Genomic DNA, 56,871 nt, shown 5'->3' with positions numbered 1-56,871 from the left:
ACCGAGGTGCCGAGAGCCAGCAGTGCCGACCCGGCCCGGATCATCGAGGTGTTCTCGACATCCTTGGCCAGGGTGGCCTGCACCTGGCTGCCGCTGGCCCAGGCGAGCCCGGCCGCGGCCAGCGCCGCGCCCGCTGCGCCGGTCGACCAGCCCCACCGGTCCTGCAGCACGAACGGCAAGAAGGACTCGGCGCAGACGAAGCTCGCGCTCAGCGCGCCGCGGCTGAGGATCACGCTCGGCAAGCCGGGGCGGGAGTGGAGCGTGCCGGACGGCACCAGCGGCCGGACCGAGACGATCACCAGCGCCGCGGCCGGGATCGCGACATAGACCACCGGGGGATCGGCGTCGCCGAGCAGGTTGAGCGCAAGCACCGCCGCGGCGGTCACCGCGGACCAGACGAGCAGTCGGCCGGACGCCGTGCTCGCGGCCTCGTCGACGGGTGGCAGTGATCGCAACACGGGCAGCAACAGCATGGTGGCCACCAGCACGAGTACGACGACGCTGAGGAACACCCAGCGCCACCCCAGCAGATGGGCGATGGCCGCAGCGATGGCCGGACCGACCAGCGCCGGGAGGACCCAGGCGGCCGCGAAGCTGGCGAAGATCCCGGGCTGGAGGAGTCGCGGATAGACCTGTCCGACCACGACATAGAGGCAGACGGTGAGCCCGCCGCCACCGAGGCCCTGCACGAGCCGGCCGACCACCAGAGCGGGCATCGTCGGCGCCAGCCCGCAGCAGATCAGCCCTATCCCGAAGAGCGCGACCGAGGTCAGCAGCGGCCGGGTCGCACCCGCGCGATCGCTCCACCAACCGGTCACCGCCATCCCGGTGACACCGCTGGCCAAAGGTGCCGCGAAGCTCAGCGCGAAGAGCCGGACGCCGTCCAGCTCGCGGGCCACCTCGGGCATCACGGTGGTGACGGCCAGCGCCTCGAAGGCCACCAAGAACACCAACGCCGAGGTGCCGATCGTGGTGAAGGTGTAGGGCCGCGACAGGATCCCCGGCCCCCGCTCCGACGAGGAGTCGGGAGGCGGCGTGGTCACCACGGGATCGTAGGAGTTGAAGTGGACTCGACCTCAATCAGCCCCCGCCGAGGCCCCGGAGTCCCGGGAGTAGGGTCTCGCCTATGACCAAGTGGGAGTACCTCACCGCGCCGATCCTGGTGCATGCGGCCAAGCAGATCCTCGACAACTTCGGCGCCGACGGCTGGGAGCTGGTCCAGGTCGTGCCGGGGATGAACCCGGAGAACCTGGTCGGCTACTTCAAGCGGCCCGTGGGCGCGGAGGCGGCTCAGTGAGCGCGCCCGAGGAGCGGCTGGCCGAGCTCGGTCTCAGCCTGCCGGACGTGGTGCCGCCGCTGGCGGCCTACGTCCCTGCCGCGCGCAGCGGCAACTTGGTCTTCACCGCAGGTCAGCTGCCCGCGCGCGACGGCGCGATGCTGGCGACCGGGAAGGTGGGCGGCGAGGTCAGCGAGGAAGAGGGCTACGCGTGTGCTCGGCAGTGCGCGCTCAACGGCCTCGCGGCGATCAAGGCAGAGATCGGCGACCTGTCGGCGATCAAGCGGGTCGTCAAGCTGGTCGTGTTCGTCGCCTCCGACCCCGCGTTCACCGCCCAGCCCAAGGTGGCCAACGGTGCCTCCGAGCTGCTCGGTGAGGTCTTCGGCGACGCCGGGCGGCACGCGCGGTCTGCTGTCGGGGTCAGCGTGCTGCCGCTGGACGTGCCGGTCGAGGTCGAGCTCGTCGTGGAGGTCTAGTGCGGTTCCCGTTGCCGGACCGTCTGGTCACCGCGGCGCGGGAGTTCGCCGACGGCACGCGGATCCCGGCCGAGCCTCGGCTGGCGGCCACCGTGGCGCTGCTGCGCACCGGCGCGGCCGGCGTCGAGGTCTACCTGTTGCGGCGGCAGACCACGATGGCGTTCGCCGGCGGCATGTGTGTCTTCCCCGGCGGCGGCGTCGACCAGCGTGACTTCGACGCCGCGGTGGCCTGGGCGGGACCGACGCCGGCCAGCTGGGCCGAGCAGCTCGGCGTCGAGGAGTCCTTGGCGCAGGCCCTCGTGTGCGCCGCCGTACGCGAGACGTTCGAGGAGTCCGGGGTGCTGCTCGCGGGGCCGGACGAGTCTGCGGTGGTCGCCGACACCACCACGCCGGACTGGGAGGACGACCGGGCCGCGCTGGAGGCCCGGGAGCTGTCGATGGTCGAACTGTTGAATCGGCGTGGTCTGGTGCTGCGCACCGACCTGCTCGGCGCCTGGGCCGGCTGGTTGACGCCGGTCTTCGAGCCGCGCCGCTATCGCACCTGGTTCTTCGTGGCCGAGCTGCCGCCCGGCCAGGTCACCCGGGACGTCTCCTCGGAGTCCGACGAGGTGGCCTGGATGTCGGCGGCGGGCGCCGTAGCCGCGTGCGACGAGGAGCGCCTGTTCATGATGCCGCCGACCTATCTCACCTGCCTGGAGATCGCCGGGTACGCCGACCCGGACGCCGCGCGTGCCGCTACCGACGAGCGCCGCATCGAGATCTTCACGCCCACCGCGGAGCCCGCCCCGGACGGGGTGGGCTATGCCCTCTCGGTTCCGCCACGGCTGCAGCCGTTGCTGGCGGCGCACCTCGGCAGTCGTTCGGGCACGTCCGCACCATGAGTGGTCGGCGATGAGCATCTGGACGGGCGGTGGTTTCGGCGCCGCGAGCGCCTGTGTGTTGGCGCCCAACCCGTCGATCATGACCCTCGACGGCACCAACACCTGGATCCTGCGGCCGACGACGGAGGGGCCGGCGTACGTCGTGGACCCCGGTCCGCTCGACGAGGGCCACCTGGCGGCGGTCGCCGAGGCGGCTGGCGCCGTGCGCGGAGTGCTGTTGACTCACGGTCATGCCGACCACTCCGACGGCGCCCGCGCCTTCGCCGAGCGGGTCGGATGCGGCGTTCGCGCCCTGGACCCGCAGCATCGGCTCGGCTCGGAGGGGTTGAGCGAGGGTGACGTGTTGGAGTTGGGTGGCTGGGAGATCCGGGTCGTCGCCACACCCGGGCACACCTCCGACTCCTTGTCGTTCCTGCTGCCCGCCGAGCGTGCCGTGCTGACCGGGGACACGGTGCTGGGCCGCGGCACCACGGTCGTCGCGCACCCTGACGGCCAGCTCGGTGCCTACCTCGACTCCTTGGACCGCCTGCATGCCCTGGCGGCCGAGCACACCGCGGAGACGATCTGGCCCGGCCACGGACCGGTCATCGACGACGCGCTGGCGACGCTGGACTACTACATCGCGCACCGCCACGAGCGGCTCGACCAGGTGCGCGAAGCCCTGCGCGAGCTAGCCCCCGGCAGCCCGTCGTACGACGACCTGGTCGCGCGCGACGCCCTCGCCCGAGCCGTCGTGGAGAAGGTCTACGTCGACGTGGATCCGGTCCTGTGGGGCGCAGCCGAACTCTCGGTCCGCGCCCAGCTGGCATATCTGACTCGACTCGTCGAGTCGAGTTCGGCTCCTCGTGAAGGAAAGAGTCCTTAGCTTCTAATGCGCAGTGGACTCAGTTCGGAATAGCGCCGTGGGCAGCGGAAACCATGTCTTCATAGCCGGGCGCAACCCAGAGGCGACCGGCGCCACTCCGCAGAGCCACCGAGCTTCGGACGAGGGGTGCTCCGTCGCCTAGATCGATTTCGAGGTATAGGCCTTCAAGTATCGGTGGACTACCAAGAATAGAGGTTCTCAGCGCATCGAATCTACCGGTGAACTGGTCGGGCCGGGTCACCTTCGCCTTGACGTAAGCGGCACTGTCCAATGGGTGCAGTATGCGAACCCTCTCAGCAACTAGCCCATACTCAGTCAGCACCCGTTCGATGTCCGCCACGAGGGCGGAATCTGATTGACCATCAGCATCGAAGAACTGACCAGGGACGATATCTCCAGCACCACCTTGCACCGCGACGTGCGACCCGTCGTCGGCGACGAACTCGATCACGCTCCCCGCGATCACATCAGCCAGATTCTGCTTGTCTCCGGCCACTCGTTCTGCGATCGCGCCCTGTGCGAGATCGGCTTGCCAGGCGCTTGCCAATGTCGCTCCATCTCTGTCCTGTGCCCCTCTAACCGTCATGTAGAGCCAAGTACCTTGCCAGTGATCTGGGTCGGGCGCATCCCCTGGCAGGACGCTAGTGAGGACGTCCGCATCAAGATTGGCGACGGTGCTATCGATGGCATCCTGAATGCTGGCCGATTGCGGGACGTCCTGCGTGGCCGCCGTGTATGACGTTGGGTCGTTGGGCCTTTGACTGTCATCCGATCCAGGGCTCGCCAGCGCCAAACTCGCTCCCGAAACTGTGACGAGAGCCAACAGCGACCCGCTAGCAAGAAGAGATCTTCGCGAACTACTTAGTGACATTATAGTTCCCCGTTGTGCTTATCCCGTGGATAGTCCAACATCCGTCCGGATTAAAAACATGTCCGCTGGCGTAGTTCCAACCAGAGCCGTACTTGAACTTCGACCAGCCCGCGAAAGCACCCGTCCCCGACCATCCGGAGCAACTGCTTCCAGGTGTCCTCTCTCCCCACGAATATCCGCGAAGCGTATCGCTGGCGGAGAACCCGGCGAGGTCCTCGTATGCTGCTCTGCTAGCGCCGATGTATGCCCGGAAGTACTGTGAGGTGGCTGATGCACGCTTTACTTCAAACGCATATGAATTCCCGGTAGTAAAGCTTCCGTGTGGGTAGCAAGTATAGTTCTTCCCATCAAACGTTTCGACGAACTTGACGTCGTCGCAAGTTCCGTCAACCGCCGTTCCGTTGCATCTGATGACACCGGTCTGCACCATCGCTGGATCAGACTCGTTGAAGATAAGAACAGAATAAAGAACACAATGGTCGGAGCCTGGAGTGAACGAGACTCCGGACACTTCAGCCTTCGTCCCGTCAAGAGCGGAGGATGACGAAGTTCTACGGCCCCCTGACTCGCGTAGGCGACGCTAGCTGTGAGGACTAGTGCTAGCAAGAACGTCAGCGAAGGAACGACATATCTACCGTGCCGCACCATCTGGGATACCCCCGACCCACGTGAATCTAGCCAAGAGTAGTGTCATCGGTTGGCCAGCGTCAATGCGACGACGAGACTCACGAAAATTGCCCGCGAAACGCGTTCCGTGCCTCACGTAGGAATGCCCGCGAAACGGTGAGCGTGGACGGGCATGGGGAGTGGGTTGTCGATGCAGTCTCGTGCCGAGATCACCAGCAAGTACGCGAAGGCCTACAAGCAGGCCATGAAGAAAGAAAAGGGCCAGATTCTCGACGAGGTGGTCGCGGTGACGGGCTGGTCGCGTGACAACGCCCGTCGTCGCTTGAGCGCGGCAGCGAGCCGGCCGCCAGGAGCAGGCCGGGCGGTGGCCAGGAAGCCGCGTAAGCGGCGGGCCGATAAGTTCTCCTACGACGCCCGGGTCGTGCTCCAGAAGGTCTGGGCTGCCTCGGGTGGGCAGTGTGGGAAGTACCTCGCGGCGTCGATGAGGATCCAGCTCGACGCCCTGGAACGCCACGGCGAGCTCGTCGACGGCACCGACCGCTACAGCCCGTCGGTACGCGCCGAGCTACTGGCGATGTCCGCGGCCTCGATCGACCGCTACCTCAAGCCCGCCAAGGCCAAGGACGCCATCGGCGGGGCCTCGACGACCAAACCCTCACCGCTGCTGCGGTCCTCGATCAAGATCCGCAAGGCCGGCGATGAGGTCGAGGCCGAACCGGGGTTCTTCGAGGGTGACACCGTGGCGCACTGCGGGCCGTCGTTGAAGGGCGAGTTCGCCCGGACTCTGAACCTCACCGACGTGCACACCGGGTGGACCTTCACCCGTTCGGTGCGCAACAACGCCCACACCCACATCCTGGGAGCGTTGACGGCCGGCGTTGAGGAGATCCCGTTCGAGGTGGTCGGCCTGGACTTCGACAACGGCAGCGAGTTCCTCAACCACGCAGTCATCAACTGGGCCGCTGAGCGAGAGATCTTCTTCACCAGGTCCAGGCCCTACAAGAAGAACGACCAAGCCACCATCGAGTCCAAGAACAACCACCTGGTCCGCAAGTACGGCTTCTACTACCGCTACGACACCACCGAGGAACGCGTCGTGCTGAACCGGCTATGGCAGCTGATCAACGACCGGCTCAACTACCTCACCCCCACCATCAAGCCCGTCGACTACACCTCGACCCGCGACGGGCGCCGCCGCCGCGTCTACGACAAGCCCGCCACCCCACTGGACCGGCTCCTAGCCGCCGGTGTCCTCTCCCCGACACAAGCCACCGAGCTGACCACCTACCGCGAGACTCTCAACCCCGCCGCCCTCGGCCGCGAGATCGCCGACCTGCAAGCAGTCCTATTGAAACTGGCCAAACACAAGACCGAGCAGCTCTACCTCGCCAGCTTCCCCACAGCCCTACCCGACGTCCGCAAAGGCGTCCGGATCAAGGCCGCCGGCTGACCCCCCGTTTCGCGGGCAAATCCCTCGTGAGGCATGGTCAACCTTTCGCGGGCACCTTGACATGAGGCATCACGTGCGACGGGCGAACGGGCCGAGTGTGAGGGATGCGCCCAGCGCGCGTACTGCCGTCTCCTCTGGTTCAGCGGGCCCGGCGGGAGAGCCGGTCGACCTCCATGATCACCACGGAGCGCGGCTCGAGGCGGATCCAGCCGCGGGAGGCGAAGTCGGCCAACGCCTTGTTGACCGTCTCCCGGGAGGCGCCGACCAGCTGGGCGAGCTCCTCCTGGGTGAGGTCGTGGTGGACGTGGATGCCGTCGTCGGCGGTGCGACCGAATCGATCGGCCAGATCGAGCAGGGCCTTGGCGACCCGGCCCGGCACGTCGGAGAAGACCAGGTCGGCGACCACGTCGTTGGCGCGCCGTAGCCGACCGGCGAGCTGTGCCAGCAGGCCCCGGGCAACCATCGGACGACCGTCCAGCCAGCGGAGCAGGTCCTCGTGGGAGAGCGACACGAAGCTCGTGTCGGTGACCGCGGTCACCGTGGCCGAGCGCGGGCCGGGGTCGAAGAGCGAGAGCTCGCCGAACATCTGGCCAGGGCCGAGGATCGCGAGCAGGTTCTCCCGGCCGTCGGCCGAGGTCCGACCCAGCTTCACCTTGCCGTCGGTCACGATGTAGAGCCGATCCCCGGAGTCGCCCTCGTGGAAGAGCACCTCACCGCGGTGCAGCCGGACCTCGGACATCGAGGCGCGGAGCGCGGTGGCAGCCTCGTCGTCGAGCGCGCCGAACAGGGGGGCCTGGCGAAGCACGTCGTTGTTCACCCAATTCCTCCTGTGTCGGGGCGCCGCGAGAGGGCGTGGCCCTGATCCTACCGAGTGGAATGGATCACAGCGAAAGCCCACCCGCGAGACGTCGTACGTCCTAGGTCGGCCGGCCGACCCGGGGGGATGACGTCCCCCGGCAGCGCGGTGTTGTCGGCGCGGAGCCGTACTCTGGTGCGGTGCTCGACGCAGCCCCAGAGACCTCCCTGGTCCGCCGTGCCCGGAAGGTCGACCGGGTGCTGGCGGCCACCTATCCCGACGCCACCATCGAGCTCGATTTCGACAACCCCTTCCAGCTGCTGGTGGTGACGGTGCTGAGCGCCCAAACCACCGACCGGCGGGTCAACGCGGTCCGCCCGACCCTGTTCGCGGCCTACCCCACCCCCGAGGCCATGGCCGCTGCGCCGCGTGAGCATCTGGAGGAGATCATCGGTCCGCTCGGGTTCTTCCGCGCCAAGACCGATGCGCTGCTGAAGCTGAGCCAGGCCCTCGTCGAGCGGTACGACGCCCAGGTGCCGCCGCGGCTCGACGACCTGGTCAGCCTGCCGGGTGTGGGTCGCAAGACCGCCAACGTCGTGCTGGGCAACGGGTTCGGTGTCCCCGGCATCACCGTGGACACCCACTTCGGGCGGCTCGCTCGCCGCCTCGGCTGGACCGACGAGACCGACCCCGTCAAGGTCGAGCACGCCGTCGGCGCGCTCTTCTTGAAGAAGGACTGGGTGATGCTCTGCCACCACCTGATCTGGCACGGACGACGGGTCTGTCACGCCAAGAAGCCCGCGTGTGGCGCCTGCACGGTGGCGCGGTGGTGCCCGTCCTACGGCACCGGGCCGACCGACCCCGCCGAGGCCGCCAAGCTGGTCAAGACCCAAGGGCCTGCATGATCCCTGCCGCGCACTCTCCGATCATCAGCAGGGTTGCCCGAGTCTGGGTGACGCTGCTGATGGTGCTGGCGCTCGGTGCGTGCACGTCTGGAGAAGGGGGCGGCGCCGGTGCGTCAGGCACCTCCAAGCCCCAATCTCTGCCGGCACCGCTGCCCTCGGTGACCCTCCAACCACTCAGCTCGGGGAAGGCCGTCGACCTGGCCACGCTTCGGGGTCCGCTGGTGATCAACCTGTGGGCCTCGAACTGCGTGCCCTGCCGGACCGAGCTGCCGATCTACCAGAAGTTCGCGCGCACCCACGCCGGGCAGGTCGACGTGCTCGGTATCGACTATCGGGACCCCCAGAGTGGTGCGGCCGTCGAGCTGGCTGAGCAGTCGGGCGTCGGCTATCGGCTGCTCACCGACCCGGACGCGGCCATCGCCGGGAAGGGCCCGTTCCCGGTGCTGCGCGGACTGCCGTTCCTCGCACTCGTGGACGCTCAGGGGCAAGTGGTCCACCGGGAGTACGTCGAGATCACCTCGCTCGGCCAGCTGGAGGACCTGGTCGCCGAGCACCTCGGGGTGACCCGGTGATCCCGGACTGGCTGCAGCCCATCCGCGCGGGCGCAGCCTCGATCTCGGCGAACGACCTGACCGCCTTCCTGCCGCCGGGTGACGCCTCCCCGAGGCGCGGCGCGGTGCTGATGCTCTTCGGTGAGGGCGAGCGGGGCCGGAGCCTCCTGCTGACCGAGCGGGCCCACGACATGCGCTCCCACCCCGGCCAGGTGTCCTTTCCGGGCGGATCGGTCGAGCCGGGTGAGACCGCGGTCGAGGCCGCCCTCCGAGAGGCCGAGGAGGAGACCGGCCTGGATCCGCAGGGGGTCGAGGTCTTCGCCGAGCTGCCCGAGCTGTGGCTGCCGCCCAGCAACTTCGCCGTCACTCCCGTGCTCGGCTGGTGGCATCGACCCAGCCCGGTGAGCGTAGTGGATCCAGGCGAGGTGCACGCCGTCCTCGACGAGTCGATCAGCGAGCTGGTCGACCCCGCCCACCGGGTCTCGGTGCGGCATCCGTCTGGCTGGGTCGGCCCCGCCTTCCTGATCGGCCAGGACAAGGACGTCATCCTCTGGGGTTTCACTGCGGGCATCATCTCGCGGCTGTTCGACTACGTCGGCTGGACGATCCCGTGGGACAGCGGTCGGGTGCGCGAGCTGCCGTCGTACATGCTCTCCAACGTTCCAGGACCCGAGGGCCGATCGTGAACCTGCTCGACTGGTTCCTCGTGCTGGTGGTGATCGCCTATGCGCTGTCCGGCTATTGGCAGGGCTTCGTCACCGGCGCGTTCGCCACGGTCGGGCTGCTGCTGGGCGGTGCGTTCGGCATCTGGCTCGCCCCGCGGACTCTGGGCGATGCTGCTCCGTCGGTCTGGGTGTCGCTCGGCGCGCTGTTCATCGTGATCTTGTCCGCCTCGCTGGGGCAGGCCCTCTTCCAGTTCCTCGGCACCAAGGTCAGGGATGCGATCCGCTGGCAACCGATTCGCGCCGTCGACGCGGTCGGCGGCGCGGTGCTCAGCGCCGTCGCGGTGCTGCTCGTCGCGTGGGCGCTGGGTGTGGCGGTGTCCGGATCACGGCTGGGCAAGGTCACCCCGCTGGTGCGCGACTCGACCATCCTGGGCCAGATCGACCGCACCCTCCCCAACGGCGCCGACCAACTGCTGCGGGCCTTCGACAACGTGGTCGGCACCAGCTTCTTCCCGCGCTACCTCGAGCCGTTCGCCCCCGAGCGCATCGTCGCGGTCGAGCCCGGGCCGAAGCGTCTGCTCACCGACCCCGACGTGCTGGCGGCGGGTGACAGCATCGCCAAGATCCGTGGGGTGAATGTCTGCAAGCAGGGAATCGAGGGCTCCGGCTTCGTCTACGCCACCGACCGCCTGCTGACCAACGCCCACGTCGTCGCCGGCGTGCGGGAGCCGGAGATCACCTTGGGCGACGAGGTGCTGCCGGCCACCGTCGTCGTCTACGACCCCGACCTGGACATCGCGGTGCTCGCCTTCGACGACTCCTCGGTCCAGCCGCTCCGCCTCGACCAGGCCAAGGCGGGCCAAGGGGTGGCCATCTTGGGCTTCCCCCAAGACGGCCCCTTCGACGTCCAGACCGCGCGGATCCGCGCCGAGCAGCGGCTCCGCTCACCCAACATCTACGGCACCGACACCGTGATCCGCGAGGTCTTCTCCTTGCGCGGCACCGTGCGTCCTGGCAACTCGGGCGGCCCGATCGTCGACTCCGAAGGCGACGCCGTCGGCCTGGTCTTCGCCGCCTCGGTCAACGACCCGCAGACCGGCTATGCGCTCACCGCGGACCAGCTCAAGCAGAGCGCCGCCCTCGGGATCAGCAGCAGCCGCGCGGTCTCCACCCAGGGCTGCGCACAGCGCTGAGGGCGGGCCTGGGGCCGGGCTGCTGGCCGGGTCGCTGTTGCCCGGTGTGCTGCGCGGGGGCGGTGTCTGCCGCGGTGTTCGTGCGTCTGCCGCGGTCTTGTCGTGGGTGAGTGCCCTGTATTCCGGGTCCTCAGCCACCATAGGACCGCGGGAGTTGGGTTCGGGCCACCACAGCACCGCGGCAGACGAGCCGGATTAGGAGCGCTTGAACCGGGCTGCGGTGAGCTCGGCCTGGGTGATCGCCCGCTCGGGGGCGCGGACCTGCTTGACCTTGCGCAGTCCGATGAAGGCGACGAGCGCCGCCAGCAGGAAGTAGGCGCCCGCCACGATCAGGAAGGCCCACTTGAGCTTCGAGGCCGTGGCCGCTCCAGTTGATCAGGTAGGCGATCGCCACCGAGAGCATGATCACGGCCAGGAGGGCGAGGAACGCCGCCACACCGAACAGCACCGCGCCGAGACCGCCGGCCTTCACGCTGAGCCTGAGCTCGGACTTCGCCAGCTGGATCTCGTTGCGGACCAGGCTGGAGACGTCGCGGGTCGCGTCCGAGACGAGGCGGCCGATCGTCGGGTCGGCGTCGCCGACCGGCTGGTGTGCCATGGTCGTCCTCCGTGCACTGGCAGTGGCTGGAGCCACGAACCGGCTCCGCACCCGACCTTACAAGACCGTGCCGCCGTCTTCGTGGGCCGCATGGACCGGTTCGGTTGTTAGGTTGACCCGTGCCCGACCCACATCCGAGGCGCCGACGGTTCCCCGACCTCGCGCCTGCCGAGCTCGGCTTCCTCACCGACGTGCTGCGCCGGGAGACGGTCGGCGGCCTGCTGGCTCTGGGCGCGGCCGTGCTGGCTGTCGCGTGGGCCAACTCGCCCTGGGCGCCGATCTATCACGACCTGCAGCATCTGCAGCTGGGCCCGCTGGACATCGAGCACTGGGCCGCCGACGGCGCCCTGGCGATCTTCTTCTTCGTGGCCGGCTTGGAGCTCAAACGGGAGTTGGTGGTGGGCTCGTTGAGCCGGCCGGTGGATGCGCTGGTCCCGGTGGTCGCTGCCTGCTGTGGTGTCGCCGTCCCGGCACTGATCTACACGATGGTCAACCTCGGCGGCCGTGGCCACCTTGCCGGCTGGGCAGTGCCTGCGGCCACCGACATCGCCTTCGCGCTGGCCGTTCTGGCGGTCGTCGGGTCCAACCTCCCGGCCTCGCTGCGGGCCTTCCTGCTCACCCTCGCCGTCGTCGACGACCTGGTCGTCATCGTCATCATCGCGGTCTTCTTCTCCGCCTCGATCGAGTTGGCGCCGCTGGTGCTGGCGGGCCTCGCCTTCGCGGCGTACGCCGTGGGTCAGGCGCGGCGGTGGCCGGCCTGGCCGTTCCTCTTCGTCGGAGTGCTCGCGTGGTGGTGCCTGCACGAGAGCGGCATCCACGCCACCATCGCCGGGGTCGTGCTCGGGCTGTTGAGCCGCGTGCGCCGGGATCCGACAGAGACCAGCAGTCCGGCCGAGCGGCTCGAGCACCGCTGGCAGCCGATCTCGGCGGGACTGGTGGTGCCGTTCTTCGCTCTGATGTCCGCCGGCGTCGCCTTCAGCGGTGGTCGCGAGTGGCTGCACAGCCCGGTAGCGGTCGGGGTGGTCGCCGGTCTGGTCCTGGGCAAGCCGCTCGGTGTCCTCGGCGGCTCGTACCTGGTCACCCGGCTCACCCACGCCGAGCTGGACGAGGAGATCGGCTGGCGAGATCTCTTCGGTGTGGCGATCCTGGCCGGCATCGGCTTCACGGTGTCGCTCCTGGTCGCCGAGCTCGCCTTCGCCGACACCGGAACTTACGCCGAGCGGCTCACCGACGTAGCCAAGGCAGGCGTGTTGCTGGGCTCGGTCGTCTCCGCGGTCCTCGGCGCTCTCGTCCTGGGTCGGCGGGAGATCACTCCTCGGAGCCGGCGGCGGCGCCTTCCTTGGACTTGATCAGGTCCATCACGGTGGAGTCGGCGAGCGTGGTCACGTCCCCGACCTCGCGGTGCTCGGCGACATCCTTGAGGAGACGGCGCATGATCTTGCCGGAGCGGGTCTTCGGCAGCTCGGGGACGATCATGATCTGCCGCGGCTTGGCGATCGGGCCGATCTCGTGGGAGACGTGGTTGCGGAGCTCGGTGACGATGTCCTCCCCGCCGTCACCCGCCGCCTCGCGGAGGATGACGAAGGCACACACTGCCTGCCCGGTCATGTCGTCCGAAGCACCGACGACCGCTGCCTCGGCCACCTTGGGGTGGGAGACCAGAGCCGACTCGATCTCGGTGGTGGACAGCCGATGCCCGGAGACGTTCATGACGTCGTCGACCCGGCCGAGCAGCCAGACGTCGCCGTCCTCGTCCTTCTTCGCTCCGTCGCCGGCGAAGTAGAGACCGGGCCAGCGCGACCAATAGGTGTCGATGAACCGCTGGTCGTCGCCCCACAGCGTGCGCAGCATGGCCGGCCACGGCTCCTTGAGCACGAGATAGCCACCCGAGCCGTCCGGCACCGAGTTGGCCAGGTCGTCCACGACGTCGGCAGAGATGCCGGGCAGTGCCGTCATCGCGGAGCCAGGCTTGGCGCTGGTCACGCCGGGCAGCGGGGAGATCATGATCTGCCCGGTCTCGGTCTGCCACCAGGTGTCGACCACGGGCGCGCGGTTGCCGCCGATGGTCTCGCGATACCAGACGTACGCCTCGGGGTTGATCGGCTCGCCGACCGAGCCGAGCACCCGCACCGAGGATATGTCGAACTTCGCGGGGATGTCCGCGCCCCACTTCATGAAGGTCCGGATCGCGGTGGGGGCGGTGTAGAAGATCGTGACGCCGTACTTCTCGATGATCTCCCACCAGCGACCCTTGTGCGGGGTGTCGGGCGTGCCTTCGTACATCACCTGGGTGGCGCCGTTGGCGAGCGGTCCGTAGACCAGGTAGGAGTGGCCGGTCACCCAGCCCACGTCGGCGGTGCACCAGTAGATGTCGGTCTCGGGTTTGAGGTCGAAGACCGCCCAGTGGGTGTAGGACGTGCCGACCAGGTAGCCGCCCGTGGTGTGCAAGATGCCCTTGGGCTTGCCGGTCGTCCCGGAGGTGTACATCACGTAGAGCGGGTGCTCGGAGTCGTGCAGCTCGGCCTCGTGCACGGGCGACTGCCGGGAGACCACGTCATGCCACCAGACGTCGCGGTCGTCGTCCCAGGCGACCTCCTGACCGGTACGCCGCACCACCAGGACGGTGCGCACCGAGCAGGCCCCGTCGGCCGCCACCTTGGCGCAGGCCTCGTCGACCGCAGGCTTCAGAGCGGACGGTGCGCCGCGGCGGTAGCCACCGTCGGAGGTGATCACGACCTCTGCCGCACAGTCCTCGATCCGGGAGGCGAGAGCGTCTGCGGAGAAGCCGCCGAAGACCACCGTGTGCGGTGCGCCGATCCGCGCGCAGGCGAGCATCGCGATCGCGGTCTCGGGGATCATCGGCATGTAGATGGCGACCCGGTCCCCCTTCCGCACGCCCAGCTCGAGCAGCGCGTTCGCGGCTCGGCTGACCTCGTCCTTCAGGTCCGCGTAGGTGAGGTCGCGGGTGTCGTCCTCCGGCTCACCGACCCAGTGGATGGCCACCTTGTCGCCCCGCCCCGCGTCGACGTGGCGGTCCACGCAGTTGACCGCGGCGTTGATGGTGGCTCCGGTGAACCACTTGGCGAAGGGTGGGTTCGACCAGTCGAGGACCTGGTCCCAACGCTGGCCCCAGTCGAGCCGCTCGGCCGCCGCCTCCCAGAACGCGAGCCGGTCGGCCGCGGCCCGCTGGTAGGCCTCCTCGGTCACGTTCGCGTTGGCCGCGAGATCCGCGGGCGGGGGGAACCGACGCTCCTCGTGCAGGAGGTTCGACAGCGTCTCGGACTGCTCGGTCACGGTGGTGATCTCCTCGTCAAATGGTCGGTTGGTGGTGAGCGCCAGACGACGGGCCCGATCCACAGTAGCGTCCCTTGGATGAGCGAGGAGCCGGCCGCCCTGCTGACGGCGTACGACGACCAGTTGCGTGAGCGCGCCGAGTTCCACGGTGCTCGTGAGGTGGTTCGGCACGGGCCGCTGTGGTGGGGGATCTTCTCCCACGGCGGCTTCTGCAGCTACCGCGACCTCGCCGGAGCCGAGGGCAGCGACGTGGACGAGCTGGTGCGTGCCACGGTGGCCCACTTCCGGGAACAAACCGGCGTCGAGCGGTTCGAGTGGAAGACGCGTGGCCACGACGCTCCGGCCGACCTGCCCGAGCGGCTGGTCGCCCAGGGCCTAGTGGCCGAGGAGCGAGAGACCGTGATGATCGGCGAGGCGACCGGCCTCGCTGTGCCGGTGCAGGTCCCGGACGGGGTGTCCATCCGGAGGGCCGGCGAGGGCGGTGACCTGCTCGACGATGTTCGTCGCGCGTCGGCGATGCAGGAGTCGGTCTTCGGGATGGGCCGCGGCTCCGACCCCGAGGAGCTGGCTCGCCAGGTCGCCGACGTCGCCGGCGGTGGGCTCTGGCTGGCGGAGGCCGATGGTGAGGTGGTCAGCGCGGGACGGCTCACCGTGGTCCCCGGCACCGAGTTCGCCGGGATCTGGGGTGGCTCGACGCTGCCCGAGTGGCGAGGGCGCGGCATCTATCGGGCGCTGACCGCCGCCCGCGCCGTCGCCGCACTGGGGCTAGGGGTTCGCTACATCCACAGCGACTGCACCGACATGTCTCGTCCGATCCTGGAGCGGTCGGGGCTGGTCGCGGTCACCACTACGACGCCGTACATCTGGACACGAGACTGAGGTCAGCGGAAGTCGATGAGCAGCATGTCGGTGTCGGTGCCGTCACTCGGCTTGCCGAGGGTGACGCCTTCGTCGGAGTCGGCGGCGGACGCTGACTCGTCGACCTTGTCGACCACGAGCGCCTTGTGGCAGGACACGACGTAGGGCAGCTGCATGCCGTCCATGCCGCGGCCGTAGTCGTCGTAGAACGCCAGCACCTCGGCGAGCTTGGCGGCGCGCTGCTCCTCGTCGAGGACAGCCACGTTCGAGCTGGAGGCGACCAGGTCGAGGATCGACTCGCGGTTGACGTCCTGCCACGACTTGAACTCCTGCTGCTCGACGAAGCCGAACAGCTTGGAGTTGACCAGCATCTCGGCCGGGTCGGTGTCTTGCTCCTGGGTGCCGATCAGGCGACCGAGCCGCCGCACCCACGGGATCCGCTCGTCCCGCAGGTTCCACACCAGGGCCAGATGGCCGCCTGGACGCAGCACGCGGGCGATCTCGGGCAGGGCGAGGTCGTGGTCGAACCAGTGGAACGCCTGCGCCGCGATCACCACGTCGACACTCCGGTCGCCGAGCGGGATCTCCTCGGCCGAGGTGTTGCTGACCCGCGCCCTCGGCACCCGCTCGCGCAGCACGTCCAGCATGGCGTCGTCCGGGTCGGTCGCGTGCACGTCGTGGCCGAGCGCAATCAGCTCCGCGGTCAGTTTCCCGGTGCCGGCGCCGAGTTCGAGGACGGTCGCGCCCCTGCGGCCGATCAGCCATTGCACCGCTTCGCGAGGGTACGACGGCCGGCCCCGGTCGTAGGCCTGCGCCACCGACCCGAAGCTGCGCGCGTGGCGTCGTACGTCCTCGTCCATCGATTCGCAGGCTACCCCACCCGGTCCTCGATTCTCGGTGTCCAAGGAGCGCGTCTAGGGTTGCCGGGCGATGGACTCTCGATCGGATCCGCTGGCCGCCCTGATTGCGCTGGAGGGCGTGGGCTCGGCTTACGCCGCGGCGCGTGACGGCATCGACGCGCTGCTGCGTGATCGGGGCCTGCGGCGGACAAACCCGGAGGTGACCGTCGAGTCGTTGCTTCGCGGCGCCCACGCGAGCGCCGTGCTCGAGGGGTCTGGCTCGTCGCTGGCCGAGGTGCGCGAGGGCGGGGGCGACGAGATCGCCGCGGCATCTCTTCGCGTCTCTACCGAGTTGTTGGGCCTCGCCCCGGCGCTGAGTCGGACACCGCTGCAGGTCTTCGCACGCCTCCATGCAGTGGCCGCTGCTGGTGTTCTCGACGTCGAGCGGCTGGGCCGCCCACGCGACGAGGCTGCCGCGACTCGGCTGCGCACCGTGGCCGAGGTGCTGACCGGGCCCACCCAGGCGCCGGCATTGCTGATCGCCGCGGTCCTCCACGCGGAGGTCGCGAGCGGGGCGCCGTTCGCCTCCCACAACGGACTGGTTGCCCGCGCGCTCGAGCGGTTGGTGTTGGTCTCCCGAGGGGTGGACGAGAAGTCGCTGACGGTGCCGGAGGCGGCCCACCTGGCGCTGCGGCCGGCGTACGAATCCCAGCTGCGCGCCTATCAAGACGGCGGGCAGGCCGGTGTGCACTCCTGGTTGCTCTACGCCGCGGAGGCCTACGCCCGGGGTGCGGAGGAGAGCCCGGTCGTTGCTGGCTGATCGCAGCGCCTTGCCTGGACATGCGGGCGGCACCCGCCTCGCAAGGTCTGGGTGCCGCCGCTGACACGTGAAACCGATGGTTACCAGGCGTGCATCATTCGAATTGCCGCCCCGGGCCTTTCCCGGTGACGGGCGCCCTGTCAAAGGGTCGATCGCCGCGTGGGTACCCGGTTCACGTGCTGGTCTTGAGTTGTCCTTGTCTCATGTTGTACGCCGACTCTGCGGCCACTTCAAGACTTGACAACGGCGCGCCGAGTCTCCTACGGCGCGGGCACTGCCTGGACCAACTCTCCGACATGCGGGTCCGCGAGGAACTACAGTCTCGACGTCAGCGGTGTGGAAGGCATGGCTGCCCTGTGGGCCGATGGAGTACTTGAATGACAGATACTGACGCGCTCCAGGGGCGACGGCGTCGCGCGCGATGGCTGACAGGGTTCGGTCTCGCGTTGTGCCTGATCGCATCTATTGGCTGGGTCGAGTTTGGTGCCGCGGCGAGGGCGGACGCGGCACCCGTCTACGTCTTGATGCTTGCCGCTGGCTTTGTGGGTGGCCTCGTCTGGTGTCTTCAGCTGCACATCGCAGTTCCTCGCCAGCCAAAGAAGGACGAAGTTGTTGCGGGCCGCTCGTTGGTCCTGACGCTCGGACTGCTTGCGGGTGCGGCAGGGGTAGGCGCCACCAGGGTTCTGGGCGACCAGGGCATGACATTTCTCTTTGCGTTGGCCGCTGGATTCGCGGTGCCGGTGGTGGGCCGCGGCCTCCTCGAACTCGTCCGCGCGTATTGGCCCGCGCCCGCACGCAAGGATCCCTCTTGAGCGCCTCGATCGTGAGGTGCGCCACCGCTTGACCGAGATAGTAGATCGCCTCGGGGGACTCGTGGTCGCCGTCTCGTAACAGGGCCATGTTCAACGACAACATCGGAGCCACCCCAGCCCAACGGCGGTTGCCGTCGTCCAGACAGTCATAGATCGGTTGCCAGGTCGAGTCCGGTCGCGAACCGACGATGAACCGCCAAGGCTGGCTGCTGAGTGCCGAGGGGGCCTAGGCCCAATGCCGCCGCGGAGAACATCGCCCTCAGCTCCGTGGGAGTGGTCGCTTACGGAAGGAAGGCGCGCGGGCTCGACCGCCGGCCGAGAAGATCGTGGATCGGCCGCTCGGGTCGATCCACGATCGTCGGCCGCGTGAAGCTGGTCATGCCGGGTCCCTGGGCGGCCTGGTCGATCGACGCCGTCAGCCCGGGCGAGCAACCTCGTGCTTGAGCCCCCCACGCCGGCGCCGGCGATGTCCGCGAGGGTGGTCAGCCGGGCGTGTCAAGCTAGAGACCAACAACACCGTTGATTCTCAGCACCCCAGCCTCAACCGATCCATCTCTGTGTGGACCAGGCCGTCTCGACAACCTCAAGGTAGGGAGCGAAGTCCAGTCCCTGTTGCCGGAGCCAGTCATCATCGTCGAAGGTCGCGTCGTAGCGGTCCGATCGATCGCACAACAGTGTCACGATGCTGCCCGGCTGCTCCCGTCCGTGCGTCTCGCAGGCGAGCCGTAGTGCGCCATAGAGGTTGGTCCCGGTGGACGGCCCGGCGCGCAAACCCGTGCGGTCGCCGAGGACACGCATCGCTGCCACGGACGCGGCGTCCGGGATCAGCATCATGCGATCGACTACGCCGGGAATGAACGACGGTTCAACGCGGGGTCGGCCGATCCCTTCGATCCTCGATCCGGGAGCGGTGGCCCTATCGCCGGCGTACCATGGGAGGAAGGCCGATCCCTCTGGGTCCACGATCGCGAGGCGGGTTTCGTGGCCGCGATAGCGCAGGTAGCGCCCGATGGTCGAACTGGTTCCTCCGGTGCCGGCGCCGACCACTACCCAGTCGGGGATGGGGAATGGTTCGTTGGTTAGTTGCTCGAAGATCGACTCGGCGATGTTGTTGTTGCCCCGCCAGTCGGTCGCCCGCTCGGCGTTCGTGAACTGATCCATGTAGTGGCCACCGAGGCGGTCGGCAAGGAGCCTGGCGGCGTCATACACCTCGTCGGCGCGTTCGACGAACTCGCAACGGCCGCCCTCGCGCTCGATCAGCGCCACCTTGGCCGGACTCGTCGAGCACGCGACGACTGCGACGAACGGCACCCCGATCAGGCGAGCGAAGTAGGCCTCGCTAATGGCCGTGGATCCGCTGGACGCCTCGACGACCGTCGTGGTGGGACCGATGTGGCCGGTGCAGATTGCGTGCAGGAAGAGGGACCGCGCCAACCGATGCTTGAGGCTTCCCGTCGGATGGGTCGACTCGTCCTTGAGGTAGATCAGTGCGGACGTATCGTCACCAGTCGGCAGCCTCACCATGTGGGTGTCGGCGCTGCGCGTCTCGTCAGCACGAAGAGAGTGGATAGCCTGTTCTATCCACTCTCGGTCGATGCTGGCCAACGGCTGGACGACTCTGATTGGGACCACAGACAAGGCTACTCCTGCTCAATAGGGTGCACGATGCCGGTGCATGAGTTGACTTTCCAGGTGTCGCCGCCGCCGATGAGGGCGCCGAGCCGCTCGGTGGCGGAACCGGAGACCTGCGCGGCGGCCTGGGCGATCTGGTCGCGGGCCAGGTCGTCGTATGTCGGTCGCGCGACCTGGCGGAAGATCCCGATCGGAGCCTGGTGGAGCTGACCGGCGTCGGTCAGCCGCGAGATCGCGAACGCCGTTGTCGGGTCCGACGTGTGCGCGTCGTGCACGAGGAGGTTGCCGGCGCTCACCTGGCCCTGGCCGTGGCCGACCTCGACGATCTTCACGCCGCCGGTGGCGGGGTCGCGGACCAGGCCGTGGCCGCCCCCACCCTCGCTCAGGCCGGCCCCGAAGCGGATCGGCTCGCCCTGGACGAGGGGGATGATCGCCTCGTCGCGGGTGACCGGGGACTTCACCGCGTCGAAGGCGCCGTCGTTGAAGATCGGACAGTTCTGGTAGATCTCGACGAAGGACGTGCCGCGGTGCGCGGCCGCCGCCGAGAGCACCTCGGTCAGGTGCTTGCGGTCGGAGTCGATGGTGCGGGCGACGAAGGTGGCCTCGGCGCCGAGCGCGAGCGAGACCGGGTTGAACGGGTGATCCACCGAGCCCATCGGCGTGGACTTGGTGACCTTGCCGATCTCGGAGGTGGGGGAGTACTGGCCCTTGGTGAGTCCGTAGATTCGGTTGTTGAACAGCAAGATCGTCATGTTCACGTTGCGGCGCAGGGTATGGATCAGGTGGTTGCCGCCGATCGACAGCGAATCGCCGTCACCGGTGACGACCCAGACGGAGAGGTCCTCACGCGAGGCGGCGATGCCGGTGGCGATCGAGGGAGCGCGCCCGTGGATCGAGTGCATGCCGTAGGTCTCGAGGTAGTAGGGGAACCGCGAGGAGCAGCCGATCCCGGAGACGAACACGATGTTCTCCCGGCGCAGGCCCAGATCGGGCAGGAAGCCCTGGACCGCCTTGAGCACGGCGTAGTCGCCGCATCCCGGGCACCAGCGGACCTCTTGGTCGCTGGTGTAGTCCTTGCCTGTCTCGGGCGAGTCGCCCTCGGCCCGGTTCGGTACCAGCTCGATGCCGCTCCTGAGCACGGGCAGCGGCAGGTCGGTGTCGGTCATCGCTCGTCTCCTGCCAGGGTGTCGATGCTCTCGCTCAGGTCGACCTCGATGCGCTCGGCCTCGGCGACCAGGTTGCCGATCGCCTCCGCGAGGTCGGCGGCCTTCAACGGCATGCCGTTGACCTGGTTGTAGCCCACGGCGTCGATGAGGTAGCGACCCCTGATCAGCAGTGCCAGCTGACCGAGGTTCATCTCGGGGATCAGGACCTTGTCGTAGCGCGCGAGGATCTCGCCGAGGTCGCGCGGGAACGGGTTGAGGTGACGCAGGTGGACCTGCGCGGCGCGGTAGCCGGCCTTGCGCACCCGGCGTACGCCGGCACCGATCGGGCCGTACGTCGAGCCCCAGCCCAGGACCAGGACCTTCGCCCGCCCATCGGGGTCGTCGACCTCCAGTGGCGGCAGCGACTCGGCGATCCGCTCCACCTTGGCCGCGCGCGTGCGGACCATGAAGTCGTGGTTCGCCGGGTCGTAGGAGATGTTGCCGTGACCGTCACCCTTCTCAAGGCCACCGATGCGGTGCTCAAGACCTGGCGTGCCGGGGATCGCCCACGGACGGGCCAGGGTCTCCTCGTCACGGGCATAAGGACGGAATGGGAGCGGAACGGGGCGCGCCCGACCGGCGCGCGGCGCACCAGACCGACGGAGAACCGGAGCGCTATTGGCAGGAATGCCGTCCGGGGACGGTGGAAGCGTTGCCACCTCTGGGGACTGGGTTGGAGGTGGGAATGCAAACTTGGGCTCGATCTCGGGCAGCTCCGACAGTTCTGGGATGCGCCAGGGCTCGGAGCCGTTGGCGAGCATGCCGTCGGAGAGGAGCATGACCGGCGTGCGGTAGGTGATCGCGATCCGGGCGGCCTCCAGCGCGGCGTCGAAGCAGTCGCCCGGTGAGCGCGGCGCGACGATCGGGACCGGCGACTCGCCGTTGCGGCCGAACATCGCCTGCAGCAGGTCGGCCTGCTCGGTCTTGGTCGGCAGCCCGGTCGAGGGGCCGCCGCGTTGTACGTCGATGACCAGCAGGGGGAGCTCGGTCATGACCGCGAGCCCGATCGACTCCGACTTCAGCACGATCCCGGGCCCCGAGGTCGTGGTGACGCCCAAGCGTCCGGCGAACGAGGCGCCCAGAGCGGCGCCGATTCCGGCGATCTCGTCCTCGGCCTGGAAGGTGGTGACGCCGAACGCCTTGTGCTTGGACAGCTCGTGGAGGATGTCGGAGGCCGGCGTGATCGGGTAGGAGCCGAGGAACAGCGGCAGCCCCGACTGCACGCCGCCGGCGACGAGGCCGTAGGCCAGGGCCAGGTTGCCGGTGATGTTGCGGTAGGTCCCGGCCGGCATCGGGGCCGGCTTGATCTCGTAGGAAACCGCGAACGTCTCGGTGGTCTCCCCGAAGTTCCAGCCCGTCCGGTACGCCGTGATGTTGGCGTCGCGGATCGCGGGGACCTTCGCGAACCGCTTCTCCAAGAAGCTGATGGTCGACTCGGTCGGCCGGCCGTAGACCCACGACAGCAGACCCAGGGCGAACATGTTCTTCGCCCGCGCCGCGTCCTTGCGCGAGAGCCCGAACTCCTTGACCGCGGCTACGGTCATCCCGGTCAGATCCAGCGCGTGCACGGCGAACTCATCGAGGCTGCCGTCCTCCAACGGGTTCTCGGCATATCCGGCCTTTGTCAGGTTCCGACCGGTGAAGTCGTAGGTGTCGACCATGATCGTCGCACCGCGCGGCAGGTCGCCCAGGTTGGCCCGCAACGCTGCGGGGTTCATCGCCACCAGCACGTCCGGCGCATCGCCGGGGGTCAGGATGTCGTGGTCGGCGAAGTGGACCTGGAACGACGACACGCCCGGCAGCGTCCCTTGGGGCGCCCGGATCTCAGCCGGGAAGTTGGGCAGCGTGGAGAGATCGTTGCCGAAGTTGGCGGACTCCTGGGTGAAGCGGTCGCCGGTGAGCTGCATGCCGTCGCCGGAGTCGCCTGCGAACCGGATGATCACACGGTCGAGGCCCTTGACCTGCTTGTCCATGCCTCCTCGTTCAGTTCCGTATATCCGCCGACCTGGTCCGCAGCCGTTTCGCGCGGTTCTGTGACCCCTTGTGGACTGTCCACTTCAACAATAGTATGACCTCTGACCTCTCACAAGGAGCATCATGGGAACGCGTGATTCGGTGTGGCTGCATGAGTTGACCTGGCCCGAGGTCGAGGAGTACCTCGCCGGCGACCGGGTGGCGATCGTCCCGATCGGTGCCACCGAGCAGCACGGCCTGGCCGGCGTGCTCGGCGTGGATGCGCTGGTGGCGATCACGCTCGCCGAGGACGCCGCGCAGCGTTCGGGCGTCCTGGTGACGCCGCCGATCTGGTTCGGCGACTCCGCGCACCACAGCGCCTTCCCGGGCACGATCACACTGCGGACCGAGACGCTCTCCGCGCTGGTGGCCGATGTCTGCCGGAGCCTCGCGAGCCACGGCTTCGACCGGATCATCCTGATCAACGGGCACAAGGGCTCCAACCTGCCCGGCCTGGTCACCGCGGTCCGCGGCCTGCACGAGCGCGAGCTGGGCGGCGTGATGTTCGCGGTCGCCGACCCGCTGCACCTGGCGCGCTCGGCCGCGGGCGCGATCAAGGAGACCAACGAGCACCACTGCGGTGAGCTCGAGCTCTCCCACGTGCACTACCGGTTCCCCGGCATGATCCGGATGGACAAGCTCAGCGACGCCGAGGTCGACTTCGACGAGGTCTTCGGCGGCTTCGTCGGCAACGACCTCTTCGGCCCGGCGCCGGACGGCGTCGAGATCATGTGGTCCGGCGCCGAGCAGCGTGCGTTCGCGCCTACCGGACAGTTTAGTTCCTCGGTGGGCGTCACCGAGGCCAAGGGCAAGCGCTATCACGACCACATCGTGGCGCGGCTGTGCGAGCTCGTCGACTGGATGCGCAGCTACGACGGGCCGATCGGCCGCCAGGAGCAAGAGTGAGCGCGTCGCAGCCCGAAGCGGGCGTGATCATCACCGACGTCCTGGTCATCGGTGGCGGCGCCGCTGGGATTTACGCGGCGCTGGAGGCTCGGGCGGCGGGCGCGGAGGTGTGCCTGCTGGACAAGAGCATGGTGGGCGTCGGCGGGGCCACGATCATGGCCCAGATGACGGTGGCGGCCGCCCTCGGGCACCGGGAGGAGGACAGCGCCGAGCTCCACTTCGCCGACACGATCACGAGCGGCAAGGAGTTGGTCAACGAGTCGCTGGCCGAGTTGATGACAGTGGATGCGCCGCGACGCATCCTCGAGACGCGGGACATGGGCGTGCGTTGGGCGGCGGACGGCGATCGGCTGCGTCAGGTGATCGCTCCGGGGCACAGTCGCCAGCGCTGCTGCTACGTCGACGTCCTGGCGACCGGCACTGGGGTCGTCAAGGGCATGAAGGTCGAGCTGCGTCGTCGGGAGGTCGAGCGCATGCAGAACCTCTACGTCACCGAGCTGCTTCGCGACGACGCGGGCCGGGTCTGTGGTGCTGCCGCCCTCCACATCACCGAGGGTCGCCCGGTCGCGATCTGGGCGGGTAGCGTTGTGCTCGCCTGCGGCGGCCTCACCGAGATGTACAGCCGCAACTCGGCGTCGGTGAACATGACCGGCGACGCGTACGCCCTCGCACTGGGAGTGGGTGCCGAGATCCTCGACCCCGAGATGGTGCAGTTCTTCCCGATCGGCAACCTAGCGCCGCGCACCATCGGGCTCGACCCGATCATGTGGGACCCGTTCCGCTACAAGCTCGGGGGCCGTCTCACCAACGGCCTGGACGAGGACTTCCTCGAGCGGTACGCCGGGGTGGCCGACGACGGCAAGTACACCGCGACCCGCGACGTCGTCAGCTACGCGATCCTCAAGGAGGTCGAGGCCGGCCGTGGCTCACCGCACGGTGGCGCCTGGCTGGACTTCCGGGGCATCCCCGCCGACGAGATCCGCGCGGCGTTCCCGCCGGTGGTCGACAAGTTGCTGGCACAGGGCATCGACCTGACCGAGCGCCGGGTCGAGGTCGGCCCGACCGCTCACTACACGATCGGCGGCGTACGGGTCGACGCACAGATGCGCACCAACGTCCCCGGCCTGCTCGCCGCGGGCGAGGCGGTCGGCGGCGCCCACGGCGCCAACCGGCTCTCCGGGAACGCCATCAGTGAGGCCTTCGTGTTCGGTGCCCGCGCGGGTACGACGGCGGCCGCCGACGCGGTCACCCTCGGTCGGCCGGACCCGACCAGCGCGGCTGCGGAGGTGATGGCCGCGGCCCTGGCCCGCATCGACGACGGCTGCGACCGCAACCCGGACAGCGGGATCTTCCTGCCGGCCCTGCGCCGCCGGCTCCAGGACGTGATGTGGCGCCGGGTCGGCCCGCTGCGCGACGAGGCGGGCCTGCTCGCCGCGGAGGCCGAGCTCGCCGAGCTCGCCGAGACCGTGGAGCAGGCCCACGTCGGACCGGCGCGCCGCCACAACCAGGAATGGGTCGAGCTGTTCGAGATGCGCACGATGCTGCGCAACGCGGCGGTGATCCGGCTCGGGGCGTTGGAGCGCCGGGAGAGCCGGGGAGCGCATCAGCGCGAGGACTTCGTCGCTGCCGACCCCGCGTACGTCCGCAACGGCGTGGTCAGTCAGGACGGCACGGGTCTCGTGCACCGCTGGGAGCGCGTCCCACACCGCGCCCCCGCCGTACCGGACCACCAGGCGGCTCCCCACGCGGCTACTCAGAAGGAGGTGCTCGGCGCATGAAGCTGAGCATTCAGCGCACCGGCGCGGACGGCGCTGACCGGGTCGACTCCTACGACGTACCCGAGTCCGAGGGGATGACGGTGCTCGACGCGATACTGTGGGTGCGCGAGTTCGAGGACCCCACCGTCGGCATCCGCTTCTCGTGCCGGCGGGCAAACGCCTGCAAGGAGTGCCTGGCCGTCGTGAACGGCGCGCGCACCTACACTTGCATCGTTCCGGCGACCGGCGAGGTGCTGGTCGAGCCGCTCTCGCACAAGCCCCTGGTCCGCGACCTGGTCACGCGTTTGTGACGGACAGGAGTACGAGAATGCGATTGGTCGTTGCCATCACTGGCGCCTCGGGTGCCATCTACGGCGTCCGGATCCTGCAGATGCTCTCCGCGCTGGGCGTCGAGAGCCACCTGGTCACCAGCAAGCACGCGATGCTGACCCTGGCCACCGAGACCGACTGGACCCCCGACGGCCTGCGCTCGCTGGCCACCTACGTGCACCCGGCCGGGGACGTCGGCTCGGTGCTCGCCAGCGGCTCCTTCAAGCACGACGGCATGATCATCGCGCCGTGCTCGGTGAAGACCCTGTCCGGCGTTGCAAACTGTTACGCCGACAACCTGGTGACCCGGGCCGCGGACGTCACGCTCAAGGAGGGCCGCCGCCTGGTGCTGGTCTTCCGCGAGACCCCGCTGCACCTCGGGCACCTCCGGCTGCTCACCCAGGCCGCCGAGATGGGGGCCACGGCCTTTCCGCCAGTTCCGGCGTTCTACCACGAACCCAAGGTGATTGACGACCTCGTCGACCAGACCGCCGGTCGGGTGCTCGACCAGTTCGGGCTGGACGCCGCGGTCGCGCGGTGGGAGGGCATCCGGCCGCTGCCGGAGCGAGTGAGTCACCCAGCCCCGACCGGTGATCCCGTCAACCGCTGAGCACGAATCGGAGAGAGAACTGACATGACTCAACCGAGTACGCGGCAGCTGCAGCGCAGGGTGCAAGACGACCAGCCGGCGATGGTCGTCGATGCCTACCACCAGGTGAAGGCGCTGTTGAGCGACCTGATCGGGCGTCTCGCCGCCGAGGGCCAGTTCCGGCTCCCGGCCGAGGACCAACTCAGCGCCACTCTTGGTGTGAGCCGGCCGACGGTCCGCTCCGCGCTCCTGTCGCTGCAGAAGGAGGGCAAGGTCTCGCGACTCCACGGCCGCGGCACCTTCATCAACAAGTACGCCCTAACGATGGGGGCCAACCTCGCCGAGGACCTTCCCTTCATGGACATCATCACCAACCTCGGCTACGAGCCCGGGCTGCGAACCCTCGCCATCGGCGAGGGGCCTCCCGAGGCCGAGATCGCCGCCAAGCTCAACCTTGAGGAGGTCGGTACGACGTGCACCGTCGACCGGCTCTTCGAGGCCGACGGGCGGCCCGCCGTGCTCAGCCGGGACTACGTCCCGGTCTCGCGGCTGCTGCGTCCGGTGGAGGAGGTCACGGCCGAGGCCTCGACCTTCGCCTTCGTCGAGCGCAACGTGCCGGGCCGGATCCAGTACTCAATCGCAGACCTGGTCCCGACCGCCGCGGACGAGCGCACCAGCGAGCACCTCGGCATACCGGCCGGCCGGCCGATGCTGCTGATCCGGCACCTGCACCTCGACGAGAGGCAGGAGCCGGTGGCGGTCACCGACGCCCTCGTCCACGACGAGATCCTGCGGTTCTCGATCGTCCGCACCTATCTCGACTGAGCGCCACCAACTCTCGACCGACGCCGCGACTGACCGGCCGGCCACAGATCCCATCTGGGCCGGCCGAAAGGAGACTCCGTGCCGAAGGACCTGCGCAGCTTCATGGCTGAGGTCGTCCAGCAACAGCCGGGAGGTTTACGTCGCGTCGACGTGCCCGTCGACCGGCGGTTCGGCATCAATGCCTATGGCGTCCGTGCCGAGCGGGAGCATGAGTACCCGGCGCTGCTGTTCACCAACGTGATGGGCTCCGAGGTCAGCTGTGTGACCAACCTGCTGGCGACCCCGGAGCGGATGGCGCTCGCCCTCGGCCGCACCGTCGACGAGCTGACCAAGTCCTCCGACCGCATCGAGAGCCCGCAGGCGCACCCGCCGGTCGAGGTCGCGGCGGGCGACGCCCCGGTCAAGGAGATCGTCTGGCGTGGCGACGAGGTCGACCTCGGCAAGCTGCCGATCCCGGTCCACAACGCACTGGACGGCGGACCGTTCCTGACCGCTGCCGTCGCGGTGATGCGCGACCCGGAGTCGGGCAAGATCAACGCCGGCATCTACCGCCATCACGTGTACGACGACCGCCACATGGGGGTCTGGTTCTTCGGCTCCCACCACGGCGGCACCATCCACCGGCGCTACGAGGGGAAGGGCGAGCCGACGCCGGTCGCCATCGTGATCGGCCACCACCCGGCGTTCCTGATGGGCGCGGTCTCGCGGGTGCCCGGCATCGGCGGCGAATACGACGCCGCAGGCAGCTTCCTGGGCGAGTCGCTCGAGGTCGTGCCGGCGGAGACCTCCGACCTGCTCGTCCCGGCGCGCGCGGAGATCGTGCTCGAGGGCGTAATCCTCCCGGCCGAGGAGCGCGAGGAGGGCCCGTTCGCGGAGTGGCCGGGCCACTACGTCGGCGGCGGCCCCAAGCCGGTGATCCGCATCGACGCGATCACGATGCGCCGCGACGCGATCTTCCAGGACATCCAGGCCTCCGGCCGCGAGCACCGGCTGATGGGAGCGCTGCCGCGGATCTCCAGCATCCACAAGAACGTCGGCCAGGTGATCCCTGGTCTGAAAGCCGTCAACGTGCCGGTCTACGCGCGGATGCACTGCTACCTGTCGATCAAGAAGGAGCAGGACAACGACCCCGTACGCGCGGCCACCACGGCGCTGAACACCGAGCCGGAGAACCTGCGGATGGTGGTGGTCGTCGACGACGACATCGACATCTACAACGAGGAGGAGATGGCCTGGGCCATCGGCACTCGGATGGATGCCGCGCAGGACCTGCTGGTGATCCCGGCCTGGAACGGCCCGGGTGGGCTGCTGCCCACCAACTGGGGCTACGACAAGGACGGCGGCCGTACGGCGCGCCGCTCCTCGGCGGTGATCATGGACGCCACCAAGCCGGCGCCTCCGGTGCAGTTCCCGGTGCGGGCCCAGGTGCCGCCCGAGGTCGTGGACGCCGTCGACCTCGCCTCGGCCGTGTCCGTGACGGAACCGGGAGGACTGCCGTGGCTGGGCTGAACTCTCGCCTGAGTCTCACCCTCGCCTGCGCCCGCTACGACCGGGTCGGCCCGCTGGCCGACGGCCGGGTCGCGGTCGAGGGCGTCGACCTCAACCTGGTGCCGCTGGAGCCCGAGGAGTGCTTCTGGCGGATGCTGCGCTTCGAGGAGTTCGATGCGGCGGAGATGTCGCTCTCGAGCTACTGCATGCTCAAGGCCCGCGGCGATGACCGGTTCGTCGGGATCCCGGCGTTCCTCTCCCGCAGCTTCCGGCACTCCAGCATCTACGTGCGCGCGGGCGTCGGCATCGAGAGCCCGAAGGATCTGGAGGGCCGCCGGGTCGGCGTACCGGAGTACCAGATGACCGCCTCGGTCTGGACCCGCGGCATGCTCGCCGACGACCACGGCGTCGACCTCGACTCGATCACCTGGTGCACCGGTGGCATGGAGGAGCCGGGCCGGGTCGAGCGGCAGAAGTTGATCACCCCCGACCGGGTGCGGATCGAGCCGATCGGACCCGAGTCCACCCTCTCCGGAGCCCTGCTGGACGGCGAGATCGACGCGCTGATGGCGCCGCGTATCCCGTCGGCGTTCAGCGGTGGCGACGGCCGGGTGCGCCGACTCTTCCCGGACTATGCCGAGCGCGAGCTCGACTACTTCCGGCGTACCGGCAACTTCCCGATCATGCACCTGGTAGTGGTCCGCGCCGGCGTCGCGCGCGAGCACCCGTGGGTCGCGCAGAGCCTCTACAAGGCGCTGCGCCAGGCCAAGGCGGTCGCCATCGACGGCATCCACGGGGCGCCGGCGTTGCGCTACACGATGCCGTTCCTGCTCGACGCCTGGGAGCGCCAGGTCGAGGTCTTCGGCCCGGACCCCTGGCCGTACGGCGTCGACGCCAACCGTGCGCAGCTGGAGACCTTCTCCCGCTACCTGACCGAGCAGGGCATCGTCGAGCAGAGCGCGCCGGTCGAGGAGCTGTTCGCCGCGAGCACGCTGATCGACTCGCGCATCTAGGCGCATCGAGAACCCAAGGAGTGCGGTGATCCCCCAGCAGTGGCCGGTCGATGTCGTCGAGATCGACATCGAGGTCGACCTCAACGGCAGCCCTCGGACGATGACGGTCGACCCCGTCCAGTCGCTCGCCTCCGCCGTACGCGCGGAGGGCCTGACCGGCACCAAGCTCGGCTGTGAGACCGGCGACTGCGGCGCCTGCGCCATGCTGCTGGAAGGCGTACCGATGGCGTCGTGCCTGTTGCCGGCCGTCCGGGCCGGTGGCCGGCGGGTCACCACCGTCGAGGGCCTGGGCACGGCCACGAGGTGAGCCCGCTCCAGGCGGCGTTCGTGCGGCACAACGCCAGCCAGTGCGGCTACTGCATCCCGGGCATCCTGGTCGCGGCCACGCCACTGGTGGACCGTGCGGAGCTGACCCGCGAGGACGTCGTCAGCGAACTGACCGGCAACCTGTGCCGGTGCACCGGCTACGAGTCGATCGTCGACGCGGTGCTGGACGCGCACCAGCACCAACATCGGGGCGAGCAGCACGGGGGAGACCAGTGACGAGCGAGGGCTGGGTCGGTCGCGGCGTCCCGCAGATCGACATTGAGGCCAAGCTGCGCGGGCAGACCGAGTACATCGGCGACGTCCGCCTGCCCAACATGGGTCACGCGGTGATCGTGCGCAGCACCGTGGCGCACGGGCGCATCCGCCGCATCGACACCAGCCGGGCCGAGCGGGTGCCGGGTGTACTCGCCGTCGCGACGGCGGCCGACGCCCCCGAGGTCAAGTTCGGCCCCTACACGCCGGACTGGGAGATCCTGGCTCGGCACAAGGTGCGCTTCATCGGCGACGAGGTGGCCGCGGTCGCCGCGATCGACGAGGCGACCGCGCGTTATGCCGCGGGTCTGGTCGAGATCGACGTTGAGGAGCTGCCGGCGGTCTTCGACCCGTTCGCGGCACTGGCCGAGGGCAGCCCGGTGATCTGGGACGAGTACGCCGACAACGTCTCCACGCTGTTCACCATCGAGCGCGGCGACACGGCCGCGGCCTTCGAGGCGGCCGACCTGATCGTCGACGACGTCTACGCGACCAGCCGGATGTACCACGCGTACCTTGAGCCGATCGGGGTGATCGCCCACTACGTCGACGGCGTCCACGTGCTGCACGTGCCCTCGCACATCCCGTACCGCGCGCGGCAGACCTACTCCACGGCGCTGGGCGTCAGCCTGGACAAGGTGCGCCTCGTGGTGCCGCCGATCGGAGGCAGCTTCGGCGCGAAGTACGAGATGAACACCCCGCTGATCGCGGCGCTGCTCGCGCGTAAGGCGGGCGTGCCGGTGCGGATCCTCTTCGGGCGTGACGAAGACGCGGCGTACCACCGGCCGCGGCCGCCCTTCGTCTTCCGCAACCGCATCGCGGTCCGCGCGGACGGCACGTTCCTGGGCCGCGACACCGAGGTCGTCGGCATCGCCGGGGCCCGGACCTACTGGTCGCCCGCGACGGTCGCGACCGCCGTCCACCGCCCGGACTCGCTCTACAACTTCAACGCGATGACCGGCCGCGGTCGCCTCGTCTACACCAACGAGTCGCCGACCACCGCGATGCGCGGCTTCGGCAACGCCGAGGCGCTCTTCGGCATCGAGCAGATGATCGACGAGATCGCGGAGCGGCTGGACATCGACCCGGTCGAGATGCGGCACCGCAACATCGTCAAGGAGGGCGAGACCTCCCTACACGGCTGGTACATCAGCTCCTCCAAGCTGCCCGCCTGCATCGACCGGGTCAGCGAGATGTCCGGCTTCGCCGAGCGCCGGCGACCCCGGCCGCCCGCGACGGCGGGGGAGCGCGTCGGCACGCTGCGCGGCACGGGCATCGCGCTCGGCCACCACGTCTCGGGCTACCGGCCGATCCTGCCCGACTACGACGGCTCCTCGGCGATCCTGCGGCTCGGCCCCGACGGCTCGATCCAGCTCTACGTGGGCGAGCCGGACGTCGGGCAGGGCCATGTGACCGTGATGGCGCAGCTGGCCGCCGACGAGCTCGGGGTGACCCCGGCCGACGTGCAGGTGCAGGGCATCGACTCGGCGTTCAGCCCGGCCGCGGTGGGCACGCTCGCGTCGCGGGCGGCCACGATGGCCGGCATGGCCACCCTGGAGGCGGCCGCGGACGCGCGCCGCAAGCTGATCGCCTTCGCCGCCGAGCAGTGGGGCGTCGCGGAGTCCGCCGTCGCCTGGCAGGCCGGCACGCTCAGCGACACCAGCGGCTTCAACGAGCCGCGCACGCTGCGCGAGATCCTGCACCGGTACGGCGTGGTGAACTGCGGGCTGCCGCTCCTCGCCCAGGGTGTGCACCACCCCAAGACGGTGATGCCCGACGCGACGAAGTACGGCAACGCCTCCCCGGCGTATCCCTTCGCCGCGCATGTCGCCGAGGTCGAGGTCGACTGCGACACCGGCCAGATCTCGCTGGTCGGCTACTGGGCCGCCCACGACTCCGGCACCGTGCTGAACCCGCAGACCGCGCGGGGTCAGGTGCTCGGCGGGATCGCCCAGGGCCTCGGGTGGGCGCTGATGGAGGACGTCATCATGAGCGAGGGCATGGTGCGCAACCCGAACTTCCTGGACTACCGGATCCCCGGCGCGGGCGACATGCCGCCGGCGGTCGAGGTCGAGTTCGTCGATGCGTATGAGCCGAACGGCCCCCGGGGCGCCAAGAGCGTCGGCGAGGTGGCGCTCAACCCGGTGGTCGCGGCGATCGCTAACGCCGTCTACAACGCGACCGGCCTGCGCTGCAAGGACTTGCCGATCTCGCCGGAGCGGATGTGGCGCTACCTGCATCTGGGCGAGCCAGTGGAGTCCTCGTCGGCAGGAGCGATGCGATGACCACCCGCGAGTACTTCGCCCCCGACTCGGTGGACGGCGCGCTGCGGACGCTCGCCGAGCGCCCGCAGGCGCACCTGCTGGCCGGCGGCACCGACCTGCTCAACGACCTGCGCCACGGCGTGATCGAGCCCGGCGACGTCGTCGACCTCGCCGGCGTCGCTGAGCTGCGCGAGCTCGACGAGGGGGCCGACGGCCTGCGGATCGGCGCGACGCTGACCATGCGCGAGCTGCTCGCCGCGCCGCTCGGCACCCGGCTGCGGGCGCTCCGCGAGGCCGCGGACTTGCTCGGCGGCCGGCAGATCCAGGCCGCGGCCACGGTCGGTGGCAACCTGTGCCAGGGCTCGCCCGCCGCCGAGGTCGCCACCGCACTGCTCGTCCACGGCGCCGTGGTCGAGGTGGCCGGCCCCGACGTACGGCGCGCGATGCCGCTCGCGGAGCTCTTCGCCGGCCCGCGGCGTACGACGCTGGCGCCTGCCGAGCTGTTGGTGGCCATCCGCGTCAGTGCGGCCGACGCCGTGTGGCGCTCGGCGTACCGCCGCATCGACCTGCGCCGCTCCGTGGACATCGCGATCGTCAGCGCCAGCGCGGCGCTCGACGTCGACGGCGGTGTGGTCCGGTCGGCGCGAGTGGCGGTCGGCGCGGCGCGGCCGGTGCCGTTCCTGGTGCACGAGGCGGCAGCGGCTCTGCTGGGGGTGGCGGTGGCCGACGAGGCGGCGTTGGCGGCAGCGGTCGACCGCGCGGCGGCGGTGGCGCGGTCGGCGAGCGCGCCGATCAGCGACGTCCGCGCGGGGGCGGAGTACCGCCGCGCGATGGTGGGTGTGGTGGTCGAGCGGGCGGTGCGAGCCGCCGTGGGGGAGGAACGATGAGAAGCGTGGACATCGCGGCGCTGGGGCTGCGTACCGAGGTCTTCATCGACGGCCGCTGGCAGGCGACCGCCGGGGGAGCGACTGCGGAGGTGATCGACCCGGCCACCGAGCAGGTCGTCACCACGATCGCGGTCGGTGGCGCCGCGGACGTCGACGCGGCCGTGGCCGCGGCCCGGCGGGAGATGGACGGCGGCGGCTGGTCGCGCACCAGCGGCACCGATCGGGGCCGGATCCTGGCCCGGGTCGCCGACCTGCTCGAGCGCGATGCCGACCGGCTCGCCCGGATCGAGACCCTCGACGTCGGCAAGCCGCTGGCCGACTCGGTCATGGTCGACCTGCCCGGTGCGATCGAGACGTTCCGCTACTACGCGGGCATCGCCGACGGCTGCCTGGAGGGGCGGGTCGTGCCGACCTCGCTGCTGCGGGGCCGGCCGACGCACTCTTACACGATGCGCCAGCCGATCGGCGTCGTGGGCGCGATCGTGCCCTGGAACGCGCCGCTGATGATCACCGCGTGGAAGCTGGCACCGGCGCTCGCCGCCGGCTGTGCGGTCGTGCTGAAGCCGGCGCTCGAGGCGCCGCTGAGCGTGCTGGCGCTGGCCGACCTGCTGGCCGAGGCCGGCGTACCCGACGGCGTGGTCAGCGTCCTAGCTGGGGATGCGGAGGCGGGTGCGGCGATCACCGCGCACCCGGGCATCGACAAGGTGACCTTCACGGGCAGCCCGGAGGTCGGCCGGCTGGTCCAGCAAGCGGCTGCCGGGACGTTCAAGCGGGTGACCCTCGAGCTGGGCGGCAAGTCGCCGCAGATCATCCTGCCGGACGCCGACCTGACCGCCGCCGTGCGCGGTACGGCGCGAGGCCTGTTCGCCAACCAGGGCCAGGTGTGTGCCGCGGGCACGCGGGTGCTGGTGCACCGCTCGATCGCGGGCGACGTGGTCGACGCGCTGGGCGACGCCGCGCGCGCCGTACAGGTCGGTGATCCGTTCGCCGCCGAGACCACGATGGGCTCGCTGATCACCGGCGCCCACCGCGACCGGGTGCTGGGCTACGTCCAGCGCGGCCTCGACGACGGGGCCCGGCTGATCACCGGCGGAGCGCCGATCGGCGCCACCGGCTACTTCATGGAGCCCACCGTGTTCGCCTCGGCGACACCGCAGATGGCGATCGCCCGCGAGGAGATCTTCGGTCCGGTCGGCACCGTCTTGGAGTTCGACGATCTCGACGAGGCGGTTGCCCTCGCGAACGACTCGACGTTCGGCCTGGCCGCCTCGGTCTGGACCCGCGACCTCGCCGCCGCCCACGAGCTGGCTGCGCGGGTGCGAGCCGGCTCGGTCTGGGTGAATGCCTGGGGGGCGATCGACCCGCGACTGCCCTGGGGGGGCATGCGGCAGAGCGGCATCGGTCGCGAGCTCGGCGCCGGCGCGATCGACTCCTTCGCCGAGGAGAAGGCGGTCCGCATCGTCTACTGAGCCCTCCTGAACCGAGGGATCGAAAGCCGCTGACGCTCTTGTGCACTGCATCACATTTGTCTATCGTCAGAGGTCATACGACAGACGGGATGCAATAGGTCTCGTCAACACCGAAAGGGAGCCCATGGCACGCATCCGGCTAGGCGTCGTCGCCGTCGTCGTCAGCGCAATGGTGGTTCTTGCCGCTTGCTCGGGAAACGCTCAGAACAACAGCGACTCGAGCGGTCCTGCGGACACGCTCCGAGTCGCCACCGATACCCCGCCCGACCCGTGGGACCCCGCCCTGGCCACGCCCCAGGACGTGAACATGCTCTATTACCAGGGTCCCTACGAGTTCCTGGTCAACACCGACGACAGCGGCAAGCTGGTGCCTGGCCTGGCGACCAGCTGGGAGTCCACGCCCACCAGCCTGACTCTGCACCTGCGTGATGGCGTCAAGTTCTCCGACGGTACGACGTTCGACGCGGCCGCCGTAAAGGCCAACCTGGAGCACCAGCTGAAGGACGGCATCCCGCCGAACCAGGCCAAGTTCTTCAACGTCAAGTCTATGGACGTCGTCAGCCCGACCGAGCTGAAGATCAACCTCGCCCACCCCACCCCGCAGCTGATCTACAACCTGTCGCGCCAGCAGGGCATGATGGCCAGCCCGCAGGCGCTGAAGAACCCCAAGCAGCTGGCCACCGAGCCGGTCGGTACCGGGCCCTGGCTGCTGGACGCCGCCACCACCGTCCCGAACTCGAAGTACGTCTTCAAGGCCAACCCGAACTACTGGAACAAGTCGGCCCAGGGCGTGAAGACCATCGAGATCTACTACATCCCCGACCAGCAGGCCCGGGCGAACGCACTGCTGACCCACAAGGTCGACTACGCCGCGCTGGACTTCCAGTTCGCCGACCAGGTCAAGGCCGCCGGAATGAACGTCCAAGACGTGCCGTCCTTCCCGTACTACCTGCAGATCATGGACCGCAACGGCACGATCATCCCGGCGTTCAAGGACAAGCGGGTCCGGCTGGCAATGGCCTACGCCATCGACCAGAAGTCCTTCTTCGACGTGACCATGAACGGCTACGGCGTCGAGACCAACCAGTGGACGATCCCCGGCCAGTACGGCTTCAACCCCGACTACAAGGGCCTCGGCTACAATCTCGACAAGGCCAAGGAGCTGATGAAGGAGGCCGGCGTCAGCCACCTGGAGTTCTCCATCCCGTCGTACGGCCCCTTCGACGCCTACAACACCGCGATCGCGGGCTTCCTGGCCAAGATCGGCATCACCATGAAGCTGGTGCCTGCCGAGACCGGCAACATCGCAGCCGAGGCGGCGAGCGGCAAGTACCCGGCCGCGATCGTGCCGGCGCACGAGGTGCACCCGCAGGACGTCTACAACACTCGGATCTCGGTGTACGGCCCAGCCAACCCGTTCAAAGTGCCCTCGCCGGACATCGACAAGGTGATGCAGCAGGTCACGGGCGTCAGCCCGGCGGCGGACGAGCCGGCGTATCAGAAGATGGCCGCACTGGCCTCCGAGGACGGGATCATCATCCCCCTCGGCGTCGTCAGCTGCCTGCAGGCCTGGGACCCGCAGCGGGTCACCGGCGTCACCAAGTGGTGGTGGACCTGCGGCAACACCCGGTTCGACGGCATGAAGGTGAACTGAGGCCGGTAATGCTGCGACCAGGATCGAGTCGAGACGGCCATCTCGTGGCGACACGGCTCGCACCGGTGTGGACCACGCCGATGCGGGTAGGACGGCAGGAACGGTGACCAAGTTCATCGCGTTGCGAGTCGCCGGGATGGTGCCGCAGCTGTTGGTGATCTCGATCCTGGCCTTCCTCCTGGTGCAGCTCGCACCAGGCACCGTCGCCGACTCGATCCTGGGCAGTGGCGCTTCGCCCCAGGCGGTGGCCGAGCTCAACCACCGCCTCGGGCTGGACCGCCCGATGATCGAGCAGTACGGCATCTGGGTGAGCAACGCCGCCCGCGGGGACCTGGGCGTCTCGGCCAAGACAGCGGAGCCGGTGGTCACCACCATCGGCTCCCGGATGGGTGCGACGCTCTCGCTCGCCCTCGGCGCGCTGCTGCTGGCCGTCGTCGTCGGCATCGCTCTTGGCGTCCGCTCCAGCCTGCGGCCCGGCGGCATCATCGACCGGACCATCACGGTCTTCAGCGCGGTGGCGCTCGCCGTACCGTCTTTCTGGGTGGGCATCTTGCTGAGTGTGTACGTCGGCGTGAGGTGGGCACTGCTCCCGGCGGGTGGCTACACGCCGTTCGACGTCGATCCGGCGGCCTGGTTCCAGTGCCTGATCCTGCCGTGGATCGCGCTCTCGCTGCCCTCGGGAGCAGTGATCTCCCGGCAGACCCGCAGCGCGATGGTCGACGTGCTGCGCAGCGGCTACGTGCGTGCGGCTGTCGCCGGTGGCCTCACCCGGCGCCAGGTCGTGTGGCGGCATGCGCTGAAGAACGCGCTGACCCCGGTGATCCCGGTGATCGGCTTCCAGCTGGTCGTCATCCTGGGCGCGTCGTTCGTGGTCGAGCAGGCCTTCAACATCCCCGGGGTCGGCTCGATGGCGGTCCAGGCGATCTTCGACCGGGACCTCTCCCTCGTGCAGGGCACGGTGATCGTGGTCGCCGTCTTCGTCCTGCTCTCCAACCTGGTCACGGACGTCGCGTTCGGCTGGGCGAATCCGAAGGTCCGCCTGTGAGTGAACCGGTGACCGAGACGGTGGCGGACCGGTCCGCCGGGGCCATGACGGGGTCGGCAACCGAGTCTGGGAACGAGCTGGCGGGCGAGTCGCGCCAGGCGCCGCGGCGTCCCGGCCTGCTGAAGCGGCTGGTCCGGCAGAAGGTGCCGTTCATCGCACTGCTTTTCGTGCTGTTCATGGTGCTGGTCGCCATCTTCGGCCCGTTCATCAGCCCCCACGACCCCTCCGCACAAGACCTGGCCAGCGCCTTCCAAGGCCCGAACGGTCAGCACTGGCTCGGCACCGACCAGGTGGGCAGGGACAATCTCAGCCGAGTGATCGCAGGCACCCGGCTGTCCATGATCGCGATGTTGGAGGCCATCTCGATCTCGATCCTGATCGGCGTCCCGCTGGGGATGTCGGCCGGCTACATCGGTGGCCGATGGGAGCGACTGGTCGGCCGGGCCAACGACATCGCGTTCGCGCTGCCAGCGATCCTGGTCGTCTTCGGCATCGTGGCCGTGACCGGCGTGAGCCTCTCCCACGCCATGATCGGCCTCGGTCTGGTCTTCAGCACCCGCTACATCGCGCTGGGCCAGGCGATGGTCAAGTCGGCGCGGCACGAGCCATACGTCGAGGCGGCCCAGGTGCTCGGCGTACGACCGTTCGGGGTCATCACCCGGCACATCACCCCCAGCATCCTGCGGCCGCTGGTGGTGCAGACGACCGTGCTACTGGGCGCGATCATCCTGATCGAGGCCGAGCTCAGTTACCTGGGTCTGGCCGCCAGCGCGTCGGACCCCAGCTGGGGCCGGATGCTCCACGACTCCCAGTCCTACTTCGCGCAGCAGCCGTTCCTGCCCTTCCCGGCCGGGCTGGCGATCATGCTGCTGGTGATCGCGATCAACCTGGCCGGCGACGGCGTCGCGGATGCGATCATCAAGCGCCCCGACACCGGCGCCGTCACCAGGGCGAACAAGCGCAAGCGGCCGCCGGTCGTGGTCTCCGAGCGGGCCGACCGGGCACCCACCGACGGGCCGGTGCCGGTGCTTGAGGTCGAGGACCTCGTGGTGGCGTTCCCGGCCGAAGGCGGCGAGGAGACGGTGGTCGTCGACGGTGTCGACCTGCGCGTCACGCCGGGTGAGACGCTCGGCCTGGCCGGTGAGTCCGGTTCGGGCAAGAGCCTGACCGCGTGGGCTGTGGTAGGTCTGGTGCCGGAGCCGGGCCGGATCGTGCGCGGCTCGGTCAAGGTGGCCGGCCAGCAGCTGATCGGCCGCTCCGACCGCGAGCTCAGCGACATCCGCGGTCGCGACGTCGGCATGGTGTTCCAGGACCCGACCACCGCGCTGGACCCCACGATGACCGTGGGCCGACAGGTGATGGAGCCGCTGCGCCGGCACCTCGACATGACCCGTGCCCAGGCCAAGGCGCGCGCGCAGGACCTGCTCGGCCTGGTCGGCGTACCCGACCCGGCGGCCCGGATGGGTGACTACCCGCACCAGTTCTCCGGCGGCATGGCCCAGCGGGTCGTGATCGCGCGGGCGCTCGCGTGCAACCCCAAGCTGCTGCTGGCCGACGAGCCCACCACCGCGCTCGACGTGACGGTACAGGCGCAGGTGCTCGACCTGCTCATCGACCTGCAGGACGAGTTCGGGATGGGCATCGTACTGGTCACCCACGACCTCGGCGTGGTCGCGGACATGTGCGACTCCGTCGCGATCATGTACGCCGGCCAGATCGTCGAGCGCGGCACCTGCGCCGAGGTGCTCAAACGCCCCGAGAACCCCTACACCGCGGCGCTGCTGGCCTCGAGCCCGGTCAACGACGCGCCGACCGGGCAGCGGCTGGCGACGATCCCGGGCCGGGTCCCCCCGCCGTGGGAGTGGACGACGTCCTGCCGGTTCCAGGACCGCTGCTCCTACGCGGTGGACGCGTGTGGCGCCGGGAGCATCGCCCTGGTGGGCGACGACCGGGCCGTGCGTTGCGTGCGCGCCGGCGAGTTGGAGCTGGTCCCCGAGGTGAGGATCTCGTGAGCACCCTGTTGGACATCCAGGACCTCGCGGTGCGGTACGCCGCGCGGCGCGGTCTCTTCAGCAGCACCCCACCACGGCCGGCTGTCAATGGGGTGAGCATGCAGATCGATGCCGGACAGACCTTCGGTCTGGTCGGCGAGTCCGGCTCCGGGAAGTCGACGATCGGGCGGGCGATCCTGCGCCTGGTCGACACCAGCAGCGGCTCGATCAGCTTCGCCGGCAAGAACATCGCCGACTTCGGCCGACGCAGCCCGTTGTCGTACCGGCGGGCCGTGCAGGTGGTGTTCCAGAACCCCACCACTGCGCTCAACGCGGCGTGGACGATCGAGGACATCCTGCTCGAGCCGATCCGGCTACACCGCGACCTGCCCAACGCCAAGGAGCAGTCGAAGCTGGTCGACCAGCTGCTCGACCAGGTCGGGATGTCGGAGTACCACCGCAAGCGCTACCCCTGGAGCTCTCCGGCGGCCAGTGCCAGCGGGTCGCGATCGCGAGGGCGCTCGCCTCACAGCCGCAGCTCATCGTGTGCGACGAGCCGGTCAGCGCGCTCGACGTCTCGACGCAGAGCCAAGTGATCAACCTGCTGGAGGACCTCCAGGAGGAGCTCGGGGTCGCGTATCTCTTCATCGCCCACGACCTCGCGGTGGTGCGGCACATCAGTGACGACGTCGGCGTCATGTACTCCGGCCGGCTGCTCGAGACCGGTGCGGCCGAGCAGGTCTACACCGAGCCGGCGCACCCGTACACGCAGATGCTGCTGGCCGCGATCCCGGTGCCGGATCCCGACGCGCAGCGCGAGCGGCGCCAGCTGCGCCGGGACCTGCGGGCGGCCCAGAAGAGTGCCCAGACGAGCGCCCAGGACAGTGCACGGCCTCCGGTCGGGGACGGTACGGCGACCGTGCTGGACCCGCGCGCCGAGGCCGGCTGCCCCTTCCAGAGCCGGTGCCCGATGGTGATGCCGGTCTGCCGTACCGAGATGCCGCCGATGCGCCCCACCTCCGGCGGCGGCCAGGTTGCCTGCCATGCCCACGAGCCGATCACGATCGGAGTGCCCGTCGATGCCCGCTGACCTGATCCTGACCGGCGGCACCGTCCGGACCCTGGATCGGGTCTCGTCTGCGGCCCGCCGGGTGGCGGAGGCGGTGGCGGTGCGCGACGGCCGGATCGTCGCGGTCGGCTCGGCCGAGGAGATCGCGGGTCTGCGCGGTCCGGCGACCGAGGTCGTCGACCTCGACGGCCGGACGGTGCTCCCCGGTGTCCACGACGGGCACATGCACCTGGCCATGTGGGCCGCCAACCGGCCCGAGTACTCGATCGACCTCAGCCGCGCCACGTCGGTCCAGGAGGTGGTCGACGCCGTCGCCCGCCGGATCGCCGAGCGCCCGCAGGGCAGCTGGGTCAAGGGCCACGGCTGGTACGAGGCGCGGGTGCGCGACCTCGACGGGCGCTGGCCGACCCGGCAGGAGCTGGACGCCGTCAGCCCCTCGCACCCAGTCGTGCTGGTGCACTTCTCCGAGCATGCGGTCTGGGCGAACAGCCTGGCCCTCGCCGCCGCCGGCATCACCGCGGCCACGCCGGACCCCGAGGGTGGCACGATCCTGCGGGACGCCGACGGCGAGCCGGCGGGCTACCTGGTCGAGTCCGCCGGCGACCTGATGCTGACCGCGCTGCCGCAGCCGACGCGGGCCGAGGCCGACGCGGCGGTCGGTGCGGCCATGCAGCAGCTGCTCGACCTCGGCTTCACCAGCGTCACCGATCCGATGGTCGGGCCGGGTCTGCTGCGGCAGTACGCCCGGATGCACAACGCTGGCGGACTCCCTCTACGCGTGGGCGTACTGCTGCACTGGGCCGGCCTCGGGCTGCCCAACAACGCCGACGAGATCGAGCGCGCGCTCGGCTTCAGCGGGATGGTCACCGGCCTCGGGGACCACGTACTGCGGATCGCCGGCGCGAAGCTCTTCGCCGACGGCATCCCGCCGCTGCGCACCTCCTGGACCTCGCGGCCGTACGGCGAGGGCTGCCACGGCTCGCTGCTCACTGACGGTGAGACCGACGAGGCGCGGCTCGCCGAGCTGACCGGCATGGTCGAGAAGCTGCATCGGGCCCGGCTCCAGGTGCAGGTGCACGCGACCGGCGACCGCGCCTGCGACGCCGCCTTCGACGCCTTCGCCGCCGCTCATCTCAAGGACCCGTGGCCGGACGCCCGGCATGCCCTGATCCACGCCAACCTGCTCAGCCCGCAGACGGCCCGCCGGATGGCCGAGCACGGCTACTGCGCCAACACCAACGCGCTAATCAAGTGGAGCGTGGCCGATGCGCTGCCCGCGACGTACGGCGACGAGCGCGCCGGCTACAGCTCGCCGATGCGCAGCCTGATCGATGCCGGCCTGCACGTCGCCGACACCTCCGACGCACCGGTCTCCGACCCGGACTGGCGCCAGGGTGTCGAGTGCCTGGTACTGCGCGAGGCCCGGGGAAGCGGTCGGGTCAGCGGCCCGGAGGAGCGGGTCAGTCGCGAGGAGGCGCTGCGCGCCTGGACCATCGAGGCGGCGTACCAGGAGCACACCGACCACCTCAAGGGCACCATTGAGCCGGGCAAGCTGGCCGATCTCGTGGTGCTCGAGGAGGACCCGCTCACCATCGACGAGCACCAGTTGCACGCCCTGACGGTCGCTGCAACGTACGTCGGCGGCGTCCACCGAGGAGGACCCGGATTGTGACCGCGCCGATCGACCCCGCCCGTCTCGAGCAGGTGCTCGCCGACGAAGAGGAGCGCTACCGCCGGCGTGCGCTGCGCTCGGCCGAGCTGGCCGATGACGGCCGCCGCTCGCTCGCCGGCGGGGTGCCGTTGCATTGGATGGGCAACTGGCCCACGCCGTACCCGCTGTTCATGGAGTTCGCCGTCGGTGCCCGGGTCCGTGACGTCGACGGCCACGAGTACGTCGACATGTGCCTCGGCGACACCGGCGCGATGTTCGGCCATGCGCATCCGGCGGTGCGGGAGGCGATGATCCGGCATGCCGACCGGGGTGCGACCGCGATGCTGCCGACCGCCGACGGCAATGCCGTCGGTCGGCTTCTCCGGGAGCGCTTCGGTCTGCCGCTGTGGCAGTTCGCGACCTCCGCAACCGACGCCAACCGGTTCGCGATCCGGATGTGCCGGCTGGCCACCGGGCGCGACAAGGTGCTGGTCTTCTCCGGGAAGTACCACGGCTCGGTTGACGAGACCCATGTCGTCGACGTGGATGGTCGGCTCGAGCCGCAGCCGGGGGTCTCGCGCAACGCGGTCGACTTCGACCGCGTCTCGGCAGTGGTCGAGTTCAACGACGTCGAGGCGCTGGAGAAGGCGCTGGCCGGCGGCGATGTTGCCTGCGTGCTCGCCGAGCCGGCGATGACCAACATCGGCATTGTGCCGCCCGTCGACGGCTACCACGACGCGCTGCGCGAGCTGACCCGCGCAGCCGGCACCAAGCTGATCATCGACGAGACGCACACCATCTCCACCGGGCCGGGTGGTTATACCCGCGCCTACGACCTCGACCCCGACGTGTTCGTGCTCGGCAAGGCGATCGCCGGCGGCATCCCGGCCGCAGTGTACGGCATGACCGAGGAGATGGCCGGCACCCTCACCGACTACACCCGTAAGGTGAACCACGCCAGCAGCCACGGCGGCTTCGGCGGCACGCTGGTCGCCAACGCGCTCACCCTGCACGTCATGCGCACCGTGCTTGAGGACGTCATGACGCCCTCGGCGTACGCACACATGATCGGGCTCGCCGAGCGCTGCGAGGCTGGTGTGCAGGAGGTCATCGCGCGGCGTGATCTCGGCTGGCACGTGACGCGGCTCGGAGCGCGCTGCGAGTACCTCTTCGCTCCCTCGGTGCCGCGCACCGGCGGCGAGGCGAAGGCTGCGCGCAACCCTCTGCTCAACGCCACGCTGCACCTCTTTCTGCTCAACCGCGGGGTGCTGCTCACCCCCTTCCACTCGATGGTGCTGATGTGTCCGGCCACGATTGCGGAGGACGTCGACCGACACACCGCCGCGCTCGACGAGTTCGTCGGCACGGTCCTGGCCTGATAGTCAAGCCTGTTGCGCTGGTCACCGGCGCGAGCAGCGGGATTGGGCTCGCGACCACCGTGGCGCTCGCCGGCACCGGCCGGCGGGTGGTGGCCACCGCCCGCGAGACCTCGGACGTCGCGGAGCTGTGCGACGAGGTCGCGGCGTCCAGCGGACAGATCTCGCTGGCCCGGCTCGACGTACGGGACCGGGCCGGGGCGGCGGCGCTGGTCGACAACGCGGGTGCCTCGGGGCGCTCGACCTGGTTCAGAGACCGATCTGGACAACTGGAACCTGATCATCGGCGCCAACCTGATCAGCGGCGTCATCGTCAACACCGCCTCGGTCTCCTCCTGGACCGGCCAGGCCACGCTCTCGGCGTACGGCGCCGCCAGGCACGGCGTCTCCGGCCTGACCAAGGCCGCCGCCATGGAGCATGCCAACCAGGGCATCCGGATCAACGCGGTCGCGCCGGCTTCACCCGCACGCCGATGATCGAGCATGAGATCGCGGACAACCCGGCCTGGGCCAACTCCGCCCTCGACGTCAGCCCAGGTGGCCGGAGAAGCCGGAGACCTTGTTGGCGAAGGCGACCATGCGGGAGCGCTTGCTGGTGCGGCCCTCGACCTGGTCGCCGATGGCGCGGATGGCCCAGATGCCGAGGGCGCCGGTGGCGCGGAGCGGCTCGGGCTCCCAGCGACGGGGCGGCTCGCCGACCCACGGCAGGCGGGTGAGCTCGGTGTCCTCGCCGAGGATCAGGTCGGTGAGGGTCCGGCCGGCCAGGTTGGACGCGGCGACCCCCTCGCCGACGTACCCACCGGCCCAGGCGGTGCCTGCGGCCCGGTCGACGTGCACGCACGGCGCCCACTTCTTGGTGACCCCGAAGACGCCGGCCCAGGAGCGGTCGATCCGCACATTTCCCAGGGTCGGGAAGAGCCTGATCAGCTGCTGCCGGAAGTACTCCGCCACGACCGGCTGCGCGGCACCGTCGGGGGAGGGCTTGGAGCCGAAGCGGTACGGCAGCCGGTTGTCCGCACCGCCGATGGTGATCCGGCGGTCCTCGGTGTGCTGCAGGTGGAGGAACGGGTGCAGCGCCAGCAGGGTCTCGTGGCGCTCCCAGCCCAGCCGCGCCCAGGTGGTGTCGTCGAGCGGCTCGGTGACGATCATCGAGGTGCGCACCGGGATCAGCCGACCGCGGTGGCTGCTGAGGCTCTCGGTGTAGGCCTCGGTGGCTCGCACGACCCACTTGGCCCGCACGGTGCCGTACGGCGTCCGCGCGGCCGCTGCCTGCGTTCCCGAGCGTGGGGTGATCGCCGTGACCGGGGTGCCTTCGTAGATCCGGGCGCCAGCGGCCTCCACCCGGGCGGCCAGCCGGCGGACCAGGCGGCCCGGGTTGATGGTGGCCGAGTGCGGGCTGAACCGGGCGCCGAGCTGGTTGGCGACGCCGATCCGGGCGGCCGCGGCGCCGGCGTCCAGCCAGACGCAGTCCTCCTCGGTGAAGCCGTACGCGCGGTCCTCCTCGACCGAGCCCTTGAGCCGCTTAGCCTCAAGCTCGTCGCGGGCCGAGATCACCACGCCGCCCTTGACGAAGGCGCCGAGGTCGTCGGCCGCCATCGTCTTGCCGACCTCATCGACCGTCGCCTGGACGGCGCGCTCCATCCGGACGCCGGCGCCGGGCCCGCCCAGCGCGTCCCAGTACTCCCGCGACCCGTTGAGCTGGGCGATCACCGCGCCGCCGTTGCGGCCGGACGCGCCGTACCCGGCGAACTCGGCGTCGAGCAGCACGATGTCGAGTCCGGGGTCCTTGCGGAGCAGTGCGTACGCCGTCCACAGGCCGGTGTAGCCGGCGCCGACGATGCAGACGTCGGCCTCGCGTTCGCCGTCGAGGCGCGGGCGCCGCTGCAGCATCGACGGGTCGAGCTTCTCCTCCTGCTCCAGCCAGTGCGAGACCACGCCGGCGGGCGCGCCGGATCGGGTGTTCAGGTCAGCGGTGGGCTCGGGCATCGGGGGCACCTCGTCTGATCGTGGAGCGGGTTGGAGGGAGCGGTTAGAGGGAGCGGGTCCAATCGGCGAGCAGCCGGACCGTGAAGTCGAGTTGCTCGGGCTGGCCGTAAAGGTAGTGGCCGCCACCGACAACGGGGGTCAGCAACTTGCGGTCGTGCGGCACGGCGTCGTAGAGGGATCGCGCGTGCCCGGGGTAGCAGCCGGGGTCGGCGGTGCCGTACACGACGTGCACGGGTACGTCGACCTCGCGCAGCCGGGTGGGACCGTGACCGTTGGAGAGGTCGTAGCTCCACTGGCTCTGCCAGGAGCGCAGCGTGGTGAAGTGCGCCAGCGTGGCCGGGCTCAGGTTCGCTCGGTACGGCGGCCCCCACTGTGTGGTCGCCTTGCGATCGGAGGGGTCCAGGGAGAGGTCCAGGTTGCGCGGGTCGGCCATCGTGCCGTGCACCACGAACGGCAGGTCGTCGACCCGTCCGTCGGAGAGCTCGGGCAGCTCGGCGAGGCGCTCCTGGGTCCAGGCGGTGATCCGGCGGTTGCGCGCGACCTGAGCGGCCCAGTACCGCTCGAGGAACTCTTTGGCGTACGGCGGGCCGTTGTCCGGGTGGAACAGGTCGAGCTCGGGGTCGCGCCGGAACGGGTCGGCCTCGTCGATGATCGCCGGGTCGATCTTCTCGGTCAGCACGCTGCTGCGGCCGGGGTGGGCCATCAGCATCACCAGTGCGTCGGCGGCTGGCAGCACGGCCTGCGTCAGGTCGGGTGCTCCGCCGGCGGGTGGCGAGGTGATCGTGGGCGTGCGGGCCTGGTCCTGGTAGAGCGCGACCACGCCGCCGCCACCGGAGTTGCCGGCGAGCACGATCTGCTCGTACCCCTCCTCGCGCAGGTGATGGAGGACCGAGCCGATGTCGACCACGCAGTTCTCGAGCTGCAGCGCGGACTCGTTGCCGAGGTAGCGGGTCGTCATGCCGACCGCGTCGATGCCCAGCCGGGCCAGCGGCTCCAGGGCGTAGTGCGCCATGAAGTTCGACGAGGGGTGCACGAAGACCATCACCGAGCGCGAGCGGGCGCTCTCGTCACGGTGGCGGGTGCACCACAGCACCCCGGCCTTGCGGGCGATCCCGGACTGGATGTCCGAGGTCGCGCCGGTCTGCATCGGAACCGCGAGCAGCTGCCGGATGACGGCCAACCCGTCAGCCCTGCCCAGGAGCAGGAGCAGCAGCCGGGACGGTCTCGGGGCCGCGGCTCCACGAGGTGATGTACTTCGGGTCCTCGACGTCGAGTGCCGCGTTCGCGAGCCGCAGCGGCCGGAACGTGTCCAGCATGATCGCGAGCTCCTCGGAGCGCTGGCCGATCCGCGAGATCGCCTTCTCCACGGCACCGGGCTGCGGGCCGTGGATGTGACCGGCCGGGTGCAGTGAGATCGAGCCGCGCTCCACGCCGGAGCCGGAGCGGCTGAAGAAGTTGCCCTCAGCGTAGAAGAGGAACTCGTCGCTGTCGACGTTGGAGTGGTACGACGGGATCGGCACCGCGCGCGGGTCGTAGTCGAGCATCCGCGGCACGAAGTTGCAGAAGACCAGGTTGTGCGCCTCGAAGACCTGGTGCACCGGCGGCGGCCGGTGGAAGCTGCCGGTGATGGGGGAGAAGTCCGCCACGTTGAGCACGTAGGGGTAGTTGCAGCCGAACCAGCCGACGACGTCGAAGGGGTGGTGCTGCATCGTGTAGCAGGTGACCCCGTCGCGGTTGCGGACCAGCACGTCGACGTCGCTCTCGTCAGGTGCGATCAGCGGCTCGGTGGGCCGGCGCAGGTCCATCTCGAAGTACGGCGACTCCTGGTGGTGCTGCCCGTAGCGGGAGAGGTAGCGCTTCGGCGGGTGGATGTGGCTGTAGGTTTCGAAGACCAGCGCGCGCAGCGGCTCCGCACCGGTGGGCAGCCAGCGGTGCGTCGTACCGGTCGGCAGCACCAGGTAGTCGCCCGGGCCGACTTCCAGGAAGCCGAAGACGGTCTCGACAGTGGCGGTGCCCTCGTGGACGAAGATCAGCTCGTCGCCGACTGCGTTGCGGTAGAGCGGGGACTCGGTGTCGGCGATGACGAAGGAGACCAGCACGTCGTCGTTGCCGACCAGCGGCTGCCGTCCGGTCACCGCGTCGCCGCCGACCTTGAGCTGCGAGGTGTTGAACAGGCGCGGCAGCAGCGGTTGGTTCGCGGTGAGCGTGATCGGCTCGCGCTCGACGTCCCGGACGGCGGATATGCCCGTGGGCGGACGGCGGTGGAAGAGCAGCGACATGTCGGAGGAGAAGCCCTCCTCGCCCATGACCTCGGTGCAGTACAGCGAGCCGTCCTCCTGCCGGAACTGGGAGAACCGCTTGGCCGGGACGTCCCCGACTCGGTTGAAGTAAGGCATTTGTCGTCCGTCCTAAGTCTCTCGGAAGGTGTTCGATAATCGAACGTCATGCGAACGTGTGGATTTACGATAGGCGTGGCGTCGGCCGAGGGTCAAGGTCTCCCGGGTCGGAGCACCGGTTCACCGACACGAAAGGCTGCTGGGAGTGGAGCTCACCTTCTGCGAGTACTTCCCCTACGTCCACCATGATCCCGTGGTGCCGGCGTTGGTGGACGGTCGGGACCCGGCCCGGCACCCGGTCGTGGTGGTCGGGGGCGGACCGACCGGCCTGGCCACCGCGCTCGGCCTGGCCCGGTACGGCGTGCCGAGCGTGATCCTCGAAGTGGACGACACCGTGTGCAGTGGCAGCCGCGCGGGTGCGATCACCCGGCGCAGCCTGGACATCTTCGCCCAACTCGGCATTATCGAGCCGGCCCTGCGGACCGGCTTCACCTGGTCGCAGGGGCGGACCTTCTACCGCGACCAGGAGGTCTACAGCTTCTCGATGCCGCACGACGACGACCAGCGGTTCCCGCCGGGCATGAGCCTGCAGCAGAATTTCGTCGAGCAGTACCTCGTCGACGAGGTCGAGCGGCATGCCGACCTGATCGAGATCCGCTGGCAGTCCGCGGCCGAGGGCATCCGCCAGACCGACGCCGGAGTCGAGCTGGACGTGCGCACCCCGGAGGCGGCGTACACCCTGGACGCTGACTGGGTCGTCGCCTGCGACGGTGGCCGCAGCGAGGTCCGCCGTCAGCTCGGGCTGCAGCTCGGCGGTACGGCGTACGAGGGCAAGTTCGTCATCATCGACATCCGGATCGACACCGAGGGCTTCCCGATCGGGCGCCGCTGCTGGTTCGACCCGCCGTCGAACCCGGGCTCCACGCTGCTGATGTACACCAAGCCCGACAACATGGTGCGCTTCGACTACCAGCTGCTGCCCGGCGAGGACGTCGAAGAGGCGATGAAGCCGGAGTCGGTGCTGCCGCGGGTCGAGCAGCACCTGAAGATGATGGGCGTCGACCGGCCCTGGGAGCCGGTCTGGATGAGTCTCTACAAGGCCAACGCGCTGACCCTCGACAGCTACGTGCACGGCCGGGTGCTCTTCGCCGGAGACGCCGCCCACCTGGTGCCGATCTTCGGCGTCCGGGGCATGAACTCCAGCCTGGACGACGCCCACAACCTGGCCTGGAAACTGGCCCTGGTCGCCCAGTGCGCGGGGCCGCGGGAGCTGCTCGAGCAGCTACTCCGCCGAGCGGGTCTTCGCGGCCCGGGAGAACCTGCGACTGGCCTCCAAGGGGGCGGAGTTCATGGCCCCGCCGTCGCAGCCGGCGACGGTCCTGCGCAACGCCGTCCTCTCGCTCACCGAGCGGCACCGGTGGATCGTCCCGCTGCTCGACCCGCGCCAGCACTCCTCGATCCCGCTGGTCGACTCCCCGCTCAACGTGGCCGACTCGGCCGAGTGGGCGGACGGTCCGCAGCCCGGACACATCCTGGCGGACTTCCCGGTGACCATCCGCGACGAGTACGGCGAGCGGGCCGGTCACCTCACCGACCTCGTTGGTGCGCATGCCACCGTGCTGCTGGCGAGCGGCGACGGCACCGTGCCGGAGCCGGTCGCGGACGCGATGGACGCGATCGCGGCAACGCTGCCGATCGAGGTGCGCACGCTGACGCCATCCGGAACGACCGCCACGGTGGCGGGGGTGACAGTGGCCGAGGACCGGACCGGTCGACTGCTGCCAGCGTACGACCTGGCCGGCGCGGGGCTCGCGGCGTACATGGTGCGCCCGGACGGGCACGTCCAGGGTCGCTGGAAGGGTCTGGACGCCGACGACCTGGCCGTCGCGATCACGCAGGCGGCACACCAGATCACCACGGGAGGACGCCGATGAGCGCCGACGAGATCGACGAGGTCTACTCGCTGCTGAGCGCGGGACTGACCGACGCCGGCGATGAGCAGACGTCGATGATCCTGGCGCGGCTGTCCTTGCTGCTGATGCACGAGGTCGACGACAAGGAGCGGGTGCAGGCGGCGATCCAGGAGGCGCTCCGCCCCTGGTGAGTCCGCTCAGTCGGAAGTCAGCGCGGTGGAGACCGACTCGGCTGTCTCCTTGAGCACCGGTACGAGCGCGCGAACCTGGTCCGCGCGCTCGACCGGCGCCAGCAGCGCGATGCTGGCCAGCGCGTAGCCGTCGGCGTCCAGGAGCGGTACGGCGACACCGTAGATCCCCGGGTGCAGCTCGTGGTCAGCTCTCGGCGTACCCGTCGCGATGCAGGTCGTTGAGCCCGCGACGGACCCGCGCCACCTCGTCGGCCTCGATGATCGAGTCCAGGATCCGCTCCAGCTGCCGTGGCTCCAGGTAGCCGAGGATCGCCCGGCCGCTCGCGCCGACAGCGAGCGGGTGCCGCTCGCCGATGGGGTAGCCGACCCGCACCGGGTGCTTCTCCGCAATGACCTGATCGATCGCCACCGCCTGGTCGCCGTCGGCGACGGTGAGCAGCACCGTCTCGCCGTGGACCTCGGCCAGCTCGCGGACCACCGAGCGAGCCTGCGAGAAAACCGTGGGCCACGCCCGCTGGGCGGCCTTGAGGAAGAACGGTCCGGCGCTGTAGTCGCTGCCGTGCTTGCGAACGAAGCCGCGCGCCTGCAGCGTGGTTAACAGCCGGTGCGTGACGGTGCGGTTCAGGCCGAGGGTGCTGGCGACCTGCTGAGCGGTGACCGGTCCGTCGTCGATGACGGTGGCGAGCACCTGCAGGGCCTGGTCGGCCGTCTTCGCTATCTCCGCCACGATGTCGTCGTCACCGCCCCGTCGTGAGCACCTGGAGGCCCGAGGGCCGCACGTCTGCACCTGAGAGGTTCGGCCAGGACGTCGTGCCGTTGCCGTCGACCACGATTGACGCCCCCAAGCCCATGACCTCCACTTTCCAGACCGGCTAGATCCCGCCCGGCGTACTCGATGACCTCCCGTTGCCATTGTCTGCCATGGACCGGACCACCGCAGCCCCGGTCAACGAGGTTTTGGCCCTGAGTGGGCACACCCGGTGCTGCATCGAAAACTCCGACATCCGACAACTGGGGTAGTCGGCAACGAACTGCTGGGGCGGCGGTGCGCCGCTACCTCGGCGCAGGTAACGGACTGTACTGGACATCGAAAGGCCGGAGAAAGTCAATCCTGTGCGTGACTCTGGAGTCCTTGAGAGCGGTGTCGGATCCGCCGGACTGACGCCAGTGGGGAGTCTTGACGCAGCCTGCGCGTCCTAGACGGCCGCGCGGCGGCGGCGGGCGGTGGCCCAGAGCAGGCCACCGACGGTGAGGGCGCCGCCGACGGCGAGGGCGGCGAGGGTGGGCTTGGCGGTCATCCGGCTGCGCAGGGCGACGGGCTTGCTGAACACCAACACCGGCCAGTCGTTGGTGACCGCGACCTTGCGCAGCTCCTTGTCCGGATTGACCGCGAACGGGTGGCCGACGACCTGGAGCATGTGCACGTCGGTGATGGAGTCGCTGTAGGCGTAGCACTCGTCGAGGTCGTAGCCGTGCTCGGCCGCCAGCTGCTCGATGGCGCGCGCCTTCTCCTCGGCATAGGCGTAGTACTCGATCGTCCCGGTGTACTTCCCGTCCACGATCTCCAGCCGGGTGGCGACCACCTGGTCGGCGCCGAGCATCGCGCCGATCGGTTCGACCACCTCGGCGCCAGAGCTGGAGACGATGACGACGTCGCGGCCGGCGGCCTTGTGCTCCTCGATCAGCGACACCGCCTCGTCGTACACCATCGGGTCGATGACGTGGTGCAGCGTCTCCGCCACGATGTCGCGGACGGTCGCCACATCCCAGCCGGCGCAGAGCTGGGACAAGAACTGCCGCATCTTCTCCATCTGGTCGTGGTCGGCGCCGCCGACGGCGAAGACGAACTGGGCGTACGCCGACCTCAGCACCGCGCGACGCGAGATCAGCCCGCCTGCCTGGAAGGGCTTGCTGAACGCCATCGAGCTGGACCGAGCGATGATCGTCTTGTCCAGGTCGAAGAATGCGGCGGTACGACGCGGCGCCATGCTTCGAGTCTAGGGAAGCGCCGATCAATTCCGCCTGCTGCGCACCGCGAAACGTGCACAGGCGCTGGTCGCATCGCTCTCTCCACAGCCGCAGCGGGCGTGGGAGGCGCGGCATCCAGGTGAACGTGGATGCTCCCGGCCATGAGCCCACCGCTGATCGTCACTGCCGAGGCCGAGCTCCTCGATGAGCTGCTGCGGTTGGCAGCGGCGGCCGGGGTCACGCCCGAGGTCGCTGCCGATCCGGGCGCAGCCCTGCGCGCCTGGACGGCCGCGCCGCTGGTGGTGATCGGTCTCGACCAGGCAGAGCGGATGCTCCGTCTCGGACCGGCCCGACGGCCGGGGCTGGTGCTCGCAACCTGGCAGGGGGCTGGTGAGGGAGCGCTACGGACCGCACTGGCGCTCGGCGTGGCCGAGGTGGTGGAGCTGCCGAAGAGCGGGCGCCGCCTGGTCGAACAGCTGACCGACCTGGAGGACCCACTCTCGCCTGGGGCTCGGGTGCTCGGCGTGGTGGCCGGCAGCGGCGGGGCTGGTGCGACCACCTTCGCGTGCGCGCTGGGGCAGCACGCCGCCCGCGCAGGACCCGCGCTGATCGTGGACGCCGACCCACTGGGCCCGGGCCTGGATCGCGTGCTCGGCCTGGAGGACGAGCCCGGTGTGCGCTGGTCGGATCTGGTCGAGACGTCGGGGCATCTGTCCGGGCGATCCCTCCGCGAGGCCCTGCCGCGCAGGGACGGACCAGCGGTGCTGACCTGGACCGGCGGACGCGTGGACATCCCGCCGCCGGCCGCGGTGCGAGAGGTGCTGTCCTCGGCTCGACGCGGCCACGACCTGGTGGTGCTGGATCTCCCGCGCTCCGAGGACCCGTTGGTGGACGAGCTCTCGGCCCGATGCGACCAACTGGTCGTGATGACCCGCCCGACGGTGCTCTCGCTCGCGTCGGCAGCCCGGGTCTGCGCCCGGTTCCCACGCGCCGATCGCCAGATCGTGGTCCGCGGCCGCGGCGTCGACCACGCCACGGTGACCGAGGTGACCGGCGTCCCCAACGTCCTGGTGATGGGCGACCAGCGGCGCCTCGACGAATGGGTCGACCTGGGCCTCGGCCCGCTGGTCAGCCGGCGAGGCGCGCTCGCCAGGGCGGTCGCCGCCATCCTCGACACAGTTTCGGAGCCCCGACGGTGAACGACCTGAAGTTGGGTGACGTTCCAACGGAGCTGGTCGACCGGGTGCGCGATCGGCTCGCGACCGGGCGCGGTGAGCTGACGCCGCAACGGGTCGCGGACGCCCTTCGAGAAGAGGGCCGGCCGGTCGGTGATGCGACCGTCCTCGCTGTCCACGAGGCGCTGCGTCGCGACGTGGTGGGAGCCGGCCCGCTGGAGCCACTGCTCCGAGAGCCGGGAGTGACCGACGTCCTCGTCAACGGCCCAAGCCAGGTGTATGTCGACCGAGGAGACGGTCTCGAGCAGACCGCGATCACCTTCGCCGACGAGTCCGCGGTGCGCAGGCTGGCCCAACGTCTGGCCGCGTCTGGTGGTCGCCGGCTCGATGCTGCGACGCCGTACGTCGACCTGCGGTTGCGCGACGGCACCCGCTTCCATGCCGTTCTCGCGCCGGTGGCAGCGCCGGGCACGGTGCTCTCCTTCCGAGTCCCCGCAGTCCGCTCCTTCAACCTGGCCGAACTGCAGACGAGCGGCTTCCTGAGCGACATCGGTGCCGAGCTGTTGGCTGGGATCGTCTCGTGTCGACTCGCGTTCCTCATCTCTGGAGGCACCGGGAGCGGCAAGACCACGTTGTTGCGCACGCTGCTGGCGACCGCCCCGGCGAGCGAGCGGATCGTGATCGTCGAGGACTCCGCCGAGCTGCGTCCCGAACACCCACATGTGGTCAGCCTCGAAGGGCGGCCGGCGAACATCGAGGGCGCCGGTGAGATCACCGTGCGGCAACTCGTCCGGCAGGCGTTGCGGATGCGGCCGGATCGTCTGGTGGTCGGTGAGGTGCGGGGTGCCGAGGTGGTCGACCTCCTGGCCGCCCTCAACACCGGTCACGAGGGTGGGTGCGGCACCCTGCACGCCAACTCCGCCGAGGAGGTGCCGGCCCGGGTCGAGGCGCTCGCCTTGGCGGCTGGTCTCGGCCGTGAAGCGGCCCACAGTCAGCTCGCCGCTGCCGTCGACGCAGTGGTGCACCTTGGCCGCGGACGGGACGGGCGGCGACATCTGGAGGCCGTGGCAGTGCCGTTGCCGGACGACCGTGGACTGGTGCGGATGGTGCCCGCTGCGACACCACAGGACGGCGAGTTGGTCGAGGGGGCGGCGTGGCAGCGCCTGCACGCGCTTCTGCGGGAGCGGTCGTGACGGTGACGGAGTCGACGGTGCCGGCATTGAGCGCAGTCTGCGCGGCGGGTGCGGTGTGGCTGGCGATGACGCCGCGCCCGGTTCGCGCACGGCGCTTGGCAGTCCGCCGCGTGATCCTCCCGGTGGTCGCGATCGCGGTGGCTCTGTCGACCTTTGCCAGCCCTCGGGCGCTCGCGCTGGTGGCGATCGTCGCGGTGGCGGTTGGGTCCGCCTTCGTGCTGCGGCGTCGGTCGAAGAGTCGCACCGCCGCGGCTGAGGTCACCGACCGGGTGCGCGAGGTCTGTGGCCTGCTTGGTGCGGAGCTCGGCGCTGGCCGCCCACCCGGCGTTGCGTTAGAACTGGCTGCTCGCGCCTGGCCTCCGCTGGCGCCGGTCGAGGAGACCTTCACCCTCGGTGGCAGCGTGCCGGATGCGCTGCGCCGGCTCTCCGCGCTCGCCGGCGCCGGTGACCTACGGATCCTTGCCGCTGCTTGGGAGATCGCCCACCACACCGGCCAAGGGCTCGGCGTGGCTGTTGCTGCCGTCGCCGAAGAGCTCAGAGTCGAGGCGTCCACTCGCCGGCTGGTTGCTGCCGAGCTGGCGTCCGCGCGAGCCACCGCTCGATTGGTGGCGTGTCTGCCCGTGGTCGCCTTGGTGATGGGCGGAGGTGCCGGCGGTGACCCGTGGGGCTTCCTGTTCGGCACCGGTGCTGGTCTCGTCTGCCTGGCGGCCGGGCTGGCGCTGCTGCTGGCCGGTCTGTGGTGGATCGAGGCGATCGCCGCCGGGGTGAAGCGGGGATGACCGAGCTGGTCGTCGTGCTGTGTGCGGGTGCCGCGGCCGCGTTGGCCACTCCGCCTCGACGGAGACTCACCGGGGTTCGGCCGCTCGAGGGCGAGCCGCCCGAGCGGGCGCCGCGGGACTGGATGCACCGTTGGCGCCTGGCCTTGGCCTGTCTTGCCGGCATTGCCGGGTGGATCTGGGTGCCATCGCGCTTCGGCGCGGTGGTCGCTGTGCTGGCGGGTGTGCTGGTCTGGGTGGTCATCGGTCGAGCGGAGCCAGCCAGCACACGTCGCGCGCGTCTAGGTGCGCAGGCCGAGCTGCCTCACCTGATTGCCCTGCTGGCCGCCACCCTGCGGTCCGGGTCCTCGCCCGAGGCCGGCCTCGCCGCCGTGTGTGCGGCACTGCCCGGGCCGGCGGCCGACCGACTCGCGATCGTCCGTGCCCGGTTGGCGCTGGGAGCCGACCCGGGGTCGGCCTGGGCCGAGCTTGCCGAGGATCCGGTGCTGGGGCCGCTCGGTCGCACGCTGGCGCGGTCGCACACCACCGGGGCCTCGGTCGCCGAGTCGGTGGCCGGCCTGGCGAGCGAGCTGGCCGCCGACAACCGCGCGCGAGTCGAGGACCGGGCCCGAGCCGTGGGCGTCCGAGCCGCTCTGCCGCTGGGACTGTGCCTGCTGCCCGCGTTCTTGGTGATCGGCATCGTGCCCGTGGTTGCGGGACTGCTCGCCTCGCTGACTGAGTCATAGGACTCTCCCGGCCCGCAAGACGTCCACAGTCCGAGTGGTCGCGGCGCTCTCCACAGCCGGCCTCGGCGCCACAACGAGGCAGCTGGTCGCCGCGGCAGAGTCGTCGACAGCCGACCGCAGCGGGCGGTCGGCGGGAAGGGGGAGGCCATGCGCAGACATCGGTTGGACGAGCAGGGGATCACCACCGCGGAGTACGCCGTCGGCACGGCAGCCGGGGCCGGGCTCGCGGCACTGCTCTACAAGATGTTGAGCGGCGGGTTCGGCGAGCGACTGCTGCACACGCTGTTCGACCACGTGCTCGGGCTGCTGGGGATCGGGTGACATCTGCAGGTGGACGTGTGAGACGGCGGGGCCGTGGCGAGCGCGGTGCGGTCACCGCCGAGCTCGCGATGGCGCTGCCGCTGCTGCTCGCCGTGACGGTCGGCCTGGTCTGGTTGCTGTCGGTCGGGGTCGCCCAGGTCCGAGTCGTGGATGCCGCTCGGGAGGCGGCGCGGGCGATCGCGCGGGGTGAGGACACCCCGACGTCGGTGTCCCTCGCAGCCGAGGCGGCACCCGCGGCGGCGCGAGTCCAGGTCAGCACCGGAGCGGAGGCCGTTGTGGTCACGGTGAGTGCGGCCGTCGACGGGCCGGGTGGGCTGTTCGCATTCCTGCCGTCGGTCCAGGTCCGCTCGGTGGCCACGGCCAGGCTCGAGCCCGAGTCGTGAGCGGGGCACGCTGCCGCGACGAGGCCGGAGCGGCCACCCTGCTGGCGCTGACCATGATCGGACTCATCGTCCTCGTGGGAGCGGCCTGCGCCGTGGTGGCCGCGGCAGTCGTCGACCATCGCCGCGCACAGTCGGCGGCCGACCTAGCCGCGCTGGCGGGTGCGCAGGCCGCCGGGCGGGGCGGTGACGCCTGCGCCGAAGCTGGCCGCATCGCTGACGCCAACGGTGCCACCGTCACCGGTTGTCAGGTGCTGGGGGCCGATGTCGTGGTGCGAGTGACGGTGAGGGGGCCACACTGGCTCGGGCTGGAGATCGACCCGACCGGTCGGGCTCGCGCCGGCCCGGCTAGCGCTACTCCTCCGGTGGCTGGTCGGCCTGGGTCTG

55 protein-coding genes and 3 pseudogenes (2 of these 58 only partly in view) are annotated in these 56,871 nt (G+C 69.9%); 42 read left to right on the top strand and 16 right to left on the bottom strand.

Annotated elements, in window-relative coordinates:
• Positions 1-1,043: the 5' portion of an MFS transporter gene (locus QM714_RS12025; RefSeq protein ID WP_415100723.1), read on the bottom strand. Its footprint begins 331 nt before the window's first position; only the first 1,043 of its 1,374 coding nucleotides appear in the window; its start codon is at positions 1,041-1,043; the stop codon falls past the left edge of the window.
• Positions 1,044-1,126: 83 nt separating this feature from the next.
• Here QM714_RS12025 and QM714_RS12020 point away from each other — a divergent pair, with 83 nt between their 5' ends.
• Genes QM714_RS12020 through QM714_RS12005 form a run of 4 tightly spaced genes read left to right on the top strand, consistent with a single transcriptional unit; the run spans position 1,127 to position 3,498 of the window.
• Positions 1,127-1,297 (top strand): DUF4177 domain-containing protein, encoded by a 171-nt coding sequence (locus QM714_RS12020; RefSeq protein WP_415100721.1) that lies wholly within the window; start codon positions 1,127-1,129, stop codon positions 1,295-1,297.
• Positions 1,294-1,752 (top strand): RidA family protein, encoded by a 459-nt coding sequence (locus QM714_RS12015; protein WP_415100719.1) that lies wholly within the window; start codon positions 1,294-1,296, stop codon positions 1,750-1,752. Before QM714_RS12020 ends, QM714_RS12015 begins: the two co-directional genes overlap by 4 nt.
• Positions 1,752-2,633, top strand: a complete 882-nt coding sequence (locus tag QM714_RS12010) for an NUDIX hydrolase (RefSeq protein ID WP_415100717.1) — start codon at positions 1,752-1,754, stop codon at positions 2,631-2,633. The genes QM714_RS12015 and QM714_RS12010 overlap by 1 nt, the downstream gene beginning before the upstream one ends.
• A gap of 10 nt (positions 2,634-2,643) precedes the next feature.
• Complete coding sequence (locus tag QM714_RS12005; RefSeq protein ID WP_415100715.1) at positions 2,644-3,498, top strand: MBL fold metallo-hydrolase; 855 nt, start codon at positions 2,644-2,646, stop codon at positions 3,496-3,498.
• 19 nt (positions 3,499-3,517) lie between these two features.
• Here QM714_RS12005 and QM714_RS12000 read toward each other — a convergent pair whose 3' ends face one another.
• Entirely contained in the window at positions 3,518-4,291 is a 774-nt protein-coding gene (locus QM714_RS12000) for a hypothetical protein (RefSeq protein ID WP_415100713.1), read from the bottom strand.
• An 895-nt stretch (positions 4,292-5,186) separates the two neighbouring features.
• Between QM714_RS12000 and QM714_RS11995 the strand changes: the two genes are divergently transcribed.
• The gene (locus tag QM714_RS11995) at positions 5,187-6,446 is read left to right on the top strand and encodes a DDE-type integrase/transposase/recombinase (protein ID WP_415097538.1); all 1,260 of its coding nucleotides are present in this window, start codon (positions 5,187-5,189) and stop codon (positions 6,444-6,446) included.
• Between the two features lie 139 nt (positions 6,447-6,585).
• Here QM714_RS11995 and QM714_RS11990 read toward each other — a convergent pair whose 3' ends face one another.
• Positions 6,586-7,263, bottom strand: a complete 678-nt coding sequence (locus QM714_RS11990) for a Crp/Fnr family transcriptional regulator (protein ID WP_415100711.1) — start codon at positions 7,261-7,263, stop codon at positions 6,586-6,588.
• A gap of 179 nt (positions 7,264-7,442) precedes the next feature.
• Here QM714_RS11990 and nth point away from each other — a divergent pair, with 179 nt between their 5' ends.
• Genes nth through QM714_RS11970 form a run of 4 tightly spaced genes read left to right on the top strand, consistent with a single transcriptional unit; the run spans position 7,443 to position 10,556 of the window.
• Positions 7,443-8,147 (top strand): endonuclease III, encoded by a 705-nt coding sequence (nth, locus tag QM714_RS11985; protein WP_415100709.1) that lies wholly within the window; start codon positions 7,443-7,445, stop codon positions 8,145-8,147.
• Positions 8,144-8,719, top strand: a complete 576-nt coding sequence (locus tag QM714_RS11980) for a TlpA family protein disulfide reductase (RefSeq protein WP_415100707.1) — start codon at positions 8,144-8,146, stop codon at positions 8,717-8,719. Before nth ends, QM714_RS11980 begins: the two co-directional genes overlap by 4 nt.
• Positions 8,716-9,384: an NUDIX hydrolase gene (locus QM714_RS11975; protein WP_415100705.1), complete on the top strand. Its 669-nt coding sequence runs from the start codon at positions 8,716-8,718 to the stop codon at positions 9,382-9,384. The genes QM714_RS11980 and QM714_RS11975 overlap by 4 nt, the downstream gene beginning before the upstream one ends.
• A complete protein-coding gene (locus tag QM714_RS11970; protein ID WP_415100703.1) occupies positions 9,381-10,556 on the top strand; it encodes a MarP family serine protease in 1,176 nt (391 codons plus the stop codon). The genes QM714_RS11975 and QM714_RS11970 overlap by 4 nt, the downstream gene beginning before the upstream one ends.
• A 195-nt stretch (positions 10,557-10,751) precedes the next feature.
• On the opposite strand, the gene QM714_RS11965 is transcribed toward QM714_RS11970, so the two are convergent.
• Together QM714_RS11965 and QM714_RS11960 are read right to left on the bottom strand one after the other, a co-directional pair.
• Complete coding sequence (locus tag QM714_RS11965) at positions 10,752-10,883, bottom strand: hypothetical protein (protein WP_415100701.1); 132 nt, start codon at positions 10,881-10,883, stop codon at positions 10,752-10,754.
• A 103-nt stretch (positions 10,884-10,986) separates the two neighbouring features.
• A pseudogene (locus tag QM714_RS11960) lies at positions 10,987-11,154 on the bottom strand (phage holin family protein); the annotation flags it as partial.
• 119 nt (positions 11,155-11,273) lie between these two features.
• On the opposite strand from QM714_RS11960, the gene nhaA reads away from it, so the two are divergent.
• Positions 11,274-12,503 (top strand): Na+/H+ antiporter NhaA, encoded by a 1,230-nt coding sequence (nhaA, locus tag QM714_RS11955; protein ID WP_415100699.1) that lies wholly within the window; start codon positions 11,274-11,276, stop codon positions 12,501-12,503.
• Here nhaA and acs read toward each other — a convergent pair.
• Positions 12,463-14,448: an acetate--CoA ligase gene (gene acs / locus QM714_RS11950; RefSeq protein WP_415101080.1), complete on the bottom strand. Its 1,986-nt coding sequence runs from the start codon at positions 14,446-14,448 to the stop codon at positions 12,463-12,465. The genes nhaA and acs overlap by 41 nt on opposite strands.
• A 78-nt stretch (positions 14,449-14,526) precedes the next feature.
• Between acs and QM714_RS11945 the strand changes: the two genes are divergently transcribed.
• Complete coding sequence (locus tag QM714_RS11945) at positions 14,527-15,327, top strand: GNAT family N-acetyltransferase (protein ID WP_415100697.1); 801 nt, start codon at positions 14,527-14,529, stop codon at positions 15,325-15,327.
• A 2-nt stretch (positions 15,328-15,329) separates the two neighbouring features.
• Here QM714_RS11945 and QM714_RS11940 read toward each other — a convergent pair whose 3' ends face one another.
• On the bottom strand, positions 15,330-16,166 hold the full coding sequence (locus tag QM714_RS11940) for a class I SAM-dependent methyltransferase (protein ID WP_415100695.1): 837 nt from the start codon (positions 16,164-16,166) through the stop codon (positions 15,330-15,332).
• Positions 16,167-16,236: 70 nt separating this feature from the next.
• Between QM714_RS11940 and QM714_RS11935 the strand changes: the two genes are divergently transcribed.
• Together QM714_RS11935 and QM714_RS11930 are read left to right on the top strand one after the other, a co-directional pair.
• The gene (locus tag QM714_RS11935; RefSeq protein WP_415100693.1) at positions 16,237-16,965 is read left to right on the top strand and encodes an oxidoreductase; all 729 of its coding nucleotides are present in this window, start codon (positions 16,237-16,239) and stop codon (positions 16,963-16,965) included.
• A gap of 377 nt (positions 16,966-17,342) precedes the next feature.
• On the top strand, positions 17,343-17,777 hold the full coding sequence (locus QM714_RS11930; protein WP_415100691.1) for a hypothetical protein: 435 nt from the start codon (positions 17,343-17,345) through the stop codon (positions 17,775-17,777).
• Between the two features lie 540 nt (positions 17,778-18,317).
• Here QM714_RS11930 and QM714_RS11925 read toward each other — a convergent pair.
• The 3 genes from QM714_RS11925 to QM714_RS11915 form a co-directional block, all read right to left on the bottom strand.
• Positions 18,318-19,301, bottom strand: a complete 984-nt coding sequence (locus tag QM714_RS11925; protein WP_415101078.1) for a PLP-dependent cysteine synthase family protein — start codon at positions 19,299-19,301, stop codon at positions 18,318-18,320.
• Between the two features lie 116 nt (positions 19,302-19,417).
• Complete coding sequence (locus QM714_RS11920; protein WP_415100689.1) at positions 19,418-20,575, bottom strand: 2-oxoacid:ferredoxin oxidoreductase subunit beta; 1,158 nt, start codon at positions 20,573-20,575, stop codon at positions 19,418-19,420.
• Positions 20,572-22,587, bottom strand: a complete 2,016-nt coding sequence (locus tag QM714_RS11915; protein WP_415100687.1) for a 2-oxoacid:acceptor oxidoreductase subunit alpha — start codon at positions 22,585-22,587, stop codon at positions 20,572-20,574. The genes QM714_RS11920 and QM714_RS11915 overlap by 4 nt, the downstream gene beginning before the upstream one ends.
• Positions 22,588-22,711: 124 nt before the next feature.
• Here QM714_RS11915 and QM714_RS11910 point away from each other — a divergent pair, with 124 nt between their 5' ends.
• The 21 genes and pseudogenes from QM714_RS11910 to QM714_RS11810 all read left to right on the top strand — a co-directional run bounded on the left by QM714_RS11910 (position 22,712) and on the right by QM714_RS11810 (position 43,997).
• Positions 22,712-23,533, top strand: a complete 822-nt coding sequence (locus QM714_RS11910; RefSeq protein ID WP_415100685.1) for a creatininase family protein — start codon at positions 22,712-22,714, stop codon at positions 23,531-23,533.
• Positions 23,530-25,311 carry an FAD-binding protein gene (locus tag QM714_RS11905; RefSeq protein ID WP_415100683.1) on the top strand — a complete coding sequence of 594 codons (1,782 nt, stop codon included), beginning with the start codon at positions 23,530-23,532 and terminating at the stop codon, positions 25,309-25,311. The genes QM714_RS11910 and QM714_RS11905 overlap by 4 nt, the downstream gene beginning before the upstream one ends.
• Positions 25,308-25,601, top strand: a complete 294-nt coding sequence (locus tag QM714_RS11900) for a 2Fe-2S iron-sulfur cluster-binding protein (protein ID WP_415100681.1) — start codon at positions 25,308-25,310, stop codon at positions 25,599-25,601. The genes QM714_RS11905 and QM714_RS11900 overlap by 4 nt, the downstream gene beginning before the upstream one ends.
• A 17-nt stretch (positions 25,602-25,618) precedes the next feature.
• Positions 25,619-26,230: a UbiX family flavin prenyltransferase gene (locus QM714_RS11895; protein ID WP_415100679.1), complete on the top strand. Its 612-nt coding sequence runs from the start codon at positions 25,619-25,621 to the stop codon at positions 26,228-26,230.
• Between the two features lie 24 nt (positions 26,231-26,254).
• A complete protein-coding gene (locus tag QM714_RS11890) occupies positions 26,255-27,034 on the top strand; it encodes a GntR family transcriptional regulator (RefSeq protein ID WP_415100677.1) in 780 nt (259 codons plus the stop codon).
• A gap of 78 nt (positions 27,035-27,112) precedes the next feature.
• Positions 27,113-28,543, top strand: coding sequence for a UbiD family decarboxylase (locus tag QM714_RS11885; RefSeq protein WP_415100675.1), 1,431 nt, complete (start codon positions 27,113-27,115; stop codon positions 28,541-28,543).
• Positions 28,531-29,535, top strand: coding sequence for an ABC transporter substrate-binding protein (locus QM714_RS11880; RefSeq protein WP_415100673.1), 1,005 nt, complete (start codon positions 28,531-28,533; stop codon positions 29,533-29,535). Before QM714_RS11885 ends, QM714_RS11880 begins: the two co-directional genes overlap by 13 nt.
• Positions 29,536-29,560: 25 nt before the next feature.
• Entirely contained in the window at positions 29,561-29,842 is a 282-nt protein-coding gene (locus QM714_RS11875) for a (2Fe-2S)-binding protein (RefSeq protein ID WP_415100671.1), read from the top strand.
• Positions 29,839-30,078, top strand: a complete 240-nt coding sequence (locus QM714_RS11870) for a (2Fe-2S)-binding protein (protein WP_415100669.1) — start codon at positions 29,839-29,841, stop codon at positions 30,076-30,078. Before QM714_RS11875 ends, QM714_RS11870 begins: the two co-directional genes overlap by 4 nt.
• Positions 30,075-32,399, top strand: coding sequence for a xanthine dehydrogenase family protein molybdopterin-binding subunit (locus tag QM714_RS11865; protein WP_415100667.1), 2,325 nt, complete (start codon positions 30,075-30,077; stop codon positions 32,397-32,399). The genes QM714_RS11870 and QM714_RS11865 overlap by 4 nt, the downstream gene beginning before the upstream one ends.
• The gene (locus QM714_RS11860; RefSeq protein WP_415100665.1) at positions 32,396-33,265 is read left to right on the top strand and encodes an FAD binding domain-containing protein; all 870 of its coding nucleotides are present in this window, start codon (positions 32,396-32,398) and stop codon (positions 33,263-33,265) included. The genes QM714_RS11865 and QM714_RS11860 overlap by 4 nt, the downstream gene beginning before the upstream one ends.
• Positions 33,262-34,734 carry an aldehyde dehydrogenase family protein gene (locus tag QM714_RS11855; protein WP_415100663.1) on the top strand — a complete coding sequence of 491 codons (1,473 nt, stop codon included), beginning with the start codon at positions 33,262-33,264 and terminating at the stop codon, positions 34,732-34,734. Before QM714_RS11860 ends, QM714_RS11855 begins: the two co-directional genes overlap by 4 nt.
• Before the next feature lie 124 nt (positions 34,735-34,858).
• Complete coding sequence (locus tag QM714_RS11850) at positions 34,859-36,388, top strand: ABC transporter substrate-binding protein (protein WP_415100661.1); 1,530 nt, start codon at positions 34,859-34,861, stop codon at positions 36,386-36,388.
• Between the two features lie 103 nt (positions 36,389-36,491).
• The gene (locus tag QM714_RS11845) at positions 36,492-37,433 is read left to right on the top strand and encodes an ABC transporter permease (RefSeq protein ID WP_415100659.1); all 942 of its coding nucleotides are present in this window, start codon (positions 36,492-36,494) and stop codon (positions 37,431-37,433) included.
• Positions 37,430-39,445 carry a dipeptide/oligopeptide/nickel ABC transporter permease/ATP-binding protein gene (locus QM714_RS11840; protein WP_415100657.1) on the top strand — a complete coding sequence of 672 codons (2,016 nt, stop codon included), beginning with the start codon at positions 37,430-37,432 and terminating at the stop codon, positions 39,443-39,445. Before QM714_RS11845 ends, QM714_RS11840 begins: the two co-directional genes overlap by 4 nt.
• Entirely contained in the window at positions 39,442-40,020 is a 579-nt protein-coding gene (locus QM714_RS11835; RefSeq protein ID WP_415100655.1) for an ATP-binding cassette domain-containing protein, read from the top strand. Before QM714_RS11840 ends, QM714_RS11835 begins: the two co-directional genes overlap by 4 nt.
• Complete coding sequence (locus tag QM714_RS11830) at positions 39,933-40,514, top strand: hypothetical protein (protein WP_415101076.1); 582 nt, start codon at positions 39,933-39,935, stop codon at positions 40,512-40,514. The genes QM714_RS11835 and QM714_RS11830 overlap by 88 nt, the downstream gene beginning before the upstream one ends.
• A complete protein-coding gene (locus QM714_RS11825) occupies positions 40,504-42,165 on the top strand; it encodes an amidohydrolase (protein ID WP_415100653.1) in 1,662 nt (553 codons plus the stop codon). The genes QM714_RS11830 and QM714_RS11825 overlap by 11 nt, the downstream gene beginning before the upstream one ends.
• The gene (locus tag QM714_RS11820) at positions 42,162-43,523 is read left to right on the top strand and encodes an aspartate aminotransferase family protein (RefSeq protein ID WP_415100651.1); all 1,362 of its coding nucleotides are present in this window, start codon (positions 42,162-42,164) and stop codon (positions 43,521-43,523) included. The genes QM714_RS11825 and QM714_RS11820 overlap by 4 nt, the downstream gene beginning before the upstream one ends.
• Positions 43,445-43,732 (top strand): annotated as a pseudogene (locus QM714_RS11815) (SDR family NAD(P)-dependent oxidoreductase); the annotation flags it as partial. The gene QM714_RS11820 and the pseudogene QM714_RS11815, both read left to right, overlap by 79 nt.
• A 13-nt stretch (positions 43,733-43,745) precedes the next feature.
• Positions 43,746-43,997 (top strand): SDR family NAD(P)-dependent oxidoreductase, encoded by a 252-nt coding sequence (locus tag QM714_RS11810; RefSeq protein WP_415100649.1) that lies wholly within the window; start codon positions 43,746-43,748, stop codon positions 43,995-43,997.
• Between the two features lie 51 nt (positions 43,998-44,048).
• On the opposite strand, the gene QM714_RS11805 is transcribed toward QM714_RS11810, so the two are convergent.
• Genes QM714_RS11805 through QM714_RS11795 form a run of 3 tightly spaced genes read right to left on the bottom strand, consistent with a single transcriptional unit; the run spans position 44,049 to position 47,902 of the window.
• Positions 44,049-45,506: an NAD(P)/FAD-dependent oxidoreductase gene (locus tag QM714_RS11805; protein WP_415100647.1), complete on the bottom strand. Its 1,458-nt coding sequence runs from the start codon at positions 45,504-45,506 to the stop codon at positions 44,049-44,051.
• Between the two features lie 43 nt (positions 45,507-45,549).
• Positions 45,550-46,686: a hypothetical protein gene (locus QM714_RS11800; RefSeq protein ID WP_415100645.1), complete on the bottom strand. Its 1,137-nt coding sequence runs from the start codon at positions 46,684-46,686 to the stop codon at positions 45,550-45,552.
• A gap of 4 nt (positions 46,687-46,690) precedes the next feature.
• Positions 46,691-47,902, bottom strand: a complete 1,212-nt coding sequence (locus tag QM714_RS11795) for a homogentisate 1,2-dioxygenase (RefSeq protein WP_415100643.1) — start codon at positions 47,900-47,902, stop codon at positions 46,691-46,693.
• A 145-nt stretch (positions 47,903-48,047) separates the two neighbouring features.
• Between QM714_RS11795 and QM714_RS11790 the strand changes: the two genes are divergently transcribed.
• Entirely contained in the window at positions 48,048-49,946 is a 1,899-nt protein-coding gene (locus QM714_RS11790) for an FAD-dependent monooxygenase (RefSeq protein ID WP_415100642.1), read from the top strand.
• Positions 49,947-50,130: 184 nt separating this feature from the next.
• Here QM714_RS11790 and QM714_RS11785 read toward each other — a convergent pair whose 3' ends face one another.
• Together QM714_RS11785 and QM714_RS11780 are read right to left on the bottom strand one after the other, a co-directional pair.
• Positions 50,131-50,673 carry an IclR family transcriptional regulator gene (locus tag QM714_RS11785; protein WP_415100641.1) on the bottom strand — a complete coding sequence of 181 codons (543 nt, stop codon included), beginning with the start codon at positions 50,671-50,673 and terminating at the stop codon, positions 50,131-50,133.
• 469 nt (positions 50,674-51,142) lie between these two features.
• Entirely contained in the window at positions 51,143-51,934 is a 792-nt protein-coding gene (locus QM714_RS11780; protein WP_415100639.1) for an HAD family hydrolase, read from the bottom strand.
• Between the two features lie 141 nt (positions 51,935-52,075).
• Here QM714_RS11780 and ssd point away from each other — a divergent pair, with 141 nt between their 5' ends.
• From ssd to QM714_RS11745, 7 genes and pseudogenes are all read left to right on the top strand, one after another.
• Entirely contained in the window at positions 52,076-53,113 is a 1,038-nt protein-coding gene (gene ssd, locus QM714_RS11775) for a septum site-determining protein Ssd (RefSeq protein WP_415100637.1), read from the top strand.
• A 5-nt stretch (positions 53,114-53,118) separates the two neighbouring features.
• Positions 53,119-54,282: a TadA family conjugal transfer-associated ATPase gene (locus tag QM714_RS11770; protein ID WP_415101074.1), complete on the top strand. Its 1,164-nt coding sequence runs from the start codon at positions 53,119-53,121 to the stop codon at positions 54,280-54,282.
• Positions 54,279-55,061, top strand: coding sequence for a type II secretion system F family protein (locus tag QM714_RS11765; RefSeq protein ID WP_415100635.1), 783 nt, complete (start codon positions 54,279-54,281; stop codon positions 55,059-55,061). Before QM714_RS11770 ends, QM714_RS11765 begins: the two co-directional genes overlap by 4 nt.
• A complete protein-coding gene (locus QM714_RS11760; RefSeq protein WP_415100633.1) occupies positions 55,058-55,783 on the top strand; it encodes a type II secretion system F family protein in 726 nt (241 codons plus the stop codon). The genes QM714_RS11765 and QM714_RS11760 overlap by 4 nt, the downstream gene beginning before the upstream one ends.
• A 147-nt stretch (positions 55,784-55,930) precedes the next feature.
• On the top strand, positions 55,931-56,104 hold the full coding sequence (locus QM714_RS11755) for a DUF4244 domain-containing protein (RefSeq protein ID WP_415100631.1): 174 nt from the start codon (positions 55,931-55,933) through the stop codon (positions 56,102-56,104).
• A 17-nt stretch (positions 56,105-56,121) separates the two neighbouring features.
• Positions 56,122-56,487, top strand: coding sequence for a TadE family type IV pilus minor pilin (locus tag QM714_RS11750; RefSeq protein WP_415100629.1), 366 nt, complete (start codon positions 56,122-56,124; stop codon positions 56,485-56,487).
• Positions 56,484-56,819 (top strand): annotated as a pseudogene (locus QM714_RS11745) (Rv3654c family TadE-like protein); the annotation flags it as partial. The gene QM714_RS11750 and the pseudogene QM714_RS11745, both read left to right, overlap by 4 nt.
• Before the next feature lie 19 nt (positions 56,820-56,838).
• Here QM714_RS11745 and QM714_RS11740 read toward each other — a convergent pair.
• On the bottom strand, positions 56,839-56,871 hold the final stretch of the coding sequence (locus tag QM714_RS11740; RefSeq protein ID WP_415101098.1) for a hypothetical protein. It continues 258 nt past the right edge of the window; the window shows 33 of its 291 coding nt (coding positions 259-291); the start codon falls outside the window, past its right edge; the stop codon is at positions 56,839-56,841.

The sequence above is a fragment of the Nocardioides sp. genome (assembly GCF_047602075.1).
GTDB lineage: Bacteria > Actinomycetota > Actinomycetes > Propionibacteriales > Nocardioidaceae > Nocardioides.
The sequence above is the reverse complement of the archived record's forward strand: the minus strand, read 5'-3'. Positions and strand labels throughout refer to the sequence as shown.

Coding starts and splice junctions, on each gene's coding strand:
- QM714_RS11755 (WP_415100631.1), top strand. CDS start 55,931: ATGCGCAGACATCGGTTGGACGAGCAGGGGATCACCACCGCGGAGTAC.
- QM714_RS11900 (WP_415100681.1), top strand. CDS start 25,308: ATGAAGCTGAGCATTCAGCGCACCGGCGCGGACGGCGCTGACCGGGTC.
- QM714_RS11850 (WP_415100661.1), top strand. CDS start 34,859: ATGGCACGCATCCGGCTAGGCGTCGTCGCCGTCGTCGTCAGCGCAATG.
- QM714_RS12005 (WP_415100715.1), top strand. CDS start 2,644: ATGAGCATCTGGACGGGCGGTGGTTTCGGCGCCGCGAGCGCCTGTGTG.
- QM714_RS11910 (WP_415100685.1), top strand. CDS start 22,712: ATGGGAACGCGTGATTCGGTGTGGCTGCATGAGTTGACCTGGCCCGAG.
- QM714_RS11825 (WP_415100653.1), top strand. CDS start 40,504: ATGCCCGCTGACCTGATCCTGACCGGCGGCACCGTCCGGACCCTGGAT.
- QM714_RS11890 (WP_415100677.1), top strand. CDS start 26,255: ATGACTCAACCGAGTACGCGGCAGCTGCAGCGCAGGGTGCAAGACGAC.
- QM714_RS11935 (WP_415100693.1), top strand. CDS start 16,237: ATGGACTCTCGATCGGATCCGCTGGCCGCCCTGATTGCGCTGGAGGGC.
- QM714_RS11780 (WP_415100639.1), bottom strand. CDS start 51,934: ATGGCGCCGCGTCGTACCGCCGCATTCTTCGACCTGGACAAGACGATC.
- QM714_RS11895 (WP_415100679.1), top strand. CDS start 25,619: ATGCGATTGGTCGTTGCCATCACTGGCGCCTCGGGTGCCATCTACGGC.
- QM714_RS11915 (WP_415100687.1), bottom strand. CDS start 22,587: ATGGACAAGCAGGTCAAGGGCCTCGACCGTGTGATCATCCGGTTCGCA.
- QM714_RS12020 (WP_415100721.1), top strand. CDS start 1,127: ATGACCAAGTGGGAGTACCTCACCGCGCCGATCCTGGTGCATGCGGCC.
- QM714_RS11805 (WP_415100647.1), bottom strand. CDS start 45,506: ATGCCCGAGCCCACCGCTGACCTGAACACCCGATCCGGCGCGCCCGCC.
- QM714_RS11860 (WP_415100665.1), top strand. CDS start 32,396: ATGACCACCCGCGAGTACTTCGCCCCCGACTCGGTGGACGGCGCGCTG.
- QM714_RS11940 (WP_415100695.1), bottom strand. CDS start 16,166: ATGGACGAGGACGTACGACGCCACGCGCGCAGCTTCGGGTCGGTGGCG.
- QM714_RS11930 (WP_415100691.1), top strand. CDS start 17,343: ATGACAGATACTGACGCGCTCCAGGGGCGACGGCGTCGCGCGCGATGG.
- QM714_RS11795 (WP_415100643.1), bottom strand. CDS start 47,902: ATGCCTTACTTCAACCGAGTCGGGGACGTCCCGGCCAAGCGGTTCTCC.
- QM714_RS11760 (WP_415100633.1), top strand. CDS start 55,058: ATGACCGAGCTGGTCGTCGTGCTGTGTGCGGGTGCCGCGGCCGCGTTG.
- QM714_RS11925 (WP_415101078.1), bottom strand. CDS start 19,301: ATGGTGAGGCTGCCGACTGGTGACGATACGTCCGCACTGATCTACCTC.
- QM714_RS11980 (WP_415100707.1), top strand. CDS start 8,144: ATGATCCCTGCCGCGCACTCTCCGATCATCAGCAGGGTTGCCCGAGTC.
- ssd (WP_415100637.1), top strand. CDS start 52,076: ATGAGCCCACCGCTGATCGTCACTGCCGAGGCCGAGCTCCTCGATGAG.
- QM714_RS11855 (WP_415100663.1), top strand. CDS start 33,262: ATGAGAAGCGTGGACATCGCGGCGCTGGGGCTGCGTACCGAGGTCTTC.
- QM714_RS11920 (WP_415100689.1), bottom strand. CDS start 20,575: ATGACCGACACCGACCTGCCGCTGCCCGTGCTCAGGAGCGGCATCGAG.
- QM714_RS11945 (WP_415100697.1), top strand. CDS start 14,527: ATGAGCGAGGAGCCGGCCGCCCTGCTGACGGCGTACGACGACCAGTTG.
- QM714_RS11995 (WP_415097538.1), top strand. CDS start 5,187: ATGCAGTCTCGTGCCGAGATCACCAGCAAGTACGCGAAGGCCTACAAG.